At 43.6% G+C, this 55,339-nt stretch carries 66 protein-coding genes (1 of these 66 cut by a window edge); 21 read left to right on the top strand and 45 right to left on the bottom strand.

Features of this window, described 5'->3' with window-relative positions; all coding sequences use genetic code 11:
* From accD to ICN28_RS00240, 18 genes are all read right to left on the bottom strand, one after another.
* Window positions 1-812 carry the 5' portion of an acetyl-CoA carboxylase, carboxyltransferase subunit beta gene (gene accD / locus ICN28_RS00325; RefSeq protein WP_216285363.1) on the bottom strand. The gene continues 61 nt to the left of window position 1, outside the view, so only the first 812 of its 873 coding nucleotides appear in the window; its start codon is at window positions 810-812; its stop codon lies off the left edge, out of view.
* 1 nt (window position 813) lies between these two features.
* Entirely contained in the window at window positions 814-1,611 is a 798-nt protein-coding gene (gene trpA / locus ICN28_RS00320; protein WP_216285361.1) for a tryptophan synthase subunit alpha, read from the bottom strand.
* An 8-nt stretch (window positions 1,612-1,619) separates the two neighbouring features.
* Entirely contained in the window at window positions 1,620-2,813 is a 1,194-nt protein-coding gene (gene trpB, locus ICN28_RS00315) for a tryptophan synthase subunit beta (protein ID WP_216285360.1), read from the bottom strand.
* A gap of 12 nt (window positions 2,814-2,825) precedes the next feature.
* A complete protein-coding gene (locus ICN28_RS00310) occupies window positions 2,826-3,503 on the bottom strand; it encodes a phosphoribosylanthranilate isomerase (RefSeq protein ID WP_216285359.1) in 678 nt (225 codons plus the stop codon).
* Between the two features lie 32 nt (window positions 3,504-3,535).
* Window positions 3,536-4,360 carry a tRNA pseudouridine(38-40) synthase TruA gene (gene truA / locus ICN28_RS00305; protein WP_216285357.1) on the bottom strand — a complete coding sequence of 275 codons (825 nt, stop codon included), beginning with the start codon at window positions 4,358-4,360 and terminating at the stop codon, window positions 3,536-3,538.
* Window position 4,361: 1 nt separating this feature from the next.
* A complete protein-coding gene (locus ICN28_RS00300; protein ID WP_216285355.1) occupies window positions 4,362-5,666 on the bottom strand; it encodes a FimV/HubP family polar landmark protein in 1,305 nt (434 codons plus the stop codon).
* Window positions 5,667-5,668: 2 nt separating this feature from the next.
* Entirely contained in the window at window positions 5,669-6,802 is a 1,134-nt protein-coding gene (gene asd / locus ICN28_RS00295) for an aspartate-semialdehyde dehydrogenase (RefSeq protein ID WP_216285353.1), read from the bottom strand.
* 73 nt (window positions 6,803-6,875) lie between these two features.
* On the bottom strand, window positions 6,876-7,943 hold the full coding sequence (gene leuB / locus ICN28_RS00290; RefSeq protein ID WP_216285351.1) for a 3-isopropylmalate dehydrogenase: 1,068 nt from the start codon (window positions 7,941-7,943) through the stop codon (window positions 6,876-6,878).
* A gap of 18 nt (window positions 7,944-7,961) precedes the next feature.
* Window positions 7,962-8,609: a 3-isopropylmalate dehydratase small subunit gene (leuD, locus tag ICN28_RS00285; RefSeq protein WP_216285349.1), complete on the bottom strand. Its 648-nt coding sequence runs from the start codon at window positions 8,607-8,609 to the stop codon at window positions 7,962-7,964.
* Window positions 8,609-8,794 carry a hypothetical protein gene (locus ICN28_RS00280; RefSeq protein ID WP_216285348.1) on the bottom strand — a complete coding sequence of 62 codons (186 nt, stop codon included), beginning with the start codon at window positions 8,792-8,794 and terminating at the stop codon, window positions 8,609-8,611. Before ICN28_RS00280 ends, leuD begins: the two co-directional genes overlap by 1 nt.
* Window positions 8,795-8,809: 15 nt before the next feature.
* Complete coding sequence (gene leuC / locus ICN28_RS00275) at window positions 8,810-10,222, bottom strand: 3-isopropylmalate dehydratase large subunit (RefSeq protein WP_216285347.1); 1,413 nt, start codon at window positions 10,220-10,222, stop codon at window positions 8,810-8,812.
* Between the two features lie 13 nt (window positions 10,223-10,235).
* Complete coding sequence (gene gltA, locus ICN28_RS00270) at window positions 10,236-11,546, bottom strand: citrate synthase (protein WP_216285346.1); 1,311 nt, start codon at window positions 11,544-11,546, stop codon at window positions 10,236-10,238.
* A gap of 61 nt (window positions 11,547-11,607) precedes the next feature.
* On the bottom strand, window positions 11,608-11,886 hold the full coding sequence (locus ICN28_RS00265; RefSeq protein ID WP_216285345.1) for a succinate dehydrogenase assembly factor 2: 279 nt from the start codon (window positions 11,884-11,886) through the stop codon (window positions 11,608-11,610).
* Window positions 11,886-12,593, bottom strand: coding sequence for a succinate dehydrogenase iron-sulfur subunit (locus ICN28_RS00260; RefSeq protein ID WP_216285344.1), 708 nt, complete (start codon window positions 12,591-12,593; stop codon window positions 11,886-11,888). Before ICN28_RS00260 ends, ICN28_RS00265 begins: the two co-directional genes overlap by 1 nt.
* An 11-nt stretch (window positions 12,594-12,604) precedes the next feature.
* The gene (gene sdhA, locus ICN28_RS00255; protein WP_216285342.1) at window positions 12,605-14,383 is read right to left on the bottom strand and encodes a succinate dehydrogenase flavoprotein subunit; all 1,779 of its coding nucleotides are present in this window, start codon (window positions 14,381-14,383) and stop codon (window positions 12,605-12,607) included.
* Window positions 14,384-14,746, bottom strand: a complete 363-nt coding sequence (gene sdhD / locus ICN28_RS00250; RefSeq protein ID WP_216285340.1) for a succinate dehydrogenase, hydrophobic membrane anchor protein — start codon at window positions 14,744-14,746, stop codon at window positions 14,384-14,386.
* Window positions 14,747-14,755: 9 nt separating this feature from the next.
* Window positions 14,756-15,142, bottom strand: coding sequence for a succinate dehydrogenase, cytochrome b556 subunit (gene sdhC / locus ICN28_RS00245; protein ID WP_216285338.1), 387 nt, complete (start codon window positions 15,140-15,142; stop codon window positions 14,756-14,758).
* A gap of 130 nt (window positions 15,143-15,272) precedes the next feature.
* Window positions 15,273-16,001, bottom strand: a complete 729-nt coding sequence (locus tag ICN28_RS00240; RefSeq protein WP_216285336.1) for a GntR family transcriptional regulator — start codon at window positions 15,999-16,001, stop codon at window positions 15,273-15,275.
* A 159-nt stretch (window positions 16,002-16,160) separates the two neighbouring features.
* Here ICN28_RS00240 and ICN28_RS00235 point away from each other — a divergent pair, with 159 nt between their 5' ends.
* The 4 genes from ICN28_RS00235 (at window position 16,161) to ICN28_RS00220 (ending at window position 19,699) form a co-directional block, all read left to right on the top strand.
* Window positions 16,161-17,147, top strand: a complete 987-nt coding sequence (locus tag ICN28_RS00235) for a malate dehydrogenase (RefSeq protein ID WP_216285334.1) — start codon at window positions 16,161-16,163, stop codon at window positions 17,145-17,147.
* Window positions 17,148-17,151: 4 nt separating this feature from the next.
* Window positions 17,152-18,126 carry a CoA ester lyase gene (locus ICN28_RS00230; protein WP_216285332.1) on the top strand — a complete coding sequence of 325 codons (975 nt, stop codon included), beginning with the start codon at window positions 17,152-17,154 and terminating at the stop codon, window positions 18,124-18,126.
* 90 nt (window positions 18,127-18,216) lie between these two features.
* A complete protein-coding gene (locus ICN28_RS00225) occupies window positions 18,217-18,408 on the top strand; it encodes a hypothetical protein (RefSeq protein WP_216285324.1) in 192 nt (63 codons plus the stop codon).
* A 79-nt stretch (window positions 18,409-18,487) separates the two neighbouring features.
* On the top strand, window positions 18,488-19,699 hold the full coding sequence (locus ICN28_RS00220; protein ID WP_216285319.1) for a DUF2863 family protein: 1,212 nt from the start codon (window positions 18,488-18,490) through the stop codon (window positions 19,697-19,699).
* Window positions 19,700-19,909: 210 nt separating this feature from the next.
* Here the strand turns inward: ICN28_RS00220 and yaaA are convergent, their stop codons facing one another.
* Complete coding sequence (gene yaaA, locus ICN28_RS00215; protein WP_216285317.1) at window positions 19,910-20,683, bottom strand: peroxide stress protein YaaA; 774 nt, start codon at window positions 20,681-20,683, stop codon at window positions 19,910-19,912.
* A 135-nt stretch (window positions 20,684-20,818) separates the two neighbouring features.
* Here yaaA and ICN28_RS00210 point away from each other — a divergent pair, with 135 nt between their 5' ends.
* Window positions 20,819-21,523, top strand: coding sequence for a glutathione binding-like protein (locus tag ICN28_RS00210; RefSeq protein ID WP_216286778.1), 705 nt, complete (start codon window positions 20,819-20,821; stop codon window positions 21,521-21,523).
* 41 nt (window positions 21,524-21,564) lie between these two features.
* Here the strand turns inward: ICN28_RS00210 and ICN28_RS00205 are convergent, their stop codons facing one another.
* Both ICN28_RS00205 and purU read right to left on the bottom strand, forming a co-directional pair.
* Window positions 21,565-22,215, bottom strand: coding sequence for a VTT domain-containing protein (locus ICN28_RS00205; protein ID WP_216285316.1), 651 nt, complete (start codon window positions 22,213-22,215; stop codon window positions 21,565-21,567).
* Window positions 22,215-23,081: a formyltetrahydrofolate deformylase gene (purU, locus tag ICN28_RS00200; RefSeq protein ID WP_216285315.1), complete on the bottom strand. Its 867-nt coding sequence runs from the start codon at window positions 23,079-23,081 to the stop codon at window positions 22,215-22,217. The genes ICN28_RS00205 and purU overlap by 1 nt, the downstream gene beginning before the upstream one ends.
* A gap of 158 nt (window positions 23,082-23,239) precedes the next feature.
* Here purU and ICN28_RS00195 point away from each other — a divergent pair, with 158 nt between their 5' ends.
* Window positions 23,240-24,091, top strand: a complete 852-nt coding sequence (locus tag ICN28_RS00195; RefSeq protein ID WP_216285314.1) for a 3-hydroxybutyryl-CoA dehydrogenase — start codon at window positions 23,240-23,242, stop codon at window positions 24,089-24,091.
* Window positions 24,092-24,093: 2 nt separating this feature from the next.
* Window positions 24,094-24,561: a DUF3429 domain-containing protein gene (locus ICN28_RS00190; RefSeq protein WP_216285313.1), complete on the top strand. Its 468-nt coding sequence runs from the start codon at window positions 24,094-24,096 to the stop codon at window positions 24,559-24,561.
* 12 nt (window positions 24,562-24,573) lie between these two features.
* Here the strand turns inward: ICN28_RS00190 and ICN28_RS00185 are convergent, their stop codons facing one another.
* Window positions 24,574-25,116, bottom strand: a complete 543-nt coding sequence (locus ICN28_RS00185) for a TIGR00645 family protein (protein ID WP_216285312.1) — start codon at window positions 25,114-25,116, stop codon at window positions 24,574-24,576.
* Window positions 25,117-25,232: 116 nt separating this feature from the next.
* On the opposite strand from ICN28_RS00185, the gene ICN28_RS00180 reads away from it, so the two are divergent.
* Window positions 25,233-26,540: a replication-associated recombination protein A gene (locus ICN28_RS00180; protein ID WP_216285311.1), complete on the top strand. Its 1,308-nt coding sequence runs from the start codon at window positions 25,233-25,235 to the stop codon at window positions 26,538-26,540.
* Between the two features lie 74 nt (window positions 26,541-26,614).
* Here ICN28_RS00180 and ICN28_RS00175 read toward each other — a convergent pair whose 3' ends face one another.
* From ICN28_RS00175 to ICN28_RS00160, 4 genes are all read right to left on the bottom strand, one after another.
* On the bottom strand, window positions 26,615-27,892 hold the full coding sequence (locus ICN28_RS00175; protein ID WP_216285309.1) for an FAD/NAD(P)-binding oxidoreductase: 1,278 nt from the start codon (window positions 27,890-27,892) through the stop codon (window positions 26,615-26,617).
* A 13-nt stretch (window positions 27,893-27,905) separates the two neighbouring features.
* Entirely contained in the window at window positions 27,906-28,250 is a 345-nt protein-coding gene (locus tag ICN28_RS00170; RefSeq protein ID WP_255536063.1) for a cytochrome c, read from the bottom strand.
* A 204-nt stretch (window positions 28,251-28,454) separates the two neighbouring features.
* A complete protein-coding gene (locus ICN28_RS00165; protein WP_216285307.1) occupies window positions 28,455-28,976 on the bottom strand; it encodes a TlpA disulfide reductase family protein in 522 nt (173 codons plus the stop codon).
* A 71-nt stretch (window positions 28,977-29,047) separates the two neighbouring features.
* Window positions 29,048-29,743, bottom strand: a complete 696-nt coding sequence (locus tag ICN28_RS00160) for a nitroreductase (RefSeq protein WP_216285305.1) — start codon at window positions 29,741-29,743, stop codon at window positions 29,048-29,050.
* A 429-nt stretch (window positions 29,744-30,172) separates the two neighbouring features.
* On the opposite strand from ICN28_RS00160, the gene ICN28_RS00155 reads away from it, so the two are divergent.
* Complete coding sequence (locus ICN28_RS00155; RefSeq protein WP_089515906.1) at window positions 30,173-30,376, top strand: cold-shock protein; 204 nt, start codon at window positions 30,173-30,175, stop codon at window positions 30,374-30,376.
* Between the two features lie 116 nt (window positions 30,377-30,492).
* Here ICN28_RS00155 and ICN28_RS00150 read toward each other — a convergent pair whose 3' ends face one another.
* From ICN28_RS00150 to ICN28_RS00135, 4 genes are all read right to left on the bottom strand, one after another.
* Complete coding sequence (locus tag ICN28_RS00150; protein WP_216285303.1) at window positions 30,493-31,578, bottom strand: hypothetical protein; 1,086 nt, start codon at window positions 31,576-31,578, stop codon at window positions 30,493-30,495.
* Window positions 31,579-31,668: 90 nt separating this feature from the next.
* Complete coding sequence (locus ICN28_RS00145) at window positions 31,669-32,280, bottom strand: response regulator transcription factor (protein ID WP_255536062.1); 612 nt, start codon at window positions 32,278-32,280, stop codon at window positions 31,669-31,671.
* Window positions 32,281-32,412: 132 nt separating this feature from the next.
* Window positions 32,413-32,964 (bottom strand): carboxymuconolactone decarboxylase family protein, encoded by a 552-nt coding sequence (locus ICN28_RS00140; RefSeq protein ID WP_216285301.1) that lies wholly within the window; start codon window positions 32,962-32,964, stop codon window positions 32,413-32,415.
* Window positions 32,965-32,970: 6 nt separating this feature from the next.
* Complete coding sequence (locus tag ICN28_RS00135) at window positions 32,971-33,942, bottom strand: tripartite tricarboxylate transporter substrate binding protein (RefSeq protein ID WP_216285297.1); 972 nt, start codon at window positions 33,940-33,942, stop codon at window positions 32,971-32,973.
* Between the two features lie 100 nt (window positions 33,943-34,042).
* Between ICN28_RS00135 and ICN28_RS00130 the strand changes: the two genes are divergently transcribed.
* Genes ICN28_RS00130 through ICN28_RS00120 form a run of 3 tightly spaced genes read left to right on the top strand, consistent with a single transcriptional unit; the run spans window position 34,043 to window position 35,635 of the window.
* Window positions 34,043-35,008, top strand: coding sequence for a D-2-hydroxyacid dehydrogenase family protein (locus ICN28_RS00130; RefSeq protein ID WP_216285296.1), 966 nt, complete (start codon window positions 34,043-34,045; stop codon window positions 35,006-35,008).
* Window positions 34,977-35,441, top strand: coding sequence for a hypothetical protein (locus ICN28_RS00125; protein WP_216285295.1), 465 nt, complete (start codon window positions 34,977-34,979; stop codon window positions 35,439-35,441). The genes ICN28_RS00130 and ICN28_RS00125 overlap by 32 nt, the downstream gene beginning before the upstream one ends.
* Window positions 35,438-35,635, top strand: a complete 198-nt coding sequence (locus ICN28_RS00120; RefSeq protein ID WP_216285294.1) for a cysteine-rich CWC family protein — start codon at window positions 35,438-35,440, stop codon at window positions 35,633-35,635. Before ICN28_RS00125 ends, ICN28_RS00120 begins: the two co-directional genes overlap by 4 nt.
* A gap of 5 nt (window positions 35,636-35,640) precedes the next feature.
* On the opposite strand, the gene ICN28_RS09515 is transcribed toward ICN28_RS00120, so the two are convergent.
* On the bottom strand, window positions 35,641-35,763 hold the full coding sequence (locus ICN28_RS09515) for a hypothetical protein (RefSeq protein ID WP_255536061.1): 123 nt from the start codon (window positions 35,761-35,763) through the stop codon (window positions 35,641-35,643).
* Window positions 35,764-36,195: 432 nt separating this feature from the next.
* Between ICN28_RS09515 and ICN28_RS00115 the strand changes: the two genes are divergently transcribed.
* The 3 genes from ICN28_RS00115 to ICN28_RS00105 all read left to right on the top strand — a co-directional run bounded on the left by ICN28_RS00115 (window position 36,196) and on the right by ICN28_RS00105 (window position 38,391).
* A complete protein-coding gene (locus ICN28_RS00115) occupies window positions 36,196-36,666 on the top strand; it encodes a hypothetical protein (protein WP_216285293.1) in 471 nt (156 codons plus the stop codon).
* On the top strand, window positions 36,651-37,709 hold the full coding sequence (locus ICN28_RS00110; RefSeq protein ID WP_216285292.1) for an acyltransferase: 1,059 nt from the start codon (window positions 36,651-36,653) through the stop codon (window positions 37,707-37,709). Before ICN28_RS00115 ends, ICN28_RS00110 begins: the two co-directional genes overlap by 16 nt.
* 97 nt (window positions 37,710-37,806) lie before the next feature.
* Window positions 37,807-38,391, top strand: coding sequence for a hypothetical protein (locus ICN28_RS00105; RefSeq protein ID WP_216285291.1), 585 nt, complete (start codon window positions 37,807-37,809; stop codon window positions 38,389-38,391).
* A gap of 6 nt (window positions 38,392-38,397) precedes the next feature.
* Here ICN28_RS00105 and ICN28_RS00100 read toward each other — a convergent pair whose 3' ends face one another.
* Window positions 38,398-38,625, bottom strand: a complete 228-nt coding sequence (locus ICN28_RS00100) for a TIGR02450 family Trp-rich protein (RefSeq protein WP_216285290.1) — start codon at window positions 38,623-38,625, stop codon at window positions 38,398-38,400.
* Between the two features lie 52 nt (window positions 38,626-38,677).
* Here ICN28_RS00100 and ICN28_RS00095 point away from each other — a divergent pair, with 52 nt between their 5' ends.
* From ICN28_RS00095 to ICN28_RS00080, 4 genes are all read left to right on the top strand, one after another.
* Window positions 38,678-39,058, top strand: coding sequence for a CoA-binding protein (locus ICN28_RS00095; RefSeq protein WP_216285289.1), 381 nt, complete (start codon window positions 38,678-38,680; stop codon window positions 39,056-39,058).
* A gap of 71 nt (window positions 39,059-39,129) precedes the next feature.
* Window positions 39,130-40,107, top strand: coding sequence for a protein-methionine-sulfoxide reductase catalytic subunit MsrP (msrP, locus tag ICN28_RS00090; protein ID WP_216285288.1), 978 nt, complete (start codon window positions 39,130-39,132; stop codon window positions 40,105-40,107).
* A 3-nt stretch (window positions 40,108-40,110) separates the two neighbouring features.
* Window positions 40,111-40,665 carry a sulfite oxidase heme-binding subunit YedZ gene (locus ICN28_RS00085; RefSeq protein ID WP_216285287.1) on the top strand — a complete coding sequence of 185 codons (555 nt, stop codon included), beginning with the start codon at window positions 40,111-40,113 and terminating at the stop codon, window positions 40,663-40,665.
* Window positions 40,662-41,429, top strand: a complete 768-nt coding sequence (locus ICN28_RS00080; protein WP_216285286.1) for an SUMF1/EgtB/PvdO family nonheme iron enzyme — start codon at window positions 40,662-40,664, stop codon at window positions 41,427-41,429. The genes ICN28_RS00085 and ICN28_RS00080 overlap by 4 nt, the downstream gene beginning before the upstream one ends.
* Window positions 41,430-41,462: 33 nt before the next feature.
* On the opposite strand, the gene ICN28_RS00075 is transcribed toward ICN28_RS00080, so the two are convergent.
* Entirely contained in the window at window positions 41,463-42,059 is a 597-nt protein-coding gene (locus ICN28_RS00075) for a YqiA/YcfP family alpha/beta fold hydrolase (protein WP_255536060.1), read from the bottom strand.
* A gap of 15 nt (window positions 42,060-42,074) precedes the next feature.
* A complete protein-coding gene (locus ICN28_RS00070) occupies window positions 42,075-42,674 on the bottom strand; it encodes a 1-acyl-sn-glycerol-3-phosphate acyltransferase (protein ID WP_216285285.1) in 600 nt (199 codons plus the stop codon).
* Window positions 42,675-42,753: 79 nt separating this feature from the next.
* On the opposite strand from ICN28_RS00070, the gene ICN28_RS00065 reads away from it, so the two are divergent.
* Entirely contained in the window at window positions 42,754-43,149 is a 396-nt protein-coding gene (locus ICN28_RS00065) for a YchJ family protein (RefSeq protein WP_216862342.1), read from the top strand.
* 4 nt (window positions 43,150-43,153) lie between these two features.
* Window positions 43,154-43,513 carry a hypothetical protein gene (locus ICN28_RS00060; protein ID WP_216285284.1) on the top strand — a complete coding sequence of 120 codons (360 nt, stop codon included), beginning with the start codon at window positions 43,154-43,156 and terminating at the stop codon, window positions 43,511-43,513.
* A gap of 150 nt (window positions 43,514-43,663) precedes the next feature.
* Here ICN28_RS00060 and ICN28_RS00055 read toward each other — a convergent pair whose 3' ends face one another.
* The 11 genes from ICN28_RS00055 to ICN28_RS00005 form a co-directional block, all read right to left on the bottom strand.
* A complete protein-coding gene (locus ICN28_RS00055) occupies window positions 43,664-44,122 on the bottom strand; it encodes a potassium channel family protein (RefSeq protein ID WP_216285283.1) in 459 nt (152 codons plus the stop codon).
* 94 nt (window positions 44,123-44,216) lie between these two features.
* Entirely contained in the window at window positions 44,217-46,073 is a 1,857-nt protein-coding gene (ilvD, locus tag ICN28_RS00050; protein ID WP_216285282.1) for a dihydroxy-acid dehydratase, read from the bottom strand.
* A gap of 132 nt (window positions 46,074-46,205) precedes the next feature.
* Window positions 46,206-46,520, bottom strand: a complete 315-nt coding sequence (locus ICN28_RS00045) for a 4a-hydroxytetrahydrobiopterin dehydratase (protein WP_216285281.1) — start codon at window positions 46,518-46,520, stop codon at window positions 46,206-46,208.
* Window positions 46,507-47,025, bottom strand: coding sequence for a DUF2878 domain-containing protein (locus tag ICN28_RS00040; RefSeq protein WP_216285280.1), 519 nt, complete (start codon window positions 47,023-47,025; stop codon window positions 46,507-46,509). Before ICN28_RS00040 ends, ICN28_RS00045 begins: the two co-directional genes overlap by 14 nt.
* A 7-nt stretch (window positions 47,026-47,032) precedes the next feature.
* A complete protein-coding gene (locus ICN28_RS00035) occupies window positions 47,033-47,548 on the bottom strand; it encodes a DUF3833 domain-containing protein (protein ID WP_255536059.1) in 516 nt (171 codons plus the stop codon).
* Window positions 47,549-47,576: 28 nt separating this feature from the next.
* The gene (locus ICN28_RS00030) at window positions 47,577-48,110 is read right to left on the bottom strand and encodes a chalcone isomerase family protein (protein WP_216285278.1); all 534 of its coding nucleotides are present in this window, start codon (window positions 48,108-48,110) and stop codon (window positions 47,577-47,579) included.
* Window positions 48,111-48,341: 231 nt separating this feature from the next.
* Window positions 48,342-49,355, bottom strand: coding sequence for a TerC family protein (locus tag ICN28_RS00025; protein ID WP_216285277.1), 1,014 nt, complete (start codon window positions 49,353-49,355; stop codon window positions 48,342-48,344).
* Between the two features lie 273 nt (window positions 49,356-49,628).
* Entirely contained in the window at window positions 49,629-49,877 is a 249-nt protein-coding gene (locus tag ICN28_RS00020; protein ID WP_216285276.1) for a zf-TFIIB domain-containing protein, read from the bottom strand.
* Window positions 49,878-50,066: 189 nt separating this feature from the next.
* Window positions 50,067-52,190 (bottom strand): site-2 protease family protein, encoded by a 2,124-nt coding sequence (locus ICN28_RS00015; RefSeq protein WP_216285275.1) that lies wholly within the window; start codon window positions 52,188-52,190, stop codon window positions 50,067-50,069.
* A gap of 4 nt (window positions 52,191-52,194) precedes the next feature.
* Entirely contained in the window at window positions 52,195-54,198 is a 2,004-nt protein-coding gene (locus tag ICN28_RS00010; RefSeq protein ID WP_216285274.1) for an efflux RND transporter periplasmic adaptor subunit, read from the bottom strand.
* A gap of 3 nt (window positions 54,199-54,201) precedes the next feature.
* Window positions 54,202-55,339: cadherin-like domain-containing protein (locus tag ICN28_RS00005; protein ID WP_216285273.1), on the bottom strand; the 1,138-nt coding region annotated here is incomplete at its 5' end.

Here is a 55,339-nt window from a genome sequence, read left to right as displayed (position 1 = left end):
CGCATCTGACGACGATCAACAATCATGTCAATGCCACCTTTTTGCATCAAAAACTCCGAACGCTGGAAGCCTTCAGGTAATTTTTCACGAACAGTCTGCTCAATCACGCGTGGACCAGCAAAACCAATTAAAGCCTTTGGCTCAGCCATCACCACATCACCCATAAAGGCAAAACTGGCAGAAATACCACCCATGGTTGGATCAGTTAGAACGCTGATGTAAGGGAGTCGAGCATGAGCTAACTTAACCAACATGGCATTGGTCTTAGCCATTTGCATGAGAGAAAGAAGACTCTCTTGCATACGTGCGCCACCTGTTGCGCTAACGCAAATAAAGGGTACTTTTTGCTCCAAAGCCATCTGGGCACCACGAACAAAACGCTCGCCCACCACAGAACCCATAGAGCCACCCATGAACTCAAATTCAAAACAAGCAATAACGACAGGGATCGAATGGATAGAACCTGACATTACCACCATGGCATCCGTCTCGCCAGTAGTATCAATCGCGTCTTTTAGGCGATCAGGGTATTTTTTAGTATCTTTAAATTTAAGAGGGTCAATCGGTAGAACTTCTTGCCCAATCTCATGACGACCTTCTTGGTCAAGCAACTTGTCAAGACGCTCACGTGCATTGATGCGCATATGGTGGTCACACTTAGGGCAAACGTGCAGATTGGCTTCGATATCGTTGCGATAGAGAACCGCTTCACAGGATGGGCACTTCACCCATAAACCTTCAGGCACAGTTTTACGTTGTGCAGGATCAGTATGTTGAATACTAGGTGGAAGTAGTTTGTCTAACCAACTCATATTATTTGTCCAAAGCCTCGCGAATGTCCCGAAGGAAACGTTCCAAGCATTGTACTCTCTGTGAGCTAGGGGTTTCCTCTAATAATTGGACAATTCTGCTACCAATAACCACTGCATCGGCTGTTTGGCCAATAGCTACGGCAGATGCAGCATCTCTAATGCCAAATCCCACCGCAATTGGCACCTCAGAAGCAGCCCTAATTTGGGGAATAATTCCCGCCACAGCCTTGGTATCCAAATTGGCGGATCCCGTCACCCCTTTGAGAGAAACGTAGTAAATATAGCCAGATGCCACTTTACCCACCTGGTCAATACGATCCTGGGAGGAAGTTGGCGCCAAGAGGAAAATGGGGTCAATTCCGGCCTTTTTGCACTGGAAAGCAAAGTCTTCGCACTCCTCAGGGGGGTAATCCACCACCAAAACACCATCAACACCGGCGTCTTTAGCTGTTCTTACAAAAGTCTCTGTCCCCATGTGTTCGATCGGATTGGCATAGCCCATCAAAACAACCGGCGTGTCGGTATTGGTTTGGCGGAACTCTTTCACAATCTCAATCACATGCTTCAAGCTCATGCCATGAGACAAAGCACGCTCAGAAGCTCGTTGAATCACTGGACCATCTGCCATCGGGTCTGAGAAAGGAATACCCAACTCAATCACATCCGCACCACCTCTTACGAGAGCATGCAATAACTCTAGAGTGATACCTGGCTCTGGATCACCTGCCGTGATGAATGGAACGAGACCTTTACGTCCTTGTGCTTTTAAGTCAGCAAATACTTTTGCAATTTTTGACATCTCAATTCCTAAAACTTCAAACCTGATTCTTGGGCTACCGTGTGCATATCCTTATCACCACGACCGGAGATATTAACCAAAATGGTTTTGTCTTTTGGCAACGTGGCGGCCAACTTGCAAGCATAAGCAATCGCATGACTTGTCTCTAAAGCTGGGATGATGCCCTCAATACGGCAGCAATCATGAAAAGCTTTGAGCGCCTCTTCGTCTGTAATGGCAACGTACTCCGCTCTCTTAGAGTCCTTCAACCAAGCGTGCTCGGGACCAACCCCGGGATAGTCCATGCCTGCTGAGATGGAATGCGTTTCTGCAATCTGACCATCTTCATTTTGTAATAAATAAGTGCGATTACCATGGAGAACGCCTGGAGAACCAGCGACCAAAGCAGCAGAATGATCCTTGGTATTTAAGCCACGACCTGCTGCCTCAACACCAATCAACTTGACGTCCGGCACATCGATGTACGGATAGAAAATACCCATTGCATTGGAACCGCCACCTACGCAAGCCATCACGTAGTCCGGTTGACGACCAATCATTTCTGGCATTTGCACTTTGCACTCTTCACCAATTACGCTTTGGAAGTCGCGCACCATCATCGGATAAGGATGAGGACCAGCAACAGTACCAATAATATAAAAAGTACTTTCCACGTTGGTTACCCAATCGCGCATGGCTTCATTCAGCGCGTCTTTTAACGTCTTAGTACCTGATTCCACTGGAACAACTGTGGCGCCCAAGAGCTTCATACGGTAAACGTTTTGAGCTTGGCGAGCCACATCCACAGCACCTTGGTAAACGATGCACTCAAGACCCATACGAGCGCAGATGGTGGCGGTTGCCACACCATGTTGACCCGCACCGGTTTCGGCAATGATGCGCTTTTTACCCATGCGCTTGGCCAACATAGCTTGACCAATCACGTTGTTAATCTTATGGGCACCGGTGTGGTTGAGATCTTCACGCTTGAAGTAAATCTGAGCCCCACCCACCATGTCGCTCCAACGCTTAGCGTGGTAAACCGGTGATGGACGACCGACGAAATGTTTTAACTCTGAATGGAACTCGGCCATGAACTCAGGATCATGCTGGTACTTGGCATAAGTCTCTTTGAGTTCATTTAAGGCATACATCAATGTCTCAGAAACGAACACACCACCATAGGGTCCAAAGTGACCTCTGATGTCTGGAAAATCATACATAGTCTTGACCTTTTATATAGGGAGGATGCTGGCATCAGCATCCCGAACAGCTTGAATAAACGCCTGCATTAACTCAGGGCTTTTTTGACCTTTAGCTATTTCTATCCCGCTTGAGATATCAACGGCACAAGGTTGAAGGTGTGAGATTCCCTCGCCCACGTTGTGCGTGTTCAATCCACCACTCAAAACGACCCGATGCGCGTTTTCTTTTGCCCATAATTCCGGTATCAAAGACCAATCGAATACATGCCCGCCTCCACCGTAGCCTTCAACAAAGGCATCCAATAAAAAGCCAGCTGCTTGGCTGTATTGTAGAGAAAAATCCTCAAGTCTGAATCCCGGCTGCATTCTGGCGGCTTTGATCCAAGGAGAGCCATCGGCTATTTCAGTACAACGCTCCGGGGACTCGTCCCCATGGAACTGCCAGAGACTCACAGGCATGCGGTCTTTGATGCGTAAAACCTGCTCATCCGTGGGGTTCACCACCAAAGCAACGGCATCCATACCCCCAGGCATTCGACCCACCAGAGTGGCTGCCACCTCAGGACTGACATAACGAGGGCTAGGCTCATAAAAGACAAAGCCCAAGGCATCTACCCCCAGGCGCACGGCAGCATCCACGTCAATTGAGCGTGTGAAACCGCAGAATTTGATCCGTGTTTTGCCAGGAGTATGTTTTAAAAGGCCCATAAGATCTAATTTTGTTATTTCTATAACTTTTACTAAGGTTTGAATAGACTACCAGGTAACAAGCTTCCTGAAAGTTCAGGCTCTGGAATCTGAAAGTGCTCAGGATAGCCTACTCTGACCAAATACAAACCATCCGCCATGAATGTTGGGGCAGCCACTTGGCGACTTCGGGCATCTAAAACTTGTTTCAACCAAGCGGGTAGCTCCTTGTTTTGACCAACTACTAATAGCGATCCAACCAAATTTCTGACCATGTGGTGTAAAAACGCACTGCCCCTGAACACAAAGTAGACCCAAGGACCCTGTTCATGAATCCCCACTTCATAGAGAGTTTTAATTGGGGAATTACTTTGGCACTCGGATGACCGGAAAGAACTGAAATCTTGTTCACCAATCAAACACTGGGATGCCTCTCGCATAGCAGCCATGTTCAACGACTGACCTTGAGGAATCTGCAGGTATCCAGCTTTATTGGCAACTAAAGGGGATGGCTGAGGCCCCGTATAAAGCGCATAACAATAAGTTCGCTCAAAAGCCAAATAACGCGCATCAAAATCTGCTGAAACGGGCTTCACCCATTGCACCACCATGGAGCTTGGCAAGAAACTGTTAACACCCCTTACCCACGAGATATCGGGACGCACGATGTCCGTATCAAAATGCACAACTTGACCTAGCGCATGAACACCCGTATCAGTTCTTCCAGCTGTAATTGTTTTAATCGGGGGTAGCTGAGGATCCCCCACAAACTGATGAAGAGCTTTTTCTAAATAGTCTTGGACTGTTTGACCGTTCGGTTGGGTTTGCCAACCAGAGAAGGCGGCACCGTCATACTGCAATCCCAGTGCTAAACGCATATCAAGCGCTGCGTTGATCGAGCTCAGCCAATAAAGATTGGGCTTGAATAGTTAAATCAGGGTCAACTTGAGTGCTGACCAACAAGATCTCATGGAGCGCTTGACGTGCCGCTTTAAAGTCTTCAATGGTGATATAAGCCCTAACCAAATTAAGTTTAACTCTCAAGGTTTCTGCAGACGGTAAAAATTCTGACCTTGAATGAGCAACCTTTTTAGCCGCCTCACCCAAGCTCAAGTCCAACGTTGCAAATAATTGAGCTGCCTGCGGAGGAACAGCGACTTCATCTGAATGGCGAGGTTGACTCACCTGATTAGCTTGACGCTTAGAAAGCTTTAATAAAACCATCAACGCAATAAGAGTCGCTACTGCAATAGCGATTGGACCCATATAAGTTTTCCAATCAGCTGGCGCAGGAGCCGCAGGCTTCGCTGGGTTCTGAATCAAGCTTTTTAAATCAGCAATATTTTTCTCAAGTTCAATAATTTTTTGCTTGGCCTCTGCCAAAGCTTTTTCTTGAACCAACAACTCTTCCATGCGACGCTTGGCATCACCTTCGAGACCATCTGCCGGTCCGACTTTCAAGCGATCCCCTGACACTGTTAATTTTGTTACTTCAGCCAAAGACAACTGGGCCTGTCCAGAACGGTACGCTTGATCTGCTGAGCTGGCGATTTCTTTTGCTTCCTCTTTGGAAACACTTTGAACCATCGCCTTACTTGGCATGCTGAGTTTCGTCCCAGCGATTAGGCGATGGATACTGCCACCTGCAAAAGCTTGGGGATTAGCACGATAAAGAGCAATGAGCGCTTGATCCAAATTAGCATCATCAAAGTTCGGTAATGCACGTGCCGCGATTTCTGTCAGAGTGTCACCACTCTTTACTTCCACTTTAGACTGATCCGCCACCATCAAGGTATAAGCGCGACGAACTAAACCAGCTGACCAACGCAACTCAATCAGTGCATCTAAAAATACTTCACCATCTTGAAGTCTCAAACGTTCGTCGGATGCTATCAGCACTGCCACCGGGTCTTGGTTAGAGCCTTTTAACAGACTAACTTTTAGCTGCGCTTGCGTGGCTGATGAACTAATGCCTAAGCGCTGATAAATCTCTGCTGTAGAAAGTGCTACCTGAAGATCTTTAATCGTTGCAAGTTCATCGGGTTTAACTTGAATCGCAATTTCTGCTTTTAACGGTTGATCGGATTTGGATTGAACCGTTAAGTTACCCAAGCTTAGAGCAAGAGCTTGCCCAGTCACTAGCAGACTTAGCAAGCCAACGCTGAGCGCTTGGACGAATCCCAAAATTAACGCTCCAACAAAATACGTAACATGCGACGTAATGGCTCAGCAGCACCCCACAATAACTGGTCACCCACTGTAAATGCAGCTAAATAATCAGGGCCCATCGCCATCTTGTGCAAGCGACCAACAGGCACTGTCAATGTACCGGTCACTGCTGCAGGCGTTAAATCACGCTCAGAAATTTCGCGATCATTTGGAACTACTTTGACCCAATCGTTCGCACTAGCCAAAATGCCTTCAATGTCAGCCAAAGGAATGTCTTTTTTCAACTTGATCGTCAAGCCTTGTGAGTGGCAACGCATTGCCCCGATACGAACACATAAGCCATCAATTGGAATGCTACCTGGTGTACGGAATGGTGCATTGCCTAAAATCTTGTTGCACTCAGAGCCGCCCTTCCACTCTTCTTTTGTTTGACCATTTTCAACAGGCACATCAATCCATGGAATCAAACTGCCCGCTAACGCCGTGTTGCGGAAATTTTTCTTTGGAAAATCTGCTGAGCGCATAGTTTCAGAAACTTTGCGATCAATATCCAAAATGGCAGAAGCAGGATCGGCTAACTCAGTCTTTACTGCATCATGCAAAGCGCCCATTTGCGATAACAACTCACGCATGTTTTGCGCGCCAGCACCTGAAGCAGCTTGGTAAGTCATAGCACTGACCCACTCAATCATGTTCTCGCGAAACAAACCACCCATCGCCATCAACATCAAGCTAACGGTACAGTTGCCGCCCACCCATAAGTTACCGCCTTTAGAAATCGCAGAGTCAATCACAGGGCGATTAACAGGATCTAAAACAATCACTGACTCGTCGACCATACGCAATGAGCTGGCCGCATCAATCCAGTGACCTTTCCAGCCGGCCGCACGAATCTTTGGATAGACTTCCTTGGTGTAGTCACCGCCCTGACAAGTGATGATCATGTCGCAACGCTTTAATGCCTCAATATCGTCAGCAGCGTAAAGCTTCTTCTCATTTTTAGCCATTGCTGGAGCTGGGCCACCTGCGTTGCTGGTACTGAAGAAAACAGGTTCAATCAGAGCAAAGTCGCCCTCATCTTGCATGCGCTGCATCAACACACTACCAACCATCCCACGCCAACCAACTAAACCAACCAATGGAGTTGCCATCACGACACCTATCTTTAAATAAATGAGTTAATTAATTTGTAACTATTGTTTTTATGCCTCAGGGGCATCTATATTACAGAGCTTTGAGAACAGCTTCGCCCATTTCACGAGTTCCCACAAGCTGGCAGCCCTCAGTTTTGATATCACCTGTTCTATAACCTTGAGCTAAAACTTTTTGCACAGCTGCTTCAATACGATCAGCTTGCTCTGCCTTACCCAATGAGAAACGTAACATCATGGCTGCAGACAAAATTGTTGCCAATGGATTCGCGATGCCTTTGCCAGCAATGTCAGGAGCAGAACCATGACTTGGCTCATAGAGACCCTTATTGCTCTTATCCAATGAAGCAGATGGAAGCATGCCAATTGAACCTGTCAACATTGCCGCCTCATCCGACAGGATATCTCCAAACATATTTCCAGTTACGATCACATCAAAAGCCTTGGGTGCTTTGACTAACTGCATCGCTGCGTTATCCACATACATATGAGTTAACTCAACATCTGGATATTCTTTACCAACTCTGATCACTACTTCTTTCCATAACTGGAAAGTCTCCAATACGTTTGATTTATCCACACTGCAAACTCGTTTATCACGCTTCTGCGCAGCCTGGAATGCCACGTGAGCAATGCGCTCAACTTCTGGCTCGCTATAACGCATCGTATCAAAGCCTTCACGAGCGCCAGGGAATAAACCATCAGTTGCTGTACGAATACCCTTAGGAGATCCAAAGTAGATATCCCCATTTAACTCTCTAATAATTAGTATGTTGAGGCCAGCAATAATCTCTGGTTTTAAGGAGGATGCAGCTGTTAACTCTGGATAACAAATAGCTGGTCGTAAATTAGCAAATAAATTGAGGTGTTTGCGCAAACCAAGAATCGCTTGTTCAGGTCGCAACTCTCGCGCCAAGGTGTCGTACTTCCAATCACCTACTGCACCAAATAAGATAGCATCGGCTTCTTTAGCCAACTTAAGAGTTTCTTCAGGTAAAGGGTGTCCTTTAGCTTCATAGCCCGCTCCACCAACAGGAGCAGTCTCCATCTCAAAAGATTCACCTAAAGCGTTAAGCACCTTTACGGCTTCAGCAACAATTTCTGTACCAATGCCATCACCTGGCAAAACTGCAATTTTCATATCAAACCTTAAAACAAATTATGGGAGTTTGGTGCTAAGCCACGGCATCTTCAAGATGCGCTCTGATTCATAGGCCTTGATTTTATCGGCGTGACGCAAAGTTAAACCAATATCATCCAAACCGTTGATCATGCAATATTTTCTAAATGAAGCAATTTCAAAATCATATGACTTGCCATCAGGCGCAATGACCTGCTGCTTCTCTAAGTCAATAGTGAGCTGATAACCATTAAAGGCCAGCGTTTCATTAAATAAGTGATCCACCTGCTGTGCCGATAGAACAATCGGCAATAAACCATTTTTGTAACAGTTATTAAAAAATATGTCTGCAAAACTTGGTGCAATCACCGCCCTGAAACCATATTGCTCGAGCGCCCATGGCGCATGCTCACGCGAACTACCGCAACCAAAGTTTTGACGTGCCAAAAGAATACTGCCGCCTTTATAACGCGCTTGATTCAAAACAAAATCAGGATTCAATGGGCGATTAGTGCAATCTTGTCCAGGTTCGCCCTGGTCTAAGTAACGCCACTCATCAAATAAGTTTTGGCCGAAACCAGTTCTCTTAATGGATTTTAAGAATTGCTTTGGAATGATGGCATCGGTATCCACGTTCTCACGATCCAGTGGAACAACCAAGCCTTGGTGAACAGTAAACTTTTGCATTATTTAATGGGGGTAACAACAACGCCAGATGAGTTGGCATCATTTTTAGAGTTATCTTTGGCGCCACTTGTTTCCATTGTGCGACCTAAGTTTTGTAAATCTTGTCCTAAGCCAGCCATGGTGTTACAGGCACCAAGAGAAAAGGCCAATGCCAACAAGCAAGTAATTTTTATAGTTTTAGTCATTAATGTCTCCAATCGTTAAGCTATTTTACGAACATCAACAAAGTGACCTTCAAGCGCAGCAGCAGCTGCCATAGCAGGACTCACAAGATGCGTTCTTCCGCCATTACCCTGACGACCCTCAAAGTTTCGATTCGAAGTTGATGCGCAACGCTCACCTGGTTCAAGACGATCGGCATTCATAGCCAAACACATTGAGCAACCTGGTTCACGCCACTCAAAGCCAGCTGCTTTGAATACACGATCCAAACCTTCACGCTCTGCCTGTTCTTTAACAAGCCCAGAACCAGGAACAACCATCGCCAACTTCACAGATGGAGAAACTTTTTTAGCGATTCTTTCTACCACTCTTGCTGCCGCACGAATGTCTTCAATTCGGCTATTAGTGCAAGAGCCAATGAATACCTTATCAACCATGATGGCTTCAATCGGGGTATTTGGCTTTAAGTCCATATATGCCAAAGCACGTTCCATGGCTTCACGCTTCACGGAATCTTTTTCTTTATCAGGATCAGGTACGCGATCATCAATCGACAAAACCATTTCTGGAGAAGTTCCCCAAGTAACTTGAGGTTTAATATCTTCAGCGCGCAACTCAATGGTGCGATCAAAAGAGGCGCCTTCATCCGTATTTAAAGTTCTCCAGTACTGTAGCGCATGACGCCACGCCTCACCTTCAGTTGGGGAGTAAGGTCGACCTTTGACATAATTGATCGTCGTTTCATCAACGCCCACAACACCTGAACGTGCCCCCGCCTCAATGGCCATGTTGCAAACTGTCATGCGACCCTCCATTGAGAGTGCGCGAATAGCGTCGCCAGCAAACTCAATGGTGTAACCGGTACCACCTGCTGTACCAATTTTGCCAATAACTGCTAAAACGATATCTTTAGCAGAACATCCCAAAGGAAGTTGGCCATTCACACGCACCAACATGTTTTTACTCTTCTTCATGAGCAACGTCTGAGTAGCTAACACATGCTCCACCTCAGACGTACCAATACCAAAAGCCAGCGCACCAAAAGCGCCGTGTGTACTTGTATGAGAGTCACCACAAACAACAGTCATGCCAGGCAATGTGGCGCCCTGCTCAGGACCGATTACATGCACAATACCTTGACGCTTATCGTTCATTTTGTATTGCGTGATACCAAAAGAATCGCAATTCTGATCCAACGTATCAATTTGCAAACGCGATACAGGGTCTTTGACCACTTCAGACCGATCCGTTGTTGGAACGTTGTGATCTGAAACAGCCAAATTAGCAGAATTTCGCCAAATAGGTCGCTTTGCTAAAGACAAACCCTCAAAGGCTTGAGGGCTAGTCACTTCATGTAATAACTGTCTGTCAATGTAGAGGACGGTCGTCCCGTCCTCTTCCATATGAACCACATGGTCATCCCATAACTTATCGTACAACGTGCGTGCCATGTCGACCCTTTAATTAACGCTTAGCGATTGGCTGAACTGCGCGAGTAGCATGGCCAACGAATAACTGACGCGGACGACCAATCTTGTATTCGGCATCAGTGATCATTTCTTCCCACTGAGAGATCCAACCTACTGTACGTGCTAGCGCAAAAATACATGTGAACATTTCTGTTGGGATGCCCAGGGCGCGCTGCACAATACCTGAGTAGAAGTCAACGTTAGGATAAAGCTTACGGCTCACAAAGTATTCGTCTTCAAGAGCGATCTTCTCAAGTGTCATCGCTAGCTTAAACAATGGATCATTCTCAAGACCCAACTCTTTAAGAACCTCATGGCATGTCTCACGCATCAATTTAGCGCGTGGATCAAAGTTCTTGTAGACGCGATGACCAAAGCCCATCAAACGAACGCCCGAATTTTTATCTTTTACTTTAGCGATGAAATCATCAATCTTCTCGACGCCACCGTTTGCTTGAATCTCTTCCAACATCTGCAAACAAGCTTCGTTTGCACCTCCATGAGATGGCCCCCACAAACAAGCCACGCCCGCAGCAATCGCAGCAAAAGGATTAGTGCCTGATGAGCCAGCCAAACGAACAGTTGAAGTAGAGGCGTTTTGCTCGTGATCCGCATGCAAAATAAAGATACGATCTAATGCGCGTACTAAAACTTCATTGATTTTGTAATCTTCACAAGGTGTTGCAAACATCATTTGCATGAAGTTAGCGGTATAAGAAATATTATTCTTTGGATAAATAAACGGTTGTCCTACAGAATATTTATAAGCCATCGCCACCAATGTTGGCATCTTCGCGATCAAACGGATTTGAGCAACCTCACGCTCGTGCGCTGTACTGTAATCCACACCATCGTGATAGAAAGCAGCCATTGCGCCAACCAAGCCAGTCAACACAGCCATTGGGTGTGCATCACGGCGGAAACCACGCAAGAAGAATTGCATTTGCTCGTGAACCATCGTGTGATGCATTACTAAAGCATCAAACTCTTCTTTTTGTTTTTTATTAGGCAACTCGCCCTTTAATAATAGGTAGCAAGATTCCAAGAAATCGCAATTAGTTGCTAAATCTTGAATCTGGTAACCACGGTAAAGCAACTCACCTTTGTCACCATCAATGTAAGTGATCTTGGAGTTGCAAGAAGCTGTCGACATAAAGCCTGGGTCATAGGTAAATTTGCCCGTTTGACCATATAACTTGCGAATATCAATCACATCAGGACCCACTACACCCTTATAGATTGGCAACTCAATGGCTGGAGTACCATCTGAGAACGATAACGTGGCTTTTTCATTAGAGGCGTTCATTTTTCTTTCCTTATACGCGTTATTAGGGTCTTATCAAACAAGCAAGCTTTATTCCAGGCAACTACTTTTGGACTGCAGGCAATCCAGGAGTGCGCAACATGGCCAGGACACGTCGCACCTCATCTGTCGCAAGATCTCCCTCCGGTTCCTTGCGACGCAATAACAAATCCATCAGATCGTTATCACTTAAATCTAGCAACTGATTTAAAGGCTCAAGATCAAGCTCTTCAATCGTTGCATGGTGACGCTCAAAAAAGCGCTCCATCATCAAATCATTTTCAAGCAGACCTCGTCGCGCACGCCAACGCAAGAGCGACAAGGTTTCTGATGAAATTGGCATTAAACGGCTCGACGAACCATGAGTTCTTTAATTTTGCCAATTGCCTTCGTTGGGTTGAGACCTTTTGGACAAACATCGACACAGTTCATGATCGAATGGCAACGGAATAGACGGTATGGGTCTTCCAAGTTATCCAAACGTTCACCAGTTACTTGATCACGGCTATCAGCAATGAAGCGATATGCCTGCAACAAGCCAGCTGGGCCTACGAACTTATCTGGGTTCCACCAGAATGATGGGCAAGATGTTGAGCATGAAGCGCACAAAATACACTCATACAAACCATCCAACTCTTCACGCTCTTCAGGGCTTTGCAAACGCTCTTTCTCCGGAGGAGGAATATCGTTAACCAAGTAAGGACGGATCGAATGGTATTGCTTAAAGAACTGTGTCATGTCCACAATCAAATCACGCACAACTGGCAAACCAGGCAATGGGCGCAAAGAGATTTTATTTGGCAGTGTCAACATGTTTGTTAAACAAGCCAAACCATTTTTACCGTTGATGTTCATTGCGTCAGAGCCACAAACACCTTCACGGCAAGAACGACGGAAAGATAATGTCTCATCCATCTTCTTAAGCTTCATTAAAGCGTCTAACAACATACGCTCTGAACCATCTAATTCCACTTCATAAGACTGCATGCGAGGCGCAGCGTCTTTTTCTGGATCGTAACGGTAGACTTCAAAAATACGAGTATTGCTCATTTTTTAATCCCTTAGAAAGTACGTACTTTAGGTGGAACAGATTCAACTGTTAGCGGTGTCATCTTGACGGGCTTGTAGTCGAGTTTGTTACCTTCGCTATACCAAAGCGTGTGCTTCATCCAATTTTCATCATCACGTTCTGGGTGATCATCATGCGCATGAGCACCACGACTTTCACGACGTGCAGCAGCTGAAACCATCGTTGCATTAGCAGCTTCCACCAAGTTTTCTAATTCCAAAGCTTCAATACGTGCCGTATTGAAAACTTTTGATTTGTCTTTGAGGTGAATATTTTTGGCGCGAGAAGAAACTTCTGCAATCTTTGCAACACCACTATCCATCAACTCTTGCGTACGGAATACGCCACAGTGTTTCTGCATTGTGCTGCGAATGTCGTTAGCAACGTCTTGTGTGTATTCACCCGATGTGGAGTTATCCAACTTAGCCAAACGAGCCAATGAAAAATCACCAGCGTCAGCCGGCAATGGCTTGTGCTCTTTTTGCTTCAAGGCTGTTGAGATCACGTGATTACCAGCTGCACGACCGAATACCAACAAGTCTAACAAGGAGTTAGTACCTAAACGGTTCGCACCGTGAACGGATACGCAAGAGCACTCACCCATCGCGTAGAAGCCATTAATCACTTCATTAGGGTTGCCATTCTTCGGTACGACAACTTGACCGTGAATGTTCGTTGGAATACCACCCATCTGATAGTGAATCGTTGGAACAACTGGAATTGGCTCTTTCGTTACATCCACGTTAGCAAAGTTAATACCAATCTCATAAACCGATGGCAAACGCTTGTGAATGGTTTCAGCACCAATGTGTGTCAAATCAAGCACAACGTAATCACCGTTAGGGCCACATCCGCGACCTTCTTTGATCTCTTGGTCCATTGAGCGTGAAACGAAGTCACGTGGAGCCAAGTCTTTCAAAGTTGGCGCATAACGTTCCATGAAACGCTCACCGTTCTTGTTACGCAAAATACCACCCTCACCACGGCAACCCTCTGTTAAGAGAACGCCAGCACCGGCTACGCCAGTTGGGTGGAATTGCCAGAATTCCATGTCTTCTAAAGGGACGCCTGCACGAGCAGCCATACCCATACCGTCACCGGTATTGATAAAGGCATTCGTAGAAGCTTGCCAAATACGGCCTGCACCACCCGTTGCAAACATCACACATTTCGCTTGAAGAATGTGAACATCACCTGTTTCCATTTCAAGAGCAGTCACACCTACCACATCGCCCTCTGCATCACGAATGATGTCCAAGGCCATCCACTCCACAAAGAAATGAGTTTTAGCGCGAACGTTGCGCTGATAAAGCGTGTGCAATAAAGCATGGCCTGTACGGTCTGCTGCTGCACAAGCGCGCTGCACAGCTTTTTCACCGTAGTTAGCAGTATGGCCACCGAACGGACGCTGATAAATCGTGCCGTCTGGGTTTCGGTCAAAAGGCATACCAAAGTGCTCTAACTCGTAAACCACTTTAGGTGCTTCACGACACATGAACTCAATCGCGTCTTGGTCACCTAACCAATCAGAGCCTTTGATCGTGTCATAGAAATGGTAATGCCAATTATCGTCACTCATGTTGCCCAATGAGGCACCAATACCGCCCTGCGCAGCAACAGTGTGAGAACGTGTTGGGAAAACTTTTGATAAAACGGCAACGTTTAAACCAGCCTCTGCCAGTTGCAATGAAGCGCGCATACCGGCACCGCCGGCACCAACAATGACAACGTCAAAACGACGTGTCGGTAACGCTGACTTGATGGAAGCCATTTACACCCTCCAAAGGATTTGAGCGGTATAGCCAAAGCAAGCAATCAGCCATAACGCGGTTAATACATGTAATGTCAAACGAATGCCAACTGGCTTGATGTAGTCCATCCAGATATCACGCACACCAACCCATGCGTGATAAAGCAAGCTAGCAATTGCTAAGAATGTAATGAGCTTCATGATCTGGTTAGCAAATAAACCAGCCCAAGCATCATAGGTTGAGTCGCCTAATAAAAAAGCCACCAACAAAATCAAAGTAAAAATAATCAAAATGACAGCTGTTACACGCTGCAACAACCAATCTCTGAGGCCGTAATGAGCGCCAACAACGATGCGCTTTGGTCCAATATTGTTATTAGCCATGGTATCTCCTTAAAACAAACCGAATAACTTGGCAGCACAAACGGCTGTCAAAGATAAGCTAATGATCAATACAGCAACGGCTGTTTTAGCTGAAGATGCTTTATCGATACCTTTATGCAAATCGAGCATCAAAAAGCGGATACCGGCGCAGAAATGGTGAAGGTAAGCCCAGATCAAAGCCAAAACAACCAATTTGATAATTGGATGAGCTAAAACTGACTTAAACGTCACAAAACTGACTTCTGAAGTAATGCTTTGCTCGAATAAATACAGCACAAACGGGATCAAAATGAACATCAAAAGACCGCTGACCCGGTGCAAGATGGATACCTTGCCAGCCCATGGCAAGCGGTATTTCATCAAATCAAAAACATGAATATTTCTAAATTCTGGCATTTATGACCTCACTTGTATTTTTGCCTGTTGCAAAACCTATCGATTTTATCGCTTAATTAACTTTCGTAAGTCTGACTTTTCGAAAAAATATTCTTCTAATACATATAAATGCCCCAATAAAAGTACTTTATTAGTTTAGTTCATTCAAATAATGATGGTGGTTCGTCAAGTAAACCGCCTTACGAACCTCGACTGGACGCTCTCCGTAGGTATACGAGACTCGCTCCACCGCTAGCAAGGGGGTGTTAATTTGGACTCCCAAATGCTTGGCTGACAATTCATCTGCCCCAACGGCCCTGAGGCGCTCGGTAGCTCGCACCATGTGGGTGGCGAATTCAGTTTCAAAAAGTGCATACATGGGGCCTCGCCACTCCACCAAGCGCTCGGTAGTTAAGCCCCTAAAAGTTGTACCAGGCAGCCATATTTCTTCGTAAACCGTTGCTTCCTCAGAGAAAAACATGATTCTTTCAATCTGAATCACGGGGTCCCCTGACTTAAGGTCCAAAAGACGGGCGATTTCCGCAGGCGCCCTTAAGCGCTTGCAATCCAAAATCTGACTTTTAGGGTAATGTGGCTCACCATCATCCGGCACCAATCTCAAAAATCTAAAATGAACACGATCCTCATGGTGCGTTGCAACAAAAGTACCCTTGCCCTGGCGCCGAACCAGCAAGTTTTCACTAGATAACTCATCAATCGCCTTGCGAACAGTGCCCTGACTGACCTTAAATCGAGCAGCCAAGTCATTTTCACTAGGAATTGCTTCTCCAGGCTTCCACTCTCCAGCCTGAAGGCTGTCTAAGATAAGGACCTTGATTTGCTGATAAAGAGGGCTAAATGTTGCAATGGTTTCTGTCATGATCAATATTTCATCACAATGAGCAGTATTCGTCTAGATATCTTATGTCTTATATAAGACTATTTGACAGAAATGTTCAAAAAGCCCTAAACTTTGTACGATTCGCGTCAGATCTAAGGCGCAACATACTTTTTTTTAATCAAAGCTCGGAGCAAAATCATGGCAAAAGCCCCATTGCGTGTCGCCGTTACTGGTGCAGCTGGTCAAATCGGTTACTCACTTCTATTTCGCATCGCCAACGGCGATATGCTCGGCAAAGATCAACCTGTGATCTTGCAACTTTTAGAGATTCCTGACGAAAAAGCTCAAAAGGCTTTGACTGGCGTCATGATGGAGATCGATGATTGCGCATTCCCATTATTGGCTGGCATGACTGCTCATAGCGACCCAATGACTGCGTTTAAAGATATTGACTATGCTGTTTTAGTTGGTGCGCGTCCTCGTGGCCCTGGCATGGAGCGTAAAGACTTGTTATCCGCTAATGCCCAAATCTTTACAGCACAAGGTAAGGCATTAAATGCTGTTGCTAAGCGTACGGTTAAGACATTGGTAGTTGGTAACCCAGCGAATACCAATGCATATATCGCTATGAAATCAGCTCCTGATCTTCCAGCGAAGAACTTCACAGCGATGTTGCGTCTAGACCATAACCGTGCTTTGTCACAGCTAGCAGCTAAGACAGGTAAAGCAGTAGCGGACATTGAGAAACTAGTTGTTTGGGGTAACCATAGCCCAACAATGTACCCTGACTACCGTTTTGCAACGATTGGCGGTCAATCTGTACAACAAATGATCAACGACGAAGAGTGGAACAAAAACACATTCTTACCAACCGTTGGTAAACGTGGTGCCGCGATTATTGAAGCACGTGGCTTATCGTCTGCTGCTTCTGCTGCTAACGCTGCAATTGATCACATCCATGATTGGCACTGTGGCACAAATGGCAAATGGGTCACGATGGGCATCCCATCTGACGGCTCTTACGACATCCCTAAAGATGTGATGTATGGCTTCCCAGTAACTTGCGAAAACGGCGAGTACAAGATTGTTCAAGGTTTAGAGATCGATACTTTCTCACGTGAGCGCATGAGCTTTACGTTGAGCGAGTTAACTGAAGAGCAAGACGGCGTTAAGCACCTACTCTAAGCTGATGCAAGCTAAACAAGTGTTGTTTCAAGGTGAGGCCCTTCCGAGGGCCTTACCTGTTTGTGATCACTACGCAGGCACGGAAGTCCGCATGCGTAAGGCATTGCAGTTGCAATCGGATTTAGGTCCTATTTTTGATATCACGTTTGATTGCGAAGATGGCGCTCCAGTTGGTCAAGAAACAGAGCATGCTGAATTAGTAGCTAACATTCTTCTTGGTCCAGAAAACAAATTTAATCGTGTGGGTGTCCGAATCCATGATCCAAGCCACCCATCATGGAAATCCGATGTTGCAACCTTGATCCCAAAAATTGGGCATCGTGTGGCATTCATCATGATCCCCAAGATCATGTCTGCAGATCAAGCACAAGAAGTGATTGATGAAATCAACCACACAGCTAAAACCGCTGGTGTTGCTCGACTTATTCCAATTCAAGCTTTAATTGAAACTCATGGCGCATTAAGAGAAGTTGATGCTATTGCAGCGCTTCCTCAGATTGAATCTTTGAGTTTTGGTCTCATGGATTTTGTGTCAGAACATCATGGCGCCATTCCAGCAGACGCGATGGATCGAGGTCAGTTTGATCACCCTTTAGTTGCACGTGCCATGCTCGAGATATCAGCAGCATGCCATGCTCATGGCAAAGTACCATCTCATAATGTTTGCACCAACATTCATGATTTAGAAATCATCAAGTCAGATACATTGCGCGCTAAAAATCAATTTGCCTACACCCGCAAATGGAGCATTCATCCCAATCAAATTCCAATGATTGTTGAGACACTATCTCCAAGCACCTCAGAAGTTGAAATGGCTTCAGCTATCTTAATAGCGGCCCAAGACGCTCAATGGGGACCTATTCAATACGAAGGTCGTTTGCATGACCGTGCCAGCTATCGCTACTTCTGGAGCGTTCTTCAAAAAGCGCACGCTAGTGGTCATCCTATTTCAGCAAAAGCCCTAGAACTAATTTGTTAAATTAGCCAAATAGTCAGCTTCTAGCAAGTTTGGAGGCTTTTTAGGGTGTACATTCATAACTGAGCAGCAATGCACCTTAAAGGAATATTCATGGGTAATAAAGTTATTTTGATTACGTTAGTGATTCTCATTGCGACAGCGGGCTTTTTACTTATTCAAAGTGATTCACCAATCACGATTGCAGGTGAAACACTAGGAACAGAACCCATTCAACCCAGAAGTCTAGACTCTCTTAAAGAATCCTCGCCCCAAGCATCCCAAAGCACTAGTAATCAAAAATAGAATGCTTGTGGGTTTTAAATAAACCCTAATAATGATTTAAAAACGCCCCGCCTTGGGGCGTTTTGCTTAGAATGTCTGTATGTCTAGCTACCGACCAAAAAACTCATCTCGCATTTCACCTGAAGCAGAAAGACTGGTATCCGATGCCCTGTCACTTGCAGCCTCCGGCAGTCGACTCGAGGATGTCTTTTGGGAAAAGAAACTTTCAGATCGATTATTAAGGTTATTGCATGCGCAAAATCAAAATGCGATTGAGAGTGCCATGGATCAAATTTTAAAAATTAATCCAATAGCATTTGATTGCCTTGCTGAAAATGCAGAGACCTTGGCTGAGTCATTAACCATCGAGCATGAAGGTCAAAGCTGGGATGTGGTGTTAATTGCAATCCCCATCATTGCTAGAACTCGTTACAGCATCCCATCAGGTAAATTAAGCTCAGAAACCATGACGGCAACAGGCAACTTCTTGCATGAACAAATAGTCGCTCAGTCAGCCAGAATTGCTTTGGTGCCTTGGCTCTACAGCATTGATCAGATGCCCCACTCGCATTGCCAAACAAGACAGCTTCTAGAAAAGTTAACGACGGCTGCCATCAATGGTCATGACATCAAACTGGAACTGCGGGATATGCCGGAGACCATTCCAGTTTTAGCTGATCCTAGATACATTGTTGGTGCAGTGGCAGCGCCAAGCCAAGGGCCGATTTTTAGATGGCAAGAAGATGCTCCGCGTCGGCAAGAACGAAGTATCTGTTTGCAGAATTGGCAATTAGGGATGCAAGAAACCATTGCTAGCATCATGCCCGGTTGTGAGTTTGAGCTATCCCTTCCTGAGGCCTACTTCACCAATTGCCGAGAAGCTGACCGAAAAATTAGGCCTTTGAGTATCCTGGCTGCGGTTAATTATTTGGAAGCTACTCTGAATATCGAACCATCAGGGCTGTCATGCATCGTTGCAGGATTTGGTCCTGAGCAATGCGATGAATACCGGATCTCATTTGCACTCAAAGGATCTCAGGAAGTTATTTATGGTGTGGTTTGGCCTCTCTATGATCGAGAGACTGTTGCAAACGACAGCATCAATGACACGTCTATCGAAGATAGCCCTATCCGTGAAATCTACGACACGATTAAAGCATCAGGCATAGATGATCAATTTAGACATGCCGAGTTATTCAATCCCGAGATGTGTGAAGACTGCGGTGCACCCATGTTTGTTGATCGCAATGGTGAAATCGTTCATCCAGAAATGCCGGAAGACACGCCCGACCAACAACCTTTGTTCCATTAATACTCTAGATGTATTGCTTGAAAATTAAATAATGCCAATTAGTAATCAACCCAAAGAACCCGATCTAAATTTTTTAGAAAAAATAGGCTCCTCGCTGCAGAGGAAGCATTGCTAGAAGAATTAGACGATATTTATTTATGCCAAATTGCTAATGAGCGCCGCAATGGAGAAATCATTCCGGTCAAAATAGAAGATCTTTAAGTCTAGCTTTTACTGTTCTTTTCTTCTAAAGACAGGTTTATCAGCAGTGCTATCTTTCGGGGCGTATTTGTAACCTTCTACGTCAAAGTCTTTTAGATCTTCGGCTTTATCAATTTTGTTATCAATGATGAAGCGGGTCATTAAGCCTCTTGCTCGCTTGGCATAGAACGAAATGATTTTGTACTTGCCGGCTTTTTCATCCTGGAAAACTGGCGCAATGATGGGGTAACCTAATTTGCTAGGCTTGACTGACTTAAAGTATTCATCCGAAGCGAGATTCACCAGCACTTTGGTTTTTTGTTGTTCTAACTCTTGCTTTAAAGCCTCGGTAATCTTGTCACCCCAAAAAGCATAGAGATCTTTACCTGCGGCATTCTTAAAGGATGTACCCATCTCCAATCGGTAAGCCTGCATCAGATCCAAAGGCTTTAAAACGCCATAAAGACCTGACAAAACTCGCACATGGGCTTGCGCATAGTCCAAGGATTTTTTAGTCAAGCTCTTCGCATCCAAACCTTCGTATACATCGCCATTGAAAGCCAACAAAGCCTGCTTGCTGTTTTTAGGGGTAAAAGTCTTAGACCACTCACCAAAACGTGCCACATTCAAAGCTGCCAATTTGTCGGACAAGCTCATCAACTCAGCAACCTCTTGAAGAGATAGCTTTTTGAGATCATTAACTAACTTGGCTGACTCATTAATAAAAATCGGCAAGGTATGCTGATCCGTCGTTGGCGGGGTCTCATAATCCAAACTCTTGGCAGGCGAAAGTACGATTAACATGGCAGAATGATCTCTTATGATTGGTAATGCAATATTTGAATCATACCGCTTTGAAATTAATCTCGCTATTTCGCTAATAACCCAATTGGCCAAACTAACTAAAAAGACCTTGCTATGAAAAACACAAAAAAAGAGATGATCGATATCTATAGTTGGGCTACGCCCAATGGTCACAAAGTCCACATCATGATGGAAGAATGTGGTTATCGCTTAGGTCGTGATTGGCAAGCTCATCCGGTGGATATCAGCGCTGGTGATCAATTTAAAAAAGAGTTTCTTAAGATCAGCCCTAATAACAAAATCCCTGCCATGGTGGATCCTCATGGTCCGGATGGTCAACCCATAGCGCTTTTTGAATCTGGTGCGATTCTGCTCTACTTGGCTAGCAAAACCGGTCTCTTTTTACCAAAGACGACCCGAGGAAAATTTGAAGTGATGCAGTGGTTGATGTTCCAGATGGGCGGCGTTGGTCCGATGTTGGGTCAAACCCACCATTTCCGGATCTATGCTCCTGAGAAAGTACCCTATGCCATTGATCGTTACACCAATGAAACTCGCCGCTTGTATGGCGTAATGGATAAAGAGCTATCTAAGAAGCGGTTTATTGCTGGCAAGGACTACAGCATTGCGGATATCGCCATCTTCCCGTGGACACGCTCTTGGAAAAATCAAGGCATTACCTTAGAGGAATTCCCGAACGTTAAACGATGGCATGAGGAAATTGCAGCCCGCCCAGCAGTGCAACGCGGTGTCGAAGTTCTCACTGCTTTGAGAAAACCTTTAATAGATGACAAAGCCAAAGAAAATCTTTTTGGAAAAACCCAGTACCAAAAACGATAAGTTGATGGGACTCGGTGTTTCTAAACTTTGTTTTAGCTAAATCAGGTAGGCTTGGTGAGTTTTTGATAAAGGGCTTTTGCAAAAACCCAAGCAGCCGGTAGACCTGGGATGATGATCATCGCCAAAGCAACCACTGAAAAATTGGCTTTCACCCAAGGGTGATCGCCAATGAGATATCCCAATGTCGTTAGACTACCAACCCATAGAACACCACCAACCACATTAAAAGCGGTGAATTTTGAGTAAGACATTTGAGCAACGCCAGCTACAAACGGCGCAAAAGTTCGGATGAAAGGCAAAAATCGTCCAATCACGATTGTGATCGGACCGTGCTTTTCGTAAAAGTCATGGGTCTTGTTGAAGGCATCCTTATTGAACCAACGAGAATTTTCCCAACCGAAAACTTTAGGACCAATCCAACGACCAATCGAGTAGTTCAAAGCATCACCGGCAACCGCAGCAATCACCAATAGAATTAATAGCACAGGTAAACTCATGCCGCCTACTGCAGCGATAGCCCCAGCCACAAACAACAAAGAGTCACCAGGTAAAAATGGCATCACCACCAAACCTGTCTCAACAAAAATAATCGCAAATAGCAAGGCGTAAACCCAAGGCCCCCAAGCATCGACAACTGTAATCAGATGCTTGTCCAAATGCAGAAACAAATCAATCAGACTGGGAAAATCCATTACTGAAATACCACCGTGCTCTTGCCATTCAATAAAATACGATGCTCTGCATGCCAACGCACGGCTCGAGATAGCGCTAAACATTCCACATCTCGCCCCACTGCAGCTAGCTGGTCCGGGTTCATCGAATGATCCACACGTTCAACGCCTTGTTCAATGATAGGGCCTTCATCCAAATCTGTTGTGACGTAATGAGCTGTCGCACCAATCAGTTTGACACCTCTTTGATGCGCCTGCCAATAAGGCTTTGCCCCTTTAAAGCTTGGTAAAAAAGAATGATGAATGTTGATGGCTCGACCCGATAATTTTTGACAAACTTGAGTCGAAAGAATTTGCATGTATCTTGCCAAAACTACTAAATCAATTTTTTCATTATCAATTAGTTTTAGAAGCTGCTCTTCCTGCTCGGTCTTGCGTTCATCGTTCGCACTGGAGAGCGGCATATGATGAAATGGGATGTTATAGGTATTGGCGAGCGGCTCAAAGTCTTTGTGATTCGACACTATTCCAGCTATCTCAATCGGCAAATAACCACTGTGCGTTCTAAAGAGAAGATCATTCAAACAATGACCTAGCTTAGAAACCATGATCAACACTTTGGGTTTAGCCGTCGCATCAAACAGCTCCCACTCCATATCAAAGGAAGCCCCGATATCTTTAAAGGCTGTTTTTAAATTAGCCAGATTGAGCTCTTGATTAGTTTTGGCAAAGTGAACGCGCATGAAGAAGCGATTGGTAAATGTATCGCTAAATTGAGCAGAGTCCAAAATGTTGGCTGTCTGAGCAAATAAAAAATGGCTCACGGCATGAACAATACCCGGGCGGTCAGGGCATGCAATTTTCAGAATATAACCTTGTGTCGACATAACCCCCATTATCCATAATCAAGCCCTAACTGTCGAAAATCCGATGAGTTATTGCCTCATAAGGCGAATACCTTTAAAAAAATGATGAAAAACCACTTTTTATAGGCTCACTCAAGCTTAAACTTATACTTTTGATAGTTAATCAATAAGGCTAAGAAATGAGCATTCAGTCAGTAGGAATCATTGGTGCAGGAACAATGGGTAATGGTATCGCTCAAGCATGTGCTGTTTCAGGACTTCACGTGATCATGGTGGATATCAATGAGGCTGCTACACAAAAAGGACTTGCAACGATTTCAGGTAGCTTAGATCGTTTAATTAAAAAAGAAAAAATGACAGAGGCTGAAAAAACAGCAGCCTTGGCTCGAATCAAGATCAGCACTAATTACCAAGACTTCACGAGCACCCAGATGGTGATTGAAGCCGCCACTGAAAATTATGAGCTCAAACTAAAAATTCTCAAGCAGTTGGACGCGATTGTTTCTAAAGATGTCATTATTGCTAGCAACACTTCCTCTATTTCCATCACGCAAATGGCCGCTGAAGTGAGCCATCCAGATCGATTTATTGGCATGCATTTCTTTAATCCAGTGCCACTCATGAGTTTGGTTGAAATTATTCGAGGCTTACAGACCAGCGATCAAACACATCAATTGGTTCATGCGATGGCCCAAGCCCTTGGAAAAGAACCCATTACCGTTAAAAATGCACCAGGCTTTGTTGTGAATCGAATCCTAGTACCTATGATCAACGAGGCTTTTTTTGTTTTATCAGAAGGTTTAGCTAGCCCTGAAGATATCGATGCCGGGATGAAGTTAGGCTGTAACCATCCTATTGGTCCCTTGGCTTTAGCAGACATGATCGGCTTGGATACCTGTCTAGCCATCATGGAGGTTTACTTCAAGAACTTTAATGACTCCAAATACCGCCCTTGCCCACTCTTACGCGAAATGGTTGCCGCAGGCTACCTAGGTCGTAAAACAGGTCAAGGTGTCTATAAGTACAATTAATCATGCTCGCACCGATTACAAAATTCATTAGCTATGCAGGACTGATTCCATTTATTGTTTTATCGGGATTGATTCAGTTTATTGAATCTCCATGGGATTTTTGGGCTGCTAACTCGCTCCTTATTTATAGCGCTAGCATTGCATCTTTTGTAGGCGCACTCCATTGGGGCCCTCTTTTGGGACCACAATCCAACCAGATCACCCATCAGTTTTGGCGCGATAAAGGAGCTTGGATTTGGGGGGTGACGCCATCTCTACTCGCTTGGATAGCTCTTCACTTAAGTTTTTCTTATGGCTATTTTGTGATTGCGGCGACACTGGTGATCGCTCTGATCGTTGATAAATCCCAATTTCGTTATCTCATTCAAGACTCCGCCTATTTGGCAGATTTCTTGAAGATGCGCACCATTCTTACCGCTGTCGCTTCAGCCAGCCTGATCTGGGCTGGCTTAGCGATTCGTCAGTTTTAATTCAAAGCTAGATCAGTGCTGCTTGGCTTGAGATAAGATTTTCTCTGTATAAGCAATTGCAAGAGCTGACACCACAAACGTCAAGTGAATCAGTGTTTGCCATAGAAGCGTTTTATCGTCCATGCCAGGCGCATTGATAAACGTCTTCAATAAGTGAATGGAAGAAATGCCAATAATCGCAGTGGCTAGCTTGACTTTCAAAACGCCAGCATTAACATGCGATAACCACTCTGGTTGGTCCGGATGCTTCTCAAGCTCCAAGCGCGAAACAAAAGTTTCCCAACCACCCACAATCACCATCACCAACAAATTTGAAATCATCACCACGTCAATCAATCCTAAGACGATCAACATGATCTCAGTCTCAGTCGTACCACCACTCTTCATTAGCATGCCAATGAGATGCGTCAATTCTTTCCAGAACTGAAAGACATAAACACCTTGAGCAACAATCAAACCAAGATAAAGAGGCGCCTGCAACCAACGGCTCATGAAAATCCAACGAGGTAGAGCGCGCAAATCGTCAGGTGAGGATGAATTAGTGTTTTGACTCATAGGGATCTTTTATAGTGATTAATTAAGCTAAAAATTATGGCGAATGGTTTATTTATGGCGAATTGTAATAAATAATTGGTTTATTGAGCAACATGCGACAATTTAACGATTAAACCATGTCTTTGTTACCCATGACCGAAAAGTTCACCCCTTTAGCCGAAGCTCTCAGACCCAAGAGTATCGATGAGCTGATTGGACAAAAGCATCTCTTCGGTGAGGGTAAACCTCTGGCTACAGCCTTTGTTTCTGGCAAACCTCATTCGATGATCTTATGGGGTCCTCCAGGGGTCGGTAAGACCACAATTGCCCGTTTAGCAGCTACCGTATTCGATTGCGACTTCATCCCCCTATCTGCGGTACTGGCTGGTGTTAAAGAAATACGCCAAGCCATCGAGTTAGCAGAGCAGAATCTTCAACAATTTGGGCGACACACCATTCTTTTTGTGGATGAAATACATCGCTTTAATAAAGCTCAACAGGATGCTCTATTACCTTTTGTTGAATCTGGCCTCGTCACTTTTATTGGAGCCACAACTGAGAATCCCTCTTTTGAAGTGAACTCTGCCCTCCTTTCACGCTCTCAAGTTTATGTTCTTCAATCCTTATCCGAGTCTGAACTATCAGATTTACTAGAAAAAGCTAAAAAAACTATTTTTCAAGGCCTTTCGATAGATGCCCCCGCCAAACAAATGCTCATCAATTTGGCAGATGGAGACGCCCGAAAATTTTTAAATCTTCTAGAGCAAGCGGATCATGCTGCTCAAATTAAAAATATCAGCGAAATTACAGAAGAATTCTTAAAAAATTCCTTAGGCACTCATAACCGTCGTTTTGATAAAGCGGGCGATTATTTTTACGATCAAATTTCGGCACTCCATAAATCCGTTAGAGGCTCCAATCCAGATGCGGCACTTTACTGGTTCTGTCGAATGATTGACGGTGGTGCTGATGCCAAATATTTAGCTAGAAGAATTGTCCGAATGGCCTGGGAAGATATTGGCTTAGCAGATCCAAGAGCCATGCAATTAGCCAACGATGCTGCCAGCACCTATGAGCGCTTGGGTAGCCCAGAAGGCGAATTGGCTTTAGCAGAAGCTCTGATCTATTTAGCCGCCGCACCTAAAAGCAATGCCGCTTATTCGGCTTATAACCAAGCAAAAGCTTTTGTGGCTAACGATACAACGCGTGAGGTTCCTGCACACCTTCGCAATGCTCCAACGCAACTCATGAAACAACTTGGCCATGGCCATGCATACCGCTATGCTCACGATGAACCTCATGCCTATGCTGCTGGCGAAAACTATTTACCAGACGGCATGAAAGATCCTCAATGGTATGAACCAACCAATCGAGGTCTTGAAATCAAAATTAAAGAGAAGCTCGCATTCTTAAAATCACTCGACGAGCAAAGCAAAAAGAAATAAGGTGTTGAAGAGAAATAAAAAAGCCTGCTATTTTTAGCAGGCTTTTTTGTTTTATTACTTTTTTACTTTATGACTTACACCAACATATCAGCCCAAATATTACGAGCCCATGCATTGGCATATTCACCTTCTAATGGATTAGCAGCTGCAGAAATGCCGCCAGATCCAGGCACAGTCACCATCGTACGTTTAGCAGCATCGTAAACGTGAACGCTAGCTACGTGAACCACATCGGTTGATGAGACAAAACTGTAGCAAGTGTTGTTATATATAGGCATTTGACTAACTTCATTGCCACTCAAGATCGCCACAATAGCTGCAGCACAAGTTTTGCCGTGTTGGTTAGCCATGTGACCAGACTTTGGCATACCTGGAGCAATTTGAATTGAATCACCTAATACGTGAACATTCGGCGCCACTTTTGATTCAAACGTCAAGAAGTCGACTTCGCACCAACGGTTGTTCATGTTCGCCAAACCTGTTTTTAAGGCAATGCCACCTGCACGCATTGGAGGCAATACGTTCAAAACATTGGCCTTGATATCATCATTGAACTCAAACTTTAATGTTTTGTTTTTAACATCCACATCGGTTAAGTTATGTTTTGGACGATAGTCAACCATGCCAGCATAGCGACGTGACCAAGCTAACTTGAATAGACCAGGCTTTGAGGTCACATCATCATTGGCATCCAAAATCAAAATTTTGCTCTTTGGCTTACTCTTCTGGAAGTAATCCGCTACCTGACACGCACGCTCGTATGGTCCTGGAGGGCAACGGTAAGGAGCTAATGGAATAGAGATAGCAAATACGCCACCATCTTTCATGGACTCTAATTGCTGTCTAAGGGCTACAGTTTGAGCGCCGGCTTTCCAAGCGTGAAGAACTGAATCTTGAGCAGCTTGAGACTTCATGCCTGGCAAGCTTTCATAATTCAAATCAATACCTGGTGAAACGATCAATCGGTCGTAAAAGAGTGATGCTCCGCCAGCAAGTTTGACTTGTCGTTTAGCCACATCGATTGATGTGACAGAATCTCTCACTAAATTAACACCGTGATTTTTTCTAAGTCCCTCATAAGAAACTGTGATGTCTTCAATCTTCTTACTTCCGCCAATGACCAAGTTAGACATTGGGCAAGAGATAAAGTTTTGATTAGGCTCAATCAACGTGACATCAGCTGTGTAATTTGAGAACTTACGCACGTATTTAGCGGCTGTTGCGCCACCGTAGCCACCACCAATAACGATGACCTTGCCACCTTTTGCATTAATTTGAGATGAAGCACAACCAACAAGTGCGCTAGCTGCCGCACTGCCACCCACCATTTGTATAAATTGACGTCTTTGCATGATGAGCTCCTGATTATTTAGTTTTAGCTACTGCTTTTTCAGCAGGTAATGAAGCGAAGTAAGCCGAGATTTGTTCAATCTGCTCATCTGAATAGCCTTTGCTCAATTGATGCATGATCGAGGCAGTACGCTTGCCTGTTTTGTACTCATTCATCTTCTTGATCAACTCAGCCTTGTTCTGACCAGCTAGGCTGGCCATACCACCTTCAGAATAACCATCGGTTCCATGACAGGCAGCACAGGATGCAGCCCACTGTTTAACTTGAAGTGATTCGGCTTGCGCTGCAGTAGCAAAGCTTAAGCTAGCCAATACACTGGCCAATACAAGCATTGGCTGACGAATAATTGATTGAGTCATTTTTCCCCCTCTTAATGGACAGATAGATTCTATGGTGATTCCGAAGCTTTCACCCTTGGGGTTTCACCCTAAAGTTATTTACTTTTGCTAACTATTGAGATTGTGCTTAATTAAGTAAAGATAAGCAAATCACGAATTGGCATGAGACTAGATCAATTGGCTATATAGCGATCTATGCTATCTAAAGCACAGCTATTTAGGGGGTCATTTAGGGTTGGATTGCGTCGGTTGGGCGTAACGAGCCAACTCAAAGAAATCTAAGTCAACCATCAAGCCATAGTCTTTTTGAATCACACGGCCCTGTCGATCCAAAATATAAAGCTCTGGAACACCTCGACGTTTACCAATGGCTTTAGATAAGCGTTCATCCATCATCACCACTTGAAAATCGTAGCGCTGATCTTTCAAGTAAGCCTTCACAGGTCCAACTCGTTTATCTACAGAAATCGTGATGACATTCAACGAGTCGACTGGAATTTTTTTCATCAACTGATTTAAGTGGCTATTTTGCTTGTGGCAATACCCACACCAGGTAGCCCAAACATGAACTAAAGTGTTTTTATTATTCCAATGCCCTTGATCAAAGGTTTGACCTTGAATAGTTTGCAACTTTCCCAAGGGCAAATAATCACCAACTTCAACGGCGACACCATTCTGGCAATAAAAAAAAAGGCACAGATAAATAATCTTCTTCAACATCAAGTGAGGCATTTTTATCTGTGACATGGCGCCATAAAGAAAGTGAAAATGGTTGGCTTGACTCAAATGACAGACCAACCCTAACGATGATTCAAAAATTACTCAACGAAATGCGTAAAGCTCTCAGCTGGAACACGCTCGGTCACCAAGGTATTTTCAATCTTCGATAAATCAGCATATCCCAAAGACATACCGCAAACCAACTGTTGCTCAGGCTTGAGATTCAAGTGCTTAGCGATCACACGATGGAACTGTGTGAAGGCAGCTTGAGGACAAGTATCCAAGCCTCGAGCCTTCGCAGCCAACATCACGTTTTGAATAAACATACCGTAATCTAACCAACTACCCTGTTGCATGACGCGGTCAATCACAAAGAAAATACCCACTGGCGCATCAAAAAATAAATAATTTCGATTATTTTGCGCTTGCATCTTTTCTTTATCGCCTTTAGCAATACCCAATAGACTATATAAATCTAGTCCAACTTTGCGGCGACGAGAAATATAAGGATCAATCCAGGTTGATGGGTAGTAGTTATATTCTTCTGTGTGTTCTTTAACTGCTTCAGGATCATTGGAAATTTGGATGATTTCGTCTGAGATGGCTTGCTTCTTATCACCAGTTACAACAAATACTTGCCAAGGCTGAATATTTGTTCCAGAAGGTGCACGCCCAGCAACCTCAAGTAACTCTAAAATCTCCTGCTTTGCCACTGGCTTTGGCAGGAAAGCTCGAATAGAACGGCGACTCTTAATGTTGTCATCAATAACTTTGGTTACATCTGCAGAATTCATGAGGTATATCTCTATCGTTTTTATTGGAAGTTGTAAGAATAAAACAGCCCTCCACTTTATGCTCTAAGTACTTGCCACTAAAAATTAGCCGTCAAACCTAGGGTTTAGCGAAGTTAAGTAAAATTATGAACACTTAATGTTTTTTGGCATATAAATAACGTACATTTAAGTCAATTTAACAGGAATATCAATTGCAAAAGGCTTTAAAAGATGGTTTAAGCCTACTAGCCTTTGCCTTACTAGTAAAACCCCTTATCAAATAAAGATATCTATTTTTTAAAACTGTGCGATACTGAGTTTGTAGGTCTTCAAGTAGCTTCCGTCGTTTTCCATTTTCCAAAAATGGGTGATTCGGTTAGTTGAATCTTCCAGCCCTGCAAAGAAAAGGTGAGCAATCACCACGTTTAATTTTTTTAAGGAATTTCAGTAATGGCAACAGGTATTGTTAAGTGGTTTAACGACGCAAAAGGTTTTGGTTTTATTACTCCTGATGGCGGTGGTGAAGATTTATTCGCTCACTTCTCAGCTATTCAAGGTAACGGTTTCAAAAGCTTGAAAGAAAACCAAAAGGTTAGCTTTGAAGTAACAACTGGCCCTAAGGGCAAGCAAGCTTCAAACATCAACCCTATGTAATTTGGGTTGTATGCGTTAGAACCCGACTTCGGTCGGGTTTTTTATTGCCTAGAAAAATAGCGGCACAAAAAAAGGAAGCTAAGTGCTTCCTTTTTTAATGAGAGCGCAATCACTAGTTAATTAACGAGCTTACCCTCTTCCAATCGAATACTCCTGGCTTGCTCATTACTTAATCGCACAGGACGACCTTGGAAATACACGGCCAAGTTACTTAGACCTGAGCTCAACACTGTGAAAGGCGCCTTACCAGTAAACGTATGTGAAGCACCTGCGTCAAGAGCCATCACTGTTACTTTCCCGCTGACATCCGAAACACAAACTGTTTGTTTGATCTTTGATTGCACGAATACAAAGTTACCTGCTTTGTTTGGCTCAGAAACAGAATGTGAGGCAACAACTGCATCAGCCTTTGGACACCCCGCTTCACTTGGTAACGGTGGAATGGATGTTGTTGGAGTAACAGTTGACATTGATGGGGATAGCGTTGCAGGAACCACAACAGGCGCAGTGTCACCTGGCTTTTCTTCTGATGCCTCAATCTGAGATACTTCAGGCATAGGGAGTGGCAATGGCTGAGGATTAATCAACTCAGCAATTTCATCTTTAGTGGCAAATAAACCCCCTGCCACCAATACTATTAAAAATAGTGAAACAACCGGCTTCCAACTTTTCTTTGAAGAGGTTTGTGATGCTGCAAAGTTTTGACCAATCGTTTCCAAACTCACAGCATCTTGTGGTGCTGATTTTTTAGGTGAAGATGTCGAATTTTTTGACACCTTTTTAGAATCCACTTGTGGCTCATCAGACTTTACTTGCACTTCTGACTGAAGAGATTGACTTAATCTTGTTGAGTCTGTGGAGCTAGAGGATGTGGCTGCATCAGATAAACCATTGCCATCCTGAGGTGCAGCATCAAAGGGCAAGGACTCTTGCTTAGCCAAATCCCCACCTGGGTAAAGCAAAGCTTGATCTTCTTTAAGTGATAATAAAAGAGAGACTTTCTTGGCCACTCTAACTTTATGAGCTAAAGAATAAAAACTGCTTAAGCCACCCTCTTCAAGCTCAATAATATGTTTTTTAGATAAGCAGGCTTTTTTAGCTAAATCCTCGGGAGTAATCCTAAGATTGACGCGCGCAGACTTAAGCACTCCCCCTTGAATCTCAGGGGTGATTTCCACTTTGGTTTTCAGGTCTGCTACCATGCTGCCTCCAGGGTATTTCTTTGATGTTATATCTATTATTGTTTCAATGCACTGCCGAGTAATGTCCTTGGATCATCTTTGAAAGTTTCTTCACTTTGCATGAAGTAAAGCGGATTGACGAACGAGGTCTTGTAAAGAATCCGCCTTCATCTTATCCATGACTCTAGATTTATGAACTTTGATTGTTGCATCGGTAGTTCCTAATTGAACTGCAATGTCTTTATTCATAAGTCCGTCTACCAATAAAGCAAAAACCTCTTTTTCTCTTGGCGTCAAACTGTCATATTTCTGTTTCACTGTGAGCGATTGCGTCATCGACTCAAACATCAATTTATCGCTTTCAACAGCGCTAGCAATCGACTTCAAGAGATCATCTAAATTAAATGGCTTCAACAAAAAATCAATAGCGCCCTGCTTCATGCTGGTAACAATCTCATGAGGCATCGACTCACCGGAAATAAAAATAATTGGTGTTTGGCGCCCCATTGTGTTGAGTTTCATTTGTAGCTCAACACCCGTCATCGTCGGCATTCTCATATCAAGAAGAATAGCTGCTGGTGAAACAGGAATCGATTGCTCAATAAAATCTTCCGCTTTCTCATAAATCTCAGTTGTGTAACCATAACTGGCTAGCATTCTTGATAGAGAACTTCTCATGGAAGCATCATCATCGATGATGTAAATATGGCCCAAATTGCTCAAAATAGTTAGTCTCTCTTATATCTAATATGCACCATATTAAATATATTTAACATATTGAGCTATTAGCTTTTAAGCTAATTTTTTAACTAACTGCTTCTAAAATCTATTAATTTAGTTTAAGTGCTCTGTTGCTTAATCGTGATCCGGCGTCACATCCAAGGCGACTAAGAATCGAGAAACCATGTTGTAAGTGGCAATCACTCCCACTAACTCAACCAGCTGTTGATCACCCAAGTTATTTTTAAGACGCTTCATGAGCTCTGGATCAACCTTTATCGTGCGAGTCATTTGGATAGTTAACTCAATAGCATCTTCTTCTAGAGAAGAAAATAAACCTGGAGCTACTTTGTTAGTAGCTATATCGCGAAGTGCATCTACTTGAGACTGCGTACCACCCGCTTTAATGAAAATAGGGGCATGGTGCAAGAACTCGTAATCCGCTTGATTAATGACTGCAACACCGCACATCGCTAACTCCCGAAGTTTGAAATCCAACTCCAGGTTAGCTCGAACCTCACCTAAGAAGGCATTCCAACCGGTTGCAAATGGCGTGCTATGCAACAACATTCTATCGAGGTTAATTAGCTCACCACCGCGACGCTGGCGAATGGCAGAAACCAAAGCCGCTGGCTCTTGAAGATCCAGCGGCTGATAGGGAACTAAACGATCTAGATCAGATGACACTAAAAATTAACTGCTTTCTTTAATGTTGTTCTCTTTAACAAACTTGCCCCAAATATCAATTTGCTTATTGATAAATTCTTGCCCTGGCTTAGGACCTAATGCTTGCACATCAATACCTTGTGCTTTTAAACGTGCAGCAACATCAGGAGAACGCAATGCTTTAGCAATTTCATTGTGCATCTTGTTAACAATTTCAACAGGTGTCTTAGCAGGAGCAATCACAGCCCACCATGCAGGTGCTTCAAAGTTTGGATATCCACTTTCAGCAATAGTAGGAACGTTTGGCATTTCTGGTGTTCTCTTACGGGTTGTCACCGCCAAAGGAATCACACCACCACTATCTGCATGCGGCTTAACCAAGAAAATAGAGCCAATTGATAGAGGAACATGGCCTGCAATAGCGTCTTGCATTAATGGACCACCGCCTCTGTATGGCACGTGAGTCCAATCAAACTTAGCGTCTTTTGACAAGGATGCCAAAGCTAAGTGACCTAAGCTACCCGTACCAATTGAGCCATAGCTCTGCGGCTTCTTATTTTTACTTTCATCCAGCAATTGTTTAAAACTTGTAATGCCTGAGCTTTTGCTTGCAGCAATCACCATCGGTGCAGTACCGATCATCGTCACTGTTGCGATATCTGTTTTTGTATCGAAAGCTAATTGCTTAAGACTTGGATTAACACCGTGTGTATCAAAAACAACCGCAAATGTATAACCGTCAGCAGGCGCCTTTACTAAAGCTGCTGTACCGATCATGCCAGATGCACCACCAATATTTTCAACGATCACATTTTGCTTTAATTGAGTTTGTAGGACCGGAGCCAAAATTCTAGCTACTTGGTCAACAGAACCCCCTGGAGGGAAAACAGAAATCAATTTGATAATTTTCTGATTAGGCCAATCATTGCTCTGTGCCTGAACAGCACCAGTCAAACATAAGGCTGAAATAAATCCTGCTAAAAGCTTTGTTTTCATCATGTCTCCTATTATTGTGAGTGTCCGGCATTTATGCTCTGTGACGACATAAATATCCCACACTCCTATAATCAATGCAATCAAAAATAATTAGGCCTTAAAAATGCGTAAAAAAATTGTGGTTCTGGATGACCTAGAGAATTCGTATAAGAAATTAGCGGATTGGTCCAAGGTAGACGCAAAAGCTGAGGTCACTATTCACAATCAACCGCTATACGGTGAGGCTCTATTTAAAGCAGTAAAAGATGCGCAAGCCATTGTTTTAATGAGAGATAGAACCCCTTTCAAAGCTGACCTCATCCAACAACTGCCCGCCCTTGAATACCTTGTGTTCACAGGAACTCGCAATGGTGCCTTGGATGTGGATGCACTAAAAGAGCGCCAAATTCCTATCAGCCATACAGGCTGGGGACCGTCGAAGAATAGTACTTCTGAATTAACCTGGGCATTGATTCTGGGTCTTAAAAAACAATTAGTCGGTCAAAATGCTTTAATCAATCAAAACAAGTGGCGAAATGAACTTTCATTACTTCCAGTATTACAAGGGCAAACCCTAGGTTTGGTAGGTCTTGGTGAAATTGGTCAAAGAGTCGCCAAAGTTGCATTGGCTTTTGGTATGAACGTTGTGACATGGAGTCCTAATATGACTCCAGCAAGAGCAGAAGCGATTGGTGCTCAATCCGTTAGCTTAGATGAGTTGCTCCAACAATCCGATATTGTTTCTTTACACATCATTGCTAGCTCAACAACCAAAGGTCTTATTAATAAAGAAAAACTGGCACTCATGAAAAAAGACGCCATTTTGATTAATACTTCCCGTGCAGTATTGGTTGAAACGGATGCATTAGTTGATAGCCTGAATCAAGGCAGGATCGGAGGTGCTGCAGTCGATGTATTTGATATCGAGCCGCTTCCAGCAGATCATCCTTTAAGAAAGACTCCCAATACCCTATTAACTCCTCATTTAGGTTTTGTGGCAGAACCTGTATTTACAACATTCGCCAAGGATGTTGTTGAATGTTTAGAGGCATGGCTCCATGGTCAACCGACTATCCGTCCTCTGCTCTGATTGCGGTAACCCAAGAGGGGCATTAGAGAAAAACTGTCCTTTTTGTGGTTCATCGGATCTACCCCCAGTCTCCAAAAAGGCGACGGGGATTTTCACACTGAACCTAGAAATCGCTCTACCCACCGTTGATCAAGCCATTGAAAAGTTTGATCAAGCTTTGAATGAATTGTCAGACACAGCCATGAAATTGATCAAGGTGATTCACGGCTACGGATCGGGTGGCAAAGGTGGACGAATCAAAGAAGCTATTCGACAAGAATTAATCTACCAAAGAAGAGATCATGTAATTCACAGCTATGTTGCTGGAGAAGATTTAGAGCCCGGCAAAGAGGCTTATCAAGAGTTGATCCGACAAAATCCCAGCGTCAAAAAATTATTAACTCGGGATATGTATAGCAACCCAGGAATCACATTGGTCATCTTAAGAAAATGACGACGAGCAACCAAACCTGTTTTAAATGTGGCTTGGATTTCTACTGCCAAAGTTTGGCTGGAGAAACGACTTGCTGGTGTATGGCACTACCAGCGCTACCCAAAGACCAAGTTAGCCCTGATCAAGGTTGTCTCTGTCAGAAGTGCTTAAAAGAGCAAACAGATAATCAACTATCGAAGTTACCCATTCTTTAAAGCCCTTATTCTGAGCGGCTACAAACCCACTCTTTACGCTGCCACTCACCTGGTTTTTCTGCAAAAACCATCCAAATTACTAAACCTGAAATAGCTGACCAAATAGGGTTTGCAATCAATGTTTTCATTTTAATCTCCTGTTATTCAGACGATCACCAGCCTTAAAGCACCTGTTTATATAGCTGAGACCCAATACTGTATAAATATACAGTATTTTTTGAGATTGTCAATAAAACCACTAAAAATATATGTAAAAGGCTTATTTCACTTAATTTCAGGAAACTCTGGATCAGCCTGTGGCTACCTCTTTTAGTCGCCTGCTAATGGGTTTATCCTGATGCTATTAGAAAGCATCAATTAGAAAGAAAAAAATGACTCTCCCAGAAATGATTTTTGATGGTTTGGTTTGGCTGATTGGCTCATCAGTCCTTGTTTATATGCTGAGACGTTACTGGATCATGTTCAAAAATAGAAATACTGAAGCTTGTGGATCATCACAAGGCTCTTGTAACTCCTGCTCCACAGGTTGTGACAATAAAAGTACTTCTTAGGAGCTCTTAATGAAAACCACTACACCCTCTTGTAATTCGACATACTTGGGCTTAATGATTTCTAAATGGCTTTGGATGGCTGGTTTATGCCTATCCATTGGCAGCCTTTCAATGGCTCATGCACAGAGTGATGTTCCAGATGTCAAACGGTACCAGGATATTCAATACATGACAGGTGGTATTGGTAGTGAGGAATCTGATGCCATGTTATTACTTGGTAAGAAATGGGCTGTGACCCTAGAGTTTGCCCAAGATCATCCGCAGCGACCTTTATGGGTTGCAGATGTTCGAGTGAAAATTACCACTACCAAGCAAAAAGTTATTTTTGATGCGCTGAGCGATGGTCCCATCATGCTCATTGAATTACCAGCAGGCAATTATGAGATTGAAGCCAAGTTTGAAGGTCGCACTTTAAAAAGAAAACTTAAAATCGAGCAAGATAAACAGGTCAAACTACCGATCATATGGCCGATCCGATAAAACCTCAGAATCAGCGTATTGATTTCATTGATAACTTAAAAGGCGTTGCCTGCCTTTTAGTCCTGTTTCACCATCTAGCCTTCTACGGCCCGATGTCAGACGCGGCCCTAACCCTCATTCCGAATACGATTCATTTTTTATATGACTATGGTCGTATGGCGGTTCCGGTTTTCTTGGTCATTGGTGGTTTTTTGACTGGTCAGAAGTTAAGTCAGATCAATCTATTCCAGAAACGCACGATTACTGCTTTGATCTTTCAAAAATATAGTCGCCTAGTGATCCCCTACTTGGCAGCTATTGCTTTAGCAATTTCTTTCTCCTGGCTAGCTAGCCACTGGATGATTCATGACTCTTTATCCAAGCTTCCGGAGATCCCTCAACTAGTGAGCCACTTATTTTTCCTTCAAAATATCTTGGGCTATGAATCACTTTCAGCCGGACTTTGGTATGTGGCAATTGATTTTCAATTATTTACTTTTAGCGCTTTATTAATCTATGCAGTGATTCGCTTGAGCCCTGCCAATTGGTCACCCAGAAAAATAAGATCCTTAGCACTTTGTTTAATTGCACTGATTACTGCAAGCTCTTTATTTCTATTTAATCTCAACGAGAAGCTCGATGTCTTTTTCATTTATTTCTTCGGGGCATACGGTCTAGGCTTTTTAAGTGCTTGGCTTATTCAAGAAAAAAATCCGATCCTTTGGGTATTCATCTTGATGGATGTAGTTGCCGCTGCACTTTATGTCGACTTTCGTGAGCGCATTCTTTTTGCCGGACTAACCGCTGTGACGCTCTGTACAAGCTATATCTACGACTGGAAGGATTGGAACATTTGGAGAAATCAGATTGCTCAACTGGGCAAGATGTCGTATTCAATATTTTTAATACATTTCCCAATTTCATTACTAGTAAGCGCCCTATGGATCAACATTTACCCTCAGGATGCTTGGATGAATGTATGGGGCATGACACTCTCTGCTTGCCTTAGCTTGGCTCTTGCCGTTCCATTTTTTCATCTGATCGAAAAACGTCAAATTTTTTAAGCCCTTTTAAAAATAAGTTTTGCACAAGCATTTCAAATTATTTATATTTTTTATAAAATGTTTTGCCGCGTCTAAACAGGAGAGAAAATTGACCACGATGGCATTTAGTAACTTGGAGTTTGCAAAAAATCTAAGATCCTCAGGCTTAACACCAGAACAATCCGATGCAATCTCAAAAGGCGTCTCTGAATTAAAAGATGATATGAATCAATTAACAACAAAAGAAGATTTCAGAGAACTCAAAACTGACTTTAAGGACTTGAAAACTGACTTTAAAGACTTAAAAAATGAATTTAAAGATTTAAAAACTGACTTTAAAGATTTAAAAGATGATGTCAAAGATTTAAAAAATGATGTCAAAGCGATCGCAGAAGGAATTAATAATCAGAACTCTGAGATCAATAACTTAAGAGTTCAAATAACGGAGCAGCGCAGCGACATTCTGGAAAAAATTAATAACTCAATTGCAGAGAATCAACATGAGTTAAATACAGTTAAAGAGCAAATGCATAAAAGCCATGAAAACATTAGAAACGAGATGCATCAACTGAAAAATGACTTGTTAACTTATTTCGATCGCTTTCAATCCGACGTGCAAAATAGGCTGATTAGCTTTTCTTCAGCCATGTTTCTAATTTGCACAGGTATTATCATTAGCGTTATTGTTTTTCTGCATAGATAAGCAGACTTAAATCCAACCCTGCTGCCATTCCAATCCATTGGTTAAGTTTCGCCAATGGATTGTTTTCTGGCGCTTTGTCATCACTGCCTCAATGACAACTTGTTGAATAGCATCTAGTGGATTTTCCGGGTGGATCACCTTCACGACCATAAAGTGTTTTTCTTTATTTTGAGGAGCAAGATCAGTCCACTTACTCAATAGTAGCTTTTTGGGGTGCAAGGGATTTTTAGTCATCGTGTCTTTTTGATCACTTTAATTTTTATACATTTCAGTAGATACTTGTCATATGACTAAATTATGGCAAGAAACTAAAACTATTGCAGTTGTGGGGCTTTCAGAGAAGCCCTCTCGCCCATCCTATCGAGTTGCTCAATATATGCAGTCTGCTGGATACCGCATTATTCCAGTCAACCCCTTATGCTCGGAGATGCTGGGTGAGACTTGCTACCCTGATCTTTTGAGTATTCCTGAACCGATCGACATGGTCAATGTCTTTAGAAAATCTGAGGATTGCCTACCCATTGTTCACGATGCCGTCAAAATTGGCGCCAAAGTCTTTTGGATGCAGTTAGGGGTGATCAATCAAGAAGCTCTTGACTACGCGCAAGCCCATGGCTTAGAGGCTATCATGGATCAATGCTTGATGATCGAGCACATGCGCCAGTGATATTCCAATATACGGGTTTATTATTTTTAATAGCTTAAGCAGGAAAAGTATTTCTGTTTTAAGCTAGGGCTATGAAAAAAGACGCTAAAACACCCTACCAATCAACGATAGACCCAAGTAGCATTACCCCCAAAAAGGTATTTGAACAACGCCGCCAATTGATTCAAATGGCGGCAGTGGGAGCATTAGGGTTATCCGATATGAGCTTTTTTAGTCGGCAAGCATTTGCCAGCAACGGGACTAAACTACCCTCCAAAAAGAATCCCAGCTACTTTTTGCCAGACAAAATCACCAGCTACAAAGACATCACGATGTATAACAATTTTTATGAGTTTGGTACGGATAAATCCGATCCAGCTCGCTACGCACACACACTAAAAACTAGACCATGGACAGTCAGTGTTGAAGGCTTAGTGAAGAAACCCAAAGAATGGGACATTGATAGTCTATTAAAGTTGGCAGCCATGGAAGAACGTGTCTACCGTTTCCGCTGCGTGGAAGGTTGGTCAATGGTTATTCCATGGAACGGCTATGCCCTATCTCATTTAATTAAAGCTTGTCAGCCACTTGGCTCTGCAAAATATGTTGAGTTCGTAAGCCTCGCTGATCCTAAACAAATGCCAGGCGTTAATAACAGCGTTCTTAACTGGCCCTATACCGAAGGCCTACGTTTAGATGAAGCGATGAATCCTCTCACGCTTTTAAGCTTTGGCCTGTATGGGGAAATACTGCCCAATCAAAATGGTGCCCCTGTTCGCTTGGTTGTGCCTTGGAAATACGGATTCAAGAGCGCTAAATCTATCGTCAAAATTAGATTTACAGATAAAGAACCTGCGACCAGTTGGAAAATTTCCGCGCCTTATGAATACGGGTTTTACTCGAATGTGAATCCCGATGTCAATCATCCACGTTGGAGTCAAGCAACCGAGAGACGCATTGGAAGTGAAGGCGGATTATTTGCCCCTAAAGTTAAAACACTTCCATTTAACGGATACGCTGAAGAAGTGGCTCATCTCTACAAAGGTATGGATTTGAGAAAATTCTATTAAGTAATGAAATTTCTTATTTTTATTCTGGGGTTGCTGCCCTTAGTCAGACTAGTTGCTCTAGGCTTCCAGGATGATTTAACGGCCAACCCTATTGAGTTCATTACACGCTCAACGGGTACGTGGGCTTTAGTTTTTCTCTGCTTAACACTTTCCATTACGCCTCTTAGGCGTCTAACCGGCTGGAACCAGCTACTTCGATATCGCCGCATGTTAGGGCTGTTTGTTTTTTTCTATGCCCTACTTCATTTCTCAATTTGGTTTTGGTTAGATCACAATCTTAGCTGGTCAGAGATGTGGCAAGACGTACTGAAGCGCCCATTCATCACATTAGGCTTTATTGCTTTTGTTGGCCTATGGCCACTGGCATTAACCTCCAACCAATGGGCCATGCATCAATTAAAAAGACGCTGGGGTCAATTGCATCGATTGGTTTACCTGATCGCTGTATTGGTGATATTGCATTATTTTTGGCACAAATCTGGCAAGAACGATTTCCAAGAGGTAGGTATTTACGCACTCGTTATTACTTCATTACTTTTATTCAGACTAAAAAAATGAAGAATACCAATCTAATACCACCATCACTTTTATCTTGCTTGATCACAAGCGTTTTATTCATCCAGTCAGCAGTTGCTCAAAATCAGGCAACCGAAAAAATAACTCGCATAGGCAACTTGGAATGGGATTTGCATGAGGTAACGGTTGCGACAGTAAAAATTTATGCCGAGAAAACAGGCTTTGTGAGCTCGGGAGAAAGAGAAGGCGGGAGCTTTATTTATGAATCCGGCTGGACCAGAAAGAGCCAATGGAATTGGCGCCAACCGTTTGGCATCGAAGCAAAAAATAATGAGCCAGCAGTTCACTTAAATTTTCATGAAGCGAAAGCCATTTGCTCATTCTTTGGCAAAAGATTACCAACGGACTCTGAATGGACATCTGCTGCATTTTTAGAACAACGAATCACTCCTACACAGCCATTTACAAAGGGCAAACGATATACCTACCCTCATGGTGACACCCCCAAGAATTCTCATTGTTTGAATGGCTGTGCAGGTCTTAAAGGCACAGCACCATCAGGCTCTCTGTGGCGAGGCCATGGTCATGTTCCTGTGATGACCACTCAAGCTGGTGTCAATGGCTTATATGACATGGGGGGCAATGCTTGGGAATGGGTGGATACAGCAATTGGCTCTGAGAAAGTGACTCGAGGTGCATCGTGGTGGTACGGACCAAAAAATCAATTGGAGTCCAACCTCGCCAGCAAATCACCCGATACCAAGGTGGCATATGTTGGCTTCAGATGTGTCAGAGATGTTCAATAAAACATCTCTTTGATATCTAGCTGATGGCTTTATTTAGCCAAGCAAACCATGAAATTTGAGGATCTCTGTGACATAGTCTGAATAGTTACTGATGGCATGGTCCCCGCCCTCTTGCAAAGTGATATGTGCTTTGGGGTACTTGGCCACCATTTCTTGCCAATCTAAAACCTCATCTCCCTTACAAGCAATCAAGTTGTATCGCTCAAGCTGGGTAACTCTCGATTGGTAGAGGTTCCTTAACTCTTCAATGTATTCAGGCTTAAAGTAAAAACTATCCTCGCTATGCCATGACTTTTGCTCACCTATGTATTTTTCTAAATCCCTAGCAGGCTCAATCGCAGGATTCAGTAAAGTTACCTTAGGGAATTGAGCAGCATATCTCTCACCAAGATAGGTGGCGTAATAACCACCCAGAGAAGATCCCATGATGGATAACTGCTCAAAGTGACTTTGATCTATCTTGGCGCATACCATCGCCATAGCTTCTTGAGGAGATGGTGGCAACTGCGGACAATACCAATCGACATCCTGCCCCTGCTGTTTCAAAGAAAGAATCGTCTTTTTCGTTAAAACAGCCTTACTAGATTCGGGAGAGGATTTAAACCCATGGAGATAAATAATCAAATGCATAGTGATAAAAGTCTATTACCGCTTTGGAGGCGTCCAAAATTGGATGGGGGATGCATGATGGGGATGGCAACCTATCTTATCCTCATAAAAATCTCTGAAAAAAATAAGATCTTTATCAGCATCGCCACTGGGAGTAAAGAAGGTGCTTAGACCCACTTCTTTTTTTCTGTAATCCAAATAAGCCAACCCAATCGGAATTTGAGCTTGTAAAGCTACTTGATAGAAGCCACTTCTCCAGCCAGTAGTTTTTCGACGAGTACCCTCGGGAGCAATAACTAGCCAAAAATAAGGAGCACCAGAAATAGTTTGAACTAGATCTTGGACGTAACCCTGAGGACTATGGCGAATAACCGGTATCCCACCAATCGATGCAAGCCAAGCCCCAAAGACTGGTATCTTAAACAAGGTGTGTTTGGCCAAAAATTTGAACTGCACACCCATCGCCCACTTAGCCAAAATACCCATACAAAAATCCCAGTTAGACGTGTGCGGGTAAAAAATAATCACTCCGCGAGGCCCTGGCAAACCATTGAAAGAACACTTCCAGCCGCAAAGCTCTAATAGCTTTTGAGCCAATCGATTGGGTTGAAATGGTGCTAAATCATTCTGAGACATTGGGTACAGTTTAATAGCATTTTCATGTTGAGCTGACTAAACTATCGCTATTCAGTGACATCTTAAAAAGTATCTAATTTTGAACTCATTACAACCATGCCCTTGTGGCGGCAAGTCTTATGCATCGTGCTGCGAACCTTTCCATCTAGGGAAAGCCATTACCCTAACCCCTGAAAAACTGATACGCTCTCGCTATAGTGCATATGTCATGGAGTTGGAAGCCTATCTTTTATCTACCTGGCACCCTGATACCTGCCCAGAAGAACCTCTTTTTCAAGATCAACCCTCAACACAATGGGTCGATTTAAAAATTAAACATCATTCAATGGCAGCGGACCAACTCTCAGGCACGGTTGAATTTGTTGCCGTATTTAAAGTAAATGGTAAAGCGCATCGCATTCATGAAATTAGTCAATTCATCAAACAAAATGATCGCTGGTTTTATGTTGACGGCGAATTTCCGGAGATAAAATAAGCCTATGAATGAAGACGATATCCTCCATAAAATGCGGGCAATCTTCCAAGATTGCCAAAAGCAAGCGGTTGCTTTAACTAAGCATCACCCCAACCTTCATAAAGGCTTTGTGGCTGATATGCAGTTTGCAAGCATGTACGGTGCTTTTTTAGGGGAAGTCAAAATCAACCACGGGGTTGATCTTGAAAAGGATTCTTTGGCACAAAAATTAGTCGATGCGCTTGCAAAGACAGATTCTCATGCCATTGGCTTACTAAGGGAAGAGATCTATGCTGCGTTGGATCACATGCAGCCAGAGCAATATGCAAGTTATATTTTTCTAACTTGCTTCCCAAGCATTTATAAAGCGATGAGTGAAAAGTAAAACGCTAATTAAGCTTTAGGAGCTGGTGCTTTTTTAGGTTTTTTTGCTTCTTTAGTTTTACGTTGTTGACCTTTTGCCATGTTTTTCTCCTAGTTAATATATTCAGATCTTATCGCTTATTAAGCAGTTTGAGGGTTTTATTTTAGACCCTTAATTAGCGCCTAACTTCCTAGAATCCGTCCAGTATTTTTGCATCTCAATAAATAAGAAAGATGCCGACCATGCCACCAATAACAATCCAACCAAGGCTTCCACGCCAGTCAAATAACGGACATAGCCTTGCGCTATAAAGTCGCCATAACCTACTGTTGTAAAGGTAATAAAAGAAAAATAGACATAATCTAAGAACACGCCATGACCAGCTGAACTCCCAACCAACTCACCCATTCCTGGAAATTGCAAGGTCACAAAATACCCCAAAGCAAATAACCAAATTTCAACGACGTGCGTCATAAAGATAACTCCCACACCAATTAATACTCGATAGCGTGAATGCAGGTGCGCAATACGCGGGAGCGTTCTATCCAACTTGAATAGCACTTCATAATGGATCAGGATGGCACTAATAACCAAGATAGTATTAAATACAAATGCAAAGGCTAGCAACATAGGAGCTTCTTTAAATAATAGAGATTGGTTAATAGTACCAATAAAAAACCCCAAGACTGAGCTTGGGGTTTTGATGTAGATCTAAATTTGTTGATTAACCCAGAAGATCAAGATTTCTCACTGCCCCACGGTCAGCACTCGTTGCTAACATGGCATAGGCTTTAAGCGCTGCAGACACTTTACGTGGGCGAGGTTTACTTGGTTTCCAACCCAACTTATCTTGCTCCACACGGCGCTTAGCCAACTCTTCATCACTGACTAAAACATCAATTCGGCGATTAGGTATATCAATACGGATACGGTCGCCATTACGCACCAAACCAATGGCACCACCAGCCGCAGCTTCTGGCGAACAGTGCCCGATAGATAAACCAGAAGTACCGCCTGAGAAACGACCATCGGTTAATAAGGCGCAAGCTTTACCCAAGCCTTTTGATTTGATGTAGCTGGTTGGGTATAGCATCTCTTGCATGCCAGGACCACCCTTAGGGCCTTCGTAAATCACTACAACGATATCACCAGACTTTACTTTGTCTGCAAGGATGTTTTCAACCGCTTCATCCTGGCTTTCCACAACGTGTGCAGGACCTTCAAATACCATCAAGTTATCATCAACGCCTGCTGTCTTGACTACACAGCCATCCAAAGCGATATTGCCGCGTAATACGGCTAAACCACCCTCCTGGCTGAACGCATGCTCAGCAGAGCGGATGCAACCCTCAGCACGATCAAGATCCAAACTAGGCCAACGAGCATTTTGACTGAATGCCACTTGAGTCGGCACACCTCCAGGACCTGCCATGTAGAAATGTTTAACTGCCTCACTTGGGTTGCGTGCGATATCCCACTGATCCAAAGCATCTTTCATGGTTTTAGCATGGATGGTTGGCACATCTGTATGCAACTTACCTGCGCGGTCAAGCTCACCTAAAATCGCCATGATGCCGCCAGCACGGTGAACATCTTCAATATGGTATTTGTTGGTATTAGGAGCCACCTTACAAAGCTGCGGCACAATCTTAGACATACGATCAATGTCAGCCATTGTGAAATCAATTTCAGCTTCTTGAGCAATCGCCAATAAATGCAAGATGGTATTAGTTGAACCACCCATAGCAATATCTAATGTAATGGCATTTTCAAATGCTTTAAAACCAACAGACCGAGGCAATACTGATTCATCATCACCTTCGTAATATTGTTTGCACAACTCCACAATCTGACGTCCAGCATTTTTAAATAATTGCTCACGATCCGCGTGTGTTGCCACAACAGTACCATTACCCGGCAAAGATAACCCCAAGGCCTCAGTTAAGCAGTTCATGGAGTTAGCGGTAAACATACCCGAGCATGAACCACATGTTGGACAAGCAGATCGCTCAATTTCAGCTAAATCAGCATCGGAAACTTTGCTATCAGCAGCCATCACCATTGCATCAATTAAATCTAACTTCTTAATCTCAATCGTTTGTGTGGTCGGGTTAGCTAACTTGACCTTACCGGCTTCCATAGGACCACCAGAGACAAAAATCACAGGAATGTTCAAGCGCATAGCGGCCATCAACATACCCGGCGTAATCTTGTCGCAGTTAGAAATACACACCAGTGCATCTGCACAGTGGGCATTAACCATGTACTCAACAGAGTCTGCAATGATGTCGCGACTTGGCAAGGAGTACAACATACCGTCATGCCCCATCGCAATGCCATCATCAACCGCAATGGTATTGAATTCTTTGGCTACGCCACCCGCTGCTTCAATTTCACGAGCCACCAATTGACCCAAGTCTTTTAAGTGCACGTGACCTGGAACGAACTGCGTAAACGAGTTAGAAATGGCAATAATAGGCTTGCTGAAATCATCATCTTTCATACCTGTAGCACGCCATAGTGAGCGTGCGCCAGCCATGTTTCGACCAGCGGTAGATGTCTTAGAACGGTATGCAGGCATGATGAAGAACTCCTTGATTATTTATATATCGTCAACTTTGGCATTTTATACCTTTCACGATGATAAGAGCGGGCTGAACCCATTCGCCTGAATACCCCTTCAAAACCAACTTAATTAGCCCAAAAATGGCCGTTAACCGAGGTTCTTTTGCCTATCAAAGACTTGATTCATGGCTTTTGCCAATTCAATGTCTTTTGGGGACACTCCCCCAAGATCATGAGTTGTTAGATGAACCTTAACAAGGCTGTAGCAATTAAACCAATCGGGGTGATGGTTCATTTCCTCAATGATGGGATAACACGCCGTCATGAATTTAAATGCTTCCTCAAATCCCTTGAATTTAAATTCCTTAGTGATCTTCAATCCATCTTGACTCAAAATCCATCCCGGTATTTTTTCCAAGTCGGAGACTTGGACTTGAATTAGAGTTGGTTTAGCGTTGGACATGAGATTCTTTTAAACGTTGAGAGGAATAAAATAACAAAGGCGTTACAACCAACCAAATCACTGAGAGTGTTGCGATGGCTGTGATGAAGTCATGAAAACTCCCCGCCTCCATCCGCACGCCTGCCCAGTAAGCAAAGGGGCCACTGATAGCGCCCAAGACAGCTGCTAATCGATAGCTCTTAGCCAACCAAGACATCGATGACTGAATCGTGATCGCTAAGGCAGCCCAAATAAAGGGCATCCAAATGGGTGAAAAGCCTGTCCAAATTTCTGACTTAAAGCTCATAATGCCCAACCAAACCAAACTACTATCAATGACTATGCCAAGTGCTACGGCAATAATCATCATCCACTGATCATGGCGTCGATCTTCAGAGACCCACCATGCCCAAGCTAAGATCAAGGCGGAAACGAGGATCGCAGGCCATTCAAAGCCATGTGCCGCACCTAAAATACAAAGAAACCAGACTGCCTGAAACTGAATAAAGTTAATGAGTTTTTTCATGACTGAATCAAGGGCGCTTATAAAAAGCCAAGGTGACTTCACCTAGGTAAATGCCAAACTTGCTCATCTCAGCTTTATTCAACATGACTTTGTCATCCATCTGGTACATCCAGTCATTGAATTTGACGTTGTATACCTTGCCATCCACTGGCAAAGCCAAGGTGTACGACCAGTTGAGTGCATTACCAGAAACCTCACCTACAGCCTGTCCCACTACATCCGATGCCGTACCTTGGTAGCGCTTAGGTGCTACTTCGGTCAAAGTCCACACTCTGCGCTGTGTGGTGCCATCCGAATAAGTGAAAGCCTCATCCAACACGCCTACTTTTTGACCATCTTTAACTGTCCAGTTGGCCTCAATTACCACCTTGAACCTTTTAACAACTTTGCCACTTCTATCTGTAAAGATTCCATGGGCATCAATCGTGCCATTGAAATACGTTGCCAGATCTAAAACCGGAGTCTCTTGAGCGTATTCACTCACCTTAACACTGGAACAACCCAATAGCATTGAAACGCTCATTAAACTAACCCCTAATGTTTTTATCCATTTATTCATTGCAATATGCCTCTAAATTAATCCTCGGACAGCTCTCACCTAAAAGGCTTTGCCTTAACTTAGGTACGCTGGTGCGAGGGTGCAACCAAATTCCAAAAAATGCTTTGGTCAATTCTTCACCACGGATCTCGCTCATGAACTGACCATTATGGAATAGTTGTGTGAGATCACGAGACTTTTTAATCGCTGTGATGGAGTCGCCCTTTTTAACTGTTTTAAATGCTTTACTAAGTTGCGGATCCCACAGCGCACGTTTTTGCTTAGAAACCCCCATCTTTTCCATTTCTTCCAAGGTTTGCAGATACAAAGCCTGAGCTTCAAACTGACGCAGATAGTGAAGATCCAAAGCATATCCACCTTGAGATTCCTTACTAGCAAATAGCTGCGCATCGTAAAGTTTAAAACCCCAATAAATCAAACGCCCCTCCCCAATCACTTCAGCTTGATTAATCTGCTGATTGACCAAAGTCGCGTTATGAGCGTTTGATGCATTAGCCTGGTTGATGTGCAAAAAGGAAGCAGCCATCAAAAACCCTAAAATAAGGATTGCCTTTGATGAGCATGCATTTTTAAATGAATCAGAGTAAGAGGTGATGTTCATCCCTTAAGCTTACTCCTGATAGTTAAATCTTTCTTAGCTCACCAAGTAAGTCCTCAACTGTTAGGGGTATTGGTCACTCAAACCCCTTTAGGCAAGGCTCCAATAAAAAACCCAGCCCTCTTAATTGATGGCCGGGTAATTTGACATAAGGCTAGCTTATTTGGATTTTTTATCAGATTTTGGTTCAAATGGGAAGGCCGTATTTGATGCGCCAGCCTTCGGAGCAATCCTCAATGACAAGACCATCGTCAAAGCTAAAGTTAATACTGTGAACCCCAAAGACCATGTGATTGGAATCTTGTAAAGATCAATCAATAGCATTTTTACACCGATGAAGACCAAGACAATCGCCAAACCATAAGAAAGTAAATGGAATTTCTCATGCATGCTGGCCAACAAGAAATACATCGCTCTTAAACCCAGGATCGCAAACACATTAGAAGTCAGAACAATAAATGGATCGGTTGTGATCGCAAAAATAGCAGGGATGGAATCAACCGCAAACACCACATCCACAATTCCAATCAACAAAATCACCACAAATAAAGGAGTTGCCATTTTGACGCCGTTAGTCACAGTGAAAAACTTCTCACCATCGTACGTTGGCGATATCTTCATATGACGCTTGATCCAGTTCAACGCTGGGTTGTTATCAAGATCAGGCTCTTGACCAGCGGCCCACCACATCTTCACGCCCGTAAAGACCAAGAATGTGCCAAAGATATACATCACCCAGTGGAACTGAGCAATCAACCAAGCTCCCACCAAGATCATGATGGCGCGGAGCACTAAAGCCCCTAAGATACCAATCATCAGAACACGTTTTTGAAATTCTGATGGGACCGCAAAGTAAGTGAAAAGCATTAAGAAGACAAATATGTTGTCTACAGCAAGCGCTTTCTCAACCAAATAACCCGTGACAAACTCAAGCGCTTTCGCATCCGCCAATTCTTTGGCTGCAGGGTCTGACCCCATACCTCCCAAGAACCACCACAACCAAGCTACGAATAGAAATGAAACAGCCACCCAAATCAGCGACCAAATGGTGGCTTCTTTGATAGTAACTGAATGAGAGCCCTGTTTATTAAGGGCAAAGAAGTCAATCAACAAAGCAACTAAAACAAAAGCTGCAAATAATGACCACAATAAGGGAGTACCGATAGATAACATCGTCTTGAACCTCTCATCCTAAGCCGGCCACGCATAGGAAACAAATTAAAAAGAGGTCTCAATTAGTCTTGCCGCTCGAACATTCATGATTCGAGTTAAGGAACCGAACAAAGATGAAAGCCACTTCAACCCTGTCGTAATGACGGCACCAAAATAAAAGCCCGGTAGGCTTTTGTAACAGCTACTCCCTGAGAGAGACGTGTAAATAGTAATAGAAGTATGAGGGGTCGTCAAATAACCCTATAAAAATACAGATTTATTGGTTTTACCTAATTAATCAAAAATATCACTCAACCATGACTTATGTTTGCGATGATAGTCTGGGCGGTAGTCATTTCTTTGTGCTTGTGGCTGTTGGTTTTGCATGGATATATTGGGCTGATCAGCACTTGATCTCTCAATTAATTTATCAAGCTCACCTCTATCTAACCAAACACCTCGGCAAGATGGGCAATAGTCAATTTCAATGCGCTGGCGCTCAGAGATTACCAACTGAGAATCTTTACAAGCTGGACACTGCATAGAAAACTCCTTCAAAGTTAACGTTATGAATAACATTGACAGCTATAGGCTGTAAAAAAATTATATGTATGAACGTTTTAATTTGCAGAAGTCTAATTTCCTTTAAATCAAAGGGATATATGAGCGAGTTAAATCGAAAAATTTAAAGAGTTATTTATCACCAAACCAATTTAGTTAAGCATAAATTTTCTAAAAACCAACTTCCCTTAAGAGAGTCACCAAGACACTTCTAATGAAGTCTCCCAAGATGGATTTTGGCCAAGCATAGATGACGACGTTGCCACGAAGGTAACCTTCCGAATTTAATGGGAACCAGCCATCCACTTTTAATCGCACGCGATAGATAGCTTGCTCTGGTATGACCTTTTTCTCTTGAAGTCGAACAACAATATCACCTCCAGCAGTTGAAGCAAGAGCGCCATCAACAAGAGTTCGGGTTGCATCTCTATCAATGCTAATAACGCTTAAATTACTTCCCCATAGGCCTCGCCCCTCAGGAATAAAGCGACCCCAATTACCCTTATCCAATCGCTTCAAATCAGTTTCAGTCACATAACAATCCACCACCCACTGACGGTCATCTACCAGCGAAACCAATTGAGCGCCTTTAGGTAGCCACTCTCCAACAAATAGATCTGGATTGGCATCTGCAATCACACCGGGATACTGAGCTCTGGGATTCAAACGAGCTTTTTCTTTATTGAAACCGTCAAGTGCTTCCTGGCTCAACTGCAACTGCTCTCGGAGAATAGCCTGCTGCTTACGTAACTGAGGGTCAAAACCTGAAGCAGCCACTTGAAAAGTTAATGAATCTATTCTGGCTTGCATCTGTGCAATTTTTTTATTGAGCTCCGGAGATTCCAAGCCAATAATCAGCGACCCTGCTTCAACTCTAGAACCTAAAGGGGCTGGCAATGCTCTTAATTGCACAGGCACAGAGGTAATCATCGTAAAACTTTTCTCTGGCTTGAGCATGCCCTGCGTATTAACAGTGATATCAAACGGGACAACTAAGATCAAGATAATGATCAGGCTGACATAGAAGGCTGGCTTTTGTCGGAACGCTGGTCCAATCCTATCCCATTGCTTTTGCCAAAGACGAAGCTCTTGAGAGATCGGCTTCAATACAAAGTACCACATCTCCACAATGAATAAGGCAATCCCTAACGCTTTAAAAAAGTAGCTGTAGACCATCACCGCAATACCAATGAACAGTATTAATCGGTATATCCAAGTGGTAATAGCAAAAATGATAAAAAAGCGATGCTGATCAGGTGTGAGTGTTTCGGGTGGCGCTTCACCTAACTTGAACAACTGTTCGCGCAACCACCAACGTGCATAAGCAAAGCTTCGCTGGTGTAAATTGGGCATCCCCAAAAAGTCACATAACAAAAAGTAACCATCGAAGCGCATGAATGGGCTGGCATTGAGCAATATGGTCGCCACAATCGAGGTTGTACCCAAGAAGAAACAAGCATTACGCACCGCGCCATCCGGCAAGAAACCCCACAGCCAAATAGCCCAAGCAGCAATAATTAATTCAGTAGAAATACCAGCACCGGCAATTTGGAGGCGCTTGCGATGAGAATCCAATTTCCAAGATTCCGTGACATCCGTATAGGCCATGGGGAACATGACCAAGAAAGCCACGCCCATGGTGGGAACTTTACAACCGCAGCGCTTAGCCACTATCGCGTGACCTAACTCATGCAATATCTTGACTGCTATGAGAGCACCGGCATACCCCAAGATACCTGCAAAGCTAAACGTATCAACAAACGCGGTACTAAAAGTACCCCACTGGCGATAAATTTGCCATAAACCAACCAGAAAAATAACTGCGGTTAATTTAAAAAAACGACTGGATAGTAAAAAACTGATATGGGGTAATAGCCGACCTAAAAATCGATCCGGCTTTACCAGCGGTATACGGAAAAATAAGTACCCGTGCAAGAGTGATTGAAACCAATCTTTTTTACGCATTGCTGCGCGCTGAGACAACCAATTGAGATCCTGCTCGCCCGTTCTTAATAAAAGTTCATTTTCATTAAGAAATGTGAATACGGCGTTAACAGCATTTTCATCAACTTCTAGCGTTGTATCTTCATTGATTGACTCACAGATGGCTTCAACACTTCCTAAGCCAATTCTAGAAATAACCTCAAAAGACAACCAGTCAATCTGAAAGTAGGCATTGCGCGCTGGATCATGAATCGTCCACATGGGCGAGCCATCACGTTCGGTCGGAGCCGTATATAAACCTAGCTCTTCACGTATTTGAGGCCATGGTCTCTTCCCTGGTGGCGCCATCATGAGTTTAGATTCCTAAGAACTGACGTGTGATCGCCAGCGGCTTACGCAACACCCAATAAGATAAAGGCACAAACTGCCCGTTAACCTTAGCAGTGCCTTTGAGACCAACACGCGGACCTTTTTTACCCTTCGGTAAAGAGGCGCGGACACGATAAGCATAGGTACCATCGGGGCGTAACATGGGCTCATGACCTACATAACGAATATTGGCAGATACCGCATTAAACGGGCTAGCATTTAAATACAAACTGGCCGAGGCACGATCAGGCACCTCTAACATGTCACCCACAGGTATCCAAGCCTCTACCTCAACTTGACCTTCTGTGGCGACCACCATGACTTTTTCACCAGCCACCACTGGCTTACCAACCCATTCGCTAGGATCATCAAAAATGACAATACCGTCTCGTGGAGACTCAATCGTGGCTCTGTTTAATAAATCTTTTAGGTAATCCGCTTCGATTTTTCTTTCAGCCGCTTTACCTTCTTGAGCCGCTAATTGACCACGGCTTTTAGCATCCGTCAAAGACTGAAGAGCACCCTGACGATATTCTTGTTGGGCGATCTTGATTTCTTGCTCGGCCACTTGGGCTTTTGATAACAGTGAAGCCAAGTCTAGTTTAAAGAGTGGCTGACCTTGGGTAACTCGATCGTTAGGAGATACAAAGAATTGATCAACCACGCCTTCAATCGGCACACGAATGATGGCTGGATTAGCCGGCACCAATTCACCTGGCACTAAAACCGACAAACGAACTGGGAATAAGATGAATGTCCAAATAATCCATTTCCAGCGGCGACGCTTATCTGCCCAGATGGCTTTGGCCTCTCTGAGCGTTGCCTGTAAAACACCCTCAGCACCCTGCTCTTTTGCCCAAGCCATGTCCTTTTTAACTCTTTCCTGAAGAGGAATAGAGCGAACACTCAGGAACTTCCAAAGCTTAACGAGGTTCACTCGTATAGCTGTAAAGCTTGCTTGAATGAACTTGTCGATTGCAATCAATCGTCGACGAATCGTGCCGTAACAATCTTTAAAGTATCTTGGCACGCAACTTGGATCTTCCACTACTTGAGCAAAGCTCTTTTCAACAAAGCGCCCAAATGCCACAAATGGCAGAGCTATCAATTTTCCTATTAATTTCCCTACAACTTTGCAGCCTTGCCATATAACAATAGGGTTGTCACATACATGCTGATATTGGGCTCTAACTTTCTCAGAAAAAGTTAGCTTCTTTTTAGCCTTCGGCGGTCTTCCTCTTGGTTTTGCTTTGGGTTTAGCCTTGTCTTTAGATGCAGGTAGTAGTTTTTTTAGAATGGACTCAAGACCAAAGTCATCTAACTTATGACGCTTCTTAAAATCAAGCAATTCTTCATTAGCTTTGGCAATCACAGGGGCTAATACAAACTTAGCACCAGCGATCACATAACGCATCTCCTGAATACAAGTTGCTTGATCAGGTATGCGCTGTTTAAAGTTATGCCAATACTTACTGAGCTCGCCTTGCACGGTTGGTGCTGATAATTTCACCCAAGCATGTGTCCAAATCTCTACCCACTCATTTAATACCGGTAAAGCATTCTCATCAAACGAATCTTCACGGCAGAGTAATAAACCTGCTTTTCTTTCAAGAGCGTTAATTGGTACCCAAATAGCAGAAGATGGCAGCCACTCACCCCACTCACGTAACTGTGAACCAGTGAGCATGTCTGATTCAATAATACATAAGCTAGTCTGCTGCGATAAACCCTCAAGAATTTCGTTACTCGCCTGAATAAATGGTGAGTTACGATCTATTTGAGAAACACCCGATTGGAGAACAACCCCCTCATTCTCAACCCACAGCAATGCAATGGTGTATTTGAGTAAAGGCATGGTTTGGTTGACCAATAAGAACTGCAATGCCTGAGCTGTTTCAGCACGCCGTGCACGACGTGCCAAATCCATGATCGTCGTGAGCATGACAATGGATTGCTGCTCTTGGCTCATCTCGGAACCTTGATTACTCATTGATTATTTACCCAACCCAATAGCGCTTTTTAATTGCGCTGTGAATGACGGCTTGCCTTTGAGACTTGCTTTAGCCTTTTCTGGCTTGATGGTTAACTTAACATCGGCTTGACCACCCACGTCATCTGTTGCAATCACTTTAAGATCAATTGGACCCTCATGGTCTGGCGGAACAACTCCTTCAAATAAGCCTGTCTTAGGATTGAACTTCAACCAGCCAGGCAATGGCGAACCGTCTTTTTGAACTGCCACCAGCTTTAAGTCACCCTTACCGCCTTTGAAAGTGGCTGCAGGAAGGCGATACTCCACATTACCGTTAGCAGGTACTTTGACATCCGCTAATGGCAAGATGTTGCGTAGCTCATAATCCGGCAGCTTAAGAATGGCTAGACCTAAATCCAATGAGCGCTTTGCGATCTCAATCTCATCACCAACACGGTCAAACTTGTTGTACGGCGTGACGTTTGAATAATCTAGAGCATCACGTGTGCCGGTCGTATCACTCATTGGCGGACGGAACTGATTGATACCACCATGCTCACCATTGAAATCTAAAACAATTTCATTGAACTCATAGTGCCCCATTTCAATCGGCTTTTCTTCAAAGCGACGTTGGAAGTAATGATGACCAAAGACGTCTTTTCTTGGTAATGGTGGTAAGTTTTCATCAGACCTGATCGTTATAACCAGTGTCGATGTATCCGTTCCACCCTGACCATCAGAAACGGTATAAGTAATAACGGGAACTAATCCAACATAATCATTTGCCGGCATGAAGACATAGCTACCATCAGCATTGATAGTAATCTCACCCACCCCTGGAATATCTATTGGTGTACCAACCTGCTGAACGCCAGCAATACCTGGAATCGTATAGCTATCAATAGTTAAGGCATTTCCATCGCTATCGGTTGCATTTTTCAATAATCCATCTGCAACCAAGATTGATAAAGGCACATTCTTTTCAGTTTGCTCTGATTCGTTATCGTCTAGAGGAGGATCATTTACCGGCACCATCGTGAGCGTCAAGGTCGATGTATCTGTACCACCCTGACCATCACTGATCACATAAGTTACAACTGGGATCGCACCTGTGTAGTTAGCAACTGGCACAAAGCTATAGCTACCATCCGCATTGATC

It is taken from the genome of Polynucleobacter sp. 30F-ANTBAC, assembly GCF_018882385.1.
Taxonomy (GTDB): Bacteria; Pseudomonadota; Gammaproteobacteria; order Burkholderiales; family Burkholderiaceae; genus Polynucleobacter.
This window is presented reverse-complemented; position numbering and strand designations above follow the sequence as displayed.

Excerpts from the sequence above, each read along its gene's own strand:
- ICN28_RS00035 (WP_255536059.1), bottom strand. The coding sequence starts at position 47,548 with ATGAGCGTTTCAATGCTATTGGGTTGTTCCAGTGTTAAGGTGAGTGAA.
- ilvD (WP_216285282.1), bottom strand. The coding sequence starts at position 46,073 with ATGCCTGCATACCGTTCTAAGACATCTACCGCTGGTCGAAACATGGCT.
- ICN28_RS00080 (WP_216285286.1), top strand. The coding sequence starts at position 40,662 with ATGAAGAATACCAATCTAATACCACCATCACTTTTATCTTGCTTGATC.
- ICN28_RS00230 (WP_216285332.1), top strand. The coding sequence starts at position 17,152 with ATGCAAGCTAAACAAGTGTTGTTTCAAGGTGAGGCCCTTCCGAGGGCC.
- ICN28_RS09515 (WP_255536061.1), bottom strand. The coding sequence starts at position 35,763 with ATGAAAACATTGATTGCAAACCCTATTTGGTCAGCTATTTCAGGTTTA.
- ICN28_RS00220 (WP_216285319.1), top strand. The coding sequence starts at position 18,488 with ATGTCTAGCTACCGACCAAAAAACTCATCTCGCATTTCACCTGAAGCA.
- ICN28_RS00030 (WP_216285278.1), bottom strand. The coding sequence starts at position 48,110 with ATGGCTGCTTCCTTTTTGCACATCAACCAGGCTAATGCATCAAACGCT.
- ICN28_RS00185 (WP_216285312.1), bottom strand. The coding sequence starts at position 25,116 with ATGAGTCAAAACACTAATTCATCCTCACCTGACGATTTGCGCGCTCTA.
- trpA (WP_216285361.1), bottom strand. The coding sequence starts at position 1,611 with ATGTCAAAAATTGCAAAAGTATTTGCTGACTTAAAAGCACAAGGACGT.
- ICN28_RS00010 (WP_216285274.1), bottom strand. The coding sequence starts at position 54,198 with ATGAGTAATCAAGGTTCCGAGATGAGCCAAGAGCAGCAATCCATTGTC.
- asd (WP_216285353.1), bottom strand. The coding sequence starts at position 6,802 with ATGGCAACTCCATTGGTTGGTTTAGTTGGTTGGCGTGGGATGGTTGGT.
- ICN28_RS00310 (WP_216285359.1), bottom strand. The coding sequence starts at position 3,503 with ATGGGCCTTTTAAAACATACTCCTGGCAAAACACGGATCAAATTCTGC.
- ICN28_RS00180 (WP_216285311.1), top strand. The coding sequence starts at position 25,233 with ATGTCTTTGTTACCCATGACCGAAAAGTTCACCCCTTTAGCCGAAGCT.
- ICN28_RS00155 (WP_089515906.1), top strand. The coding sequence starts at position 30,173 with ATGGCAACAGGTATTGTTAAGTGGTTTAACGACGCAAAAGGTTTTGGT.
- ICN28_RS00135 (WP_216285297.1), bottom strand. The coding sequence starts at position 33,942 with ATGATGAAAACAAAGCTTTTAGCAGGATTTATTTCAGCCTTATGTTTG.
- msrP (WP_216285288.1), top strand. The coding sequence starts at position 39,130 with ATGAAAAAAGACGCTAAAACACCCTACCAATCAACGATAGACCCAAGT.
- truA (WP_216285357.1), bottom strand. The coding sequence starts at position 4,360 with ATGCGTTTAGCACTGGGATTGCAGTATGACGGTGCCGCCTTCTCTGGT.
- ICN28_RS00085 (WP_216285287.1), top strand. The coding sequence starts at position 40,111 with ATGAAATTTCTTATTTTTATTCTGGGGTTGCTGCCCTTAGTCAGACTA.
- sdhC (WP_216285338.1), bottom strand. The coding sequence starts at position 15,142 with ATGCCAGAATTTAGAAATATTCATGTTTTTGATTTGATGAAATACCGC.
- ICN28_RS00070 (WP_216285285.1), bottom strand. The coding sequence starts at position 42,674 with ATGTCTCAGAATGATTTAGCACCATTTCAACCCAATCGATTGGCTCAA.
- trpB (WP_216285360.1), bottom strand. The coding sequence starts at position 2,813 with ATGTATGATTTTCCAGACATCAGAGGTCACTTTGGACCCTATGGTGGT.
- ICN28_RS00095 (WP_216285289.1), top strand. The coding sequence starts at position 38,678 with ATGACTAAATTATGGCAAGAAACTAAAACTATTGCAGTTGTGGGGCTT.
- ICN28_RS00160 (WP_216285305.1), bottom strand. The coding sequence starts at position 29,743 with ATGAATTCTGCAGATGTAACCAAAGTTATTGATGACAACATTAAGAGT.
- ICN28_RS00045 (WP_216285281.1), bottom strand. The coding sequence starts at position 46,520 with ATGTCCAACGCTAAACCAACTCTAATTCAAGTCCAAGTCTCCGACTTG.
- purU (WP_216285315.1), bottom strand. The coding sequence starts at position 23,081 with ATGTCGACACAAGGTTATATTCTGAAAATTGCATGCCCTGACCGCCCG.
- ICN28_RS00210 (WP_216286778.1), top strand. The coding sequence starts at position 20,819 with ATGATCGATATCTATAGTTGGGCTACGCCCAATGGTCACAAAGTCCAC.
- ICN28_RS00205 (WP_216285316.1), bottom strand. The coding sequence starts at position 22,215 with ATGGATTTTCCCAGTCTGATTGATTTGTTTCTGCATTTGGACAAGCAT.
- ICN28_RS00190 (WP_216285313.1), top strand. The coding sequence starts at position 24,094 with ATGCTCGCACCGATTACAAAATTCATTAGCTATGCAGGACTGATTCCA.
- ICN28_RS00165 (WP_216285307.1), bottom strand. The coding sequence starts at position 28,976 with ATGTCACAGATAAAAATGCCTCACTTGATGTTGAAGAAGATTATTTAT.
- ICN28_RS00150 (WP_216285303.1), bottom strand. The coding sequence starts at position 31,578 with ATGGTAGCAGACCTGAAAACCAAAGTGGAAATCACCCCTGAGATTCAA.
- ICN28_RS00225 (WP_216285324.1), top strand. The coding sequence starts at position 18,217 with ATGGGTAATAAAGTTATTTTGATTACGTTAGTGATTCTCATTGCGACA.
- ICN28_RS00125 (WP_216285295.1), top strand. The coding sequence starts at position 34,977 with ATGGTCAACCGACTATCCGTCCTCTGCTCTGATTGCGGTAACCCAAGA.
- ICN28_RS00115 (WP_216285293.1), top strand. The coding sequence starts at position 36,196 with ATGAAAACCACTACACCCTCTTGTAATTCGACATACTTGGGCTTAATG.
- ICN28_RS00195 (WP_216285314.1), top strand. The coding sequence starts at position 23,240 with ATGAGCATTCAGTCAGTAGGAATCATTGGTGCAGGAACAATGGGTAAT.
- ICN28_RS00175 (WP_216285309.1), bottom strand. The coding sequence starts at position 27,892 with ATGCAAAGACGTCAATTTATACAAATGGTGGGTGGCAGTGCGGCAGCT.
- leuD (WP_216285349.1), bottom strand. The coding sequence starts at position 8,609 with ATGCAAAAGTTTACTGTTCACCAAGGCTTGGTTGTTCCACTGGATCGT.
- ICN28_RS00235 (WP_216285334.1), top strand. The coding sequence starts at position 16,161 with ATGGCAAAAGCCCCATTGCGTGTCGCCGTTACTGGTGCAGCTGGTCAA.
- ICN28_RS00265 (WP_216285345.1), bottom strand. The coding sequence starts at position 11,886 with ATGCCAATTTCATCAGAAACCTTGTCGCTCTTGCGTTGGCGTGCGCGA.
- ICN28_RS00240 (WP_216285336.1), bottom strand. The coding sequence starts at position 16,001 with ATGACAGAAACCATTGCAACATTTAGCCCTCTTTATCAGCAAATCAAG.
- ICN28_RS00170 (WP_255536063.1), bottom strand. The coding sequence starts at position 28,250 with ATGACTCAATCAATTATTCGTCAGCCAATGCTTGTATTGGCCAGTGTA.
- ICN28_RS00020 (WP_216285276.1), bottom strand. The coding sequence starts at position 49,877 with ATGCAGTGTCCAGCTTGTAAAGATTCTCAGTTGGTAATCTCTGAGCGC.
- ICN28_RS00100 (WP_216285290.1), bottom strand. The coding sequence starts at position 38,625 with ATGACTAAAAATCCCTTGCACCCCAAAAAGCTACTATTGAGTAAGTGG.
- ICN28_RS00130 (WP_216285296.1), top strand. The coding sequence starts at position 34,043 with ATGCGTAAAAAAATTGTGGTTCTGGATGACCTAGAGAATTCGTATAAG.
- ICN28_RS00055 (WP_216285283.1), bottom strand. The coding sequence starts at position 44,122 with ATGTTGCTAGCCTTTGCATTTGTATTTAATACTATCTTGGTTATTAGT.
- ICN28_RS00015 (WP_216285275.1), bottom strand. The coding sequence starts at position 52,190 with ATGATGGCGCCACCAGGGAAGAGACCATGGCCTCAAATACGTGAAGAG.
- ICN28_RS00110 (WP_216285292.1), top strand. The coding sequence starts at position 36,651 with ATGGCCGATCCGATAAAACCTCAGAATCAGCGTATTGATTTCATTGAT.
- gltA (WP_216285346.1), bottom strand. The coding sequence starts at position 11,546 with ATGAACGCCTCTAATGAAAAAGCCACGTTATCGTTCTCAGATGGTACT.
- ICN28_RS00025 (WP_216285277.1), bottom strand. The coding sequence starts at position 49,355 with ATGTTATCTATCGGTACTCCCTTATTGTGGTCATTATTTGCAGCTTTT.
- leuB (WP_216285351.1), bottom strand. The coding sequence starts at position 7,943 with ATGAAAATTGCAGTTTTGCCAGGTGATGGCATTGGTACAGAAATTGTT.
- ICN28_RS00105 (WP_216285291.1), top strand. The coding sequence starts at position 37,807 with ATGGCATTTAGTAACTTGGAGTTTGCAAAAAATCTAAGATCCTCAGGC.
- ICN28_RS00040 (WP_216285280.1), bottom strand. The coding sequence starts at position 47,025 with ATGAAAAAACTCATTAACTTTATTCAGTTTCAGGCAGTCTGGTTTCTT.
- ICN28_RS00260 (WP_216285344.1), bottom strand. The coding sequence starts at position 12,593 with ATGAGCAATACTCGTATTTTTGAAGTCTACCGTTACGATCCAGAAAAA.
- ICN28_RS00120 (WP_216285294.1), top strand. The coding sequence starts at position 35,438 with ATGACGACGAGCAACCAAACCTGTTTTAAATGTGGCTTGGATTTCTAC.
- leuC (WP_216285347.1), bottom strand. The coding sequence starts at position 10,222 with ATGGCACGCACGTTGTACGATAAGTTATGGGATGACCATGTGGTTCAT.
- ICN28_RS00280 (WP_216285348.1), bottom strand. The coding sequence starts at position 8,794 with ATGACTAAAACTATAAAAATTACTTGCTTGTTGGCATTGGCCTTTTCT.
- ICN28_RS00060 (WP_216285284.1), top strand. The coding sequence starts at position 43,154 with ATGAATGAAGACGATATCCTCCATAAAATGCGGGCAATCTTCCAAGAT.
- sdhA (WP_216285342.1), bottom strand. The coding sequence starts at position 14,383 with ATGGCTTCCATCAAGTCAGCGTTACCGACACGTCGTTTTGACGTTGTC.
- ICN28_RS00075 (WP_255536060.1), bottom strand. The coding sequence starts at position 42,059 with ATGCATTTGATTATTTATCTCCATGGGTTTAAATCCTCTCCCGAATCT.
- sdhD (WP_216285340.1), bottom strand. The coding sequence starts at position 14,746 with ATGGCTAATAACAATATTGGACCAAAGCGCATCGTTGTTGGCGCTCAT.
- yaaA (WP_216285317.1), bottom strand. The coding sequence starts at position 20,683 with ATGTTAATCGTACTTTCGCCTGCCAAGAGTTTGGATTATGAGACCCCG.